Annotated in this window: 56 protein-coding genes (1 of these 56 only partly in view); 39 read left to right on the forward strand and 17 right to left on the reverse strand. The window is 63.8% G+C overall.

What is annotated here, in order from left to right; genetic code table 11:
• Positions 1 to 511: 511 nt before the first annotated feature.
• Both FE782_RS15585 and FE782_RS15590 read right to left on the reverse strand, forming a co-directional pair.
• Positions 512 to 1,969: a sensor histidine kinase gene (locus tag FE782_RS15585; protein WP_238392507.1), complete on the reverse strand. Its 1,458-nt coding sequence runs from the start codon at positions 1,967 to 1,969 to the stop codon at positions 512 to 514.
• A complete protein-coding gene (locus FE782_RS15590; protein ID WP_138195151.1) occupies positions 1,966 to 2,664 on the reverse strand; it encodes a response regulator transcription factor in 699 nt (232 codons plus the stop codon). The genes FE782_RS15585 and FE782_RS15590 overlap by 4 nt, the downstream gene beginning before the upstream one ends.
• Positions 2,665 to 2,842: 178 nt before the next feature.
• Here FE782_RS15590 and FE782_RS15595 point away from each other — a divergent pair, with 178 nt between their 5' ends.
• Positions 2,843 to 3,250, forward strand: a complete 408-nt coding sequence (locus FE782_RS15595) for a DUF6220 domain-containing protein (RefSeq protein ID WP_138195152.1) — start codon at positions 2,843 to 2,845, stop codon at positions 3,248 to 3,250.
• Positions 3,251 to 3,257: 7 nt separating this feature from the next.
• Here the strand turns inward: FE782_RS15595 and FE782_RS15600 are convergent, their stop codons facing one another.
• Positions 3,258 to 4,160 (reverse strand): helix-turn-helix transcriptional regulator, encoded by a 903-nt coding sequence (locus FE782_RS15600; protein WP_138195153.1) that lies wholly within the window; start codon positions 4,158 to 4,160, stop codon positions 3,258 to 3,260.
• Between the two features lie 164 nt (positions 4,161 to 4,324).
• On the opposite strand from FE782_RS15600, the gene FE782_RS15605 reads away from it, so the two are divergent.
• From FE782_RS15605 to FE782_RS15645, 9 genes are all read left to right on the forward strand, one after another.
• Positions 4,325 to 6,103, forward strand: coding sequence for an ABC transporter ATP-binding protein (locus tag FE782_RS15605; RefSeq protein ID WP_138195154.1), 1,779 nt, complete (start codon positions 4,325 to 4,327; stop codon positions 6,101 to 6,103).
• Positions 6,100 to 8,220: an ABC transporter ATP-binding protein gene (locus FE782_RS15610; protein ID WP_138195155.1), complete on the forward strand. Its 2,121-nt coding sequence runs from the start codon at positions 6,100 to 6,102 to the stop codon at positions 8,218 to 8,220. The genes FE782_RS15605 and FE782_RS15610 overlap by 4 nt, the downstream gene beginning before the upstream one ends.
• 278 nt (positions 8,221 to 8,498) lie before the next feature.
• The gene (locus tag FE782_RS15615; RefSeq protein ID WP_138195156.1) at positions 8,499 to 9,287 is read left to right on the forward strand and encodes an ABC transporter ATP-binding protein; all 789 of its coding nucleotides are present in this window, start codon (positions 8,499 to 8,501) and stop codon (positions 9,285 to 9,287) included.
• A complete protein-coding gene (locus FE782_RS15620) occupies positions 9,284 to 10,912 on the forward strand; it encodes a hypothetical protein (protein ID WP_138195157.1) in 1,629 nt (542 codons plus the stop codon). Before FE782_RS15615 ends, FE782_RS15620 begins: the two co-directional genes overlap by 4 nt.
• Before the next feature lie 48 nt (positions 10,913 to 10,960).
• Entirely contained in the window at positions 10,961 to 11,590 is a 630-nt protein-coding gene (locus FE782_RS15625; protein WP_238392518.1) for an NUDIX hydrolase, read from the forward strand.
• Positions 11,591 to 11,682: 92 nt separating this feature from the next.
• A complete protein-coding gene (locus tag FE782_RS15630; RefSeq protein WP_138195159.1) occupies positions 11,683 to 12,537 on the forward strand; it encodes an EcsC family protein in 855 nt (284 codons plus the stop codon).
• 182 nt (positions 12,538 to 12,719) lie between these two features.
• Positions 12,720 to 12,902: a hypothetical protein gene (locus FE782_RS15635; protein WP_138195160.1), complete on the forward strand. Its 183-nt coding sequence runs from the start codon at positions 12,720 to 12,722 to the stop codon at positions 12,900 to 12,902.
• A 176-nt stretch (positions 12,903 to 13,078) separates the two neighbouring features.
• Positions 13,079 to 13,540 (forward strand): C40 family peptidase, encoded by a 462-nt coding sequence (locus FE782_RS15640; RefSeq protein ID WP_138195161.1) that lies wholly within the window; start codon positions 13,079 to 13,081, stop codon positions 13,538 to 13,540.
• A 168-nt stretch (positions 13,541 to 13,708) separates the two neighbouring features.
• Positions 13,709 to 14,092 (forward strand): YkvA family protein, encoded by a 384-nt coding sequence (locus FE782_RS15645; RefSeq protein WP_238392508.1) that lies wholly within the window; start codon positions 13,709 to 13,711, stop codon positions 14,090 to 14,092.
• Here FE782_RS15645 and FE782_RS15650 read toward each other — a convergent pair.
• Entirely contained in the window at positions 14,089 to 14,715 is a 627-nt protein-coding gene (locus FE782_RS15650; protein ID WP_138195163.1) for a pyridoxamine 5'-phosphate oxidase family protein, read from the reverse strand. The two genes, FE782_RS15645 and FE782_RS15650, sit on opposite strands and share 4 nt — an antisense overlap.
• Positions 14,716 to 14,830: 115 nt before the next feature.
• On the opposite strand from FE782_RS15650, the gene pdxR reads away from it, so the two are divergent.
• The 6 genes from pdxR (at position 14,831) to FE782_RS15680 (ending at position 20,474) form a co-directional block, all read left to right on the forward strand.
• Positions 14,831 to 16,297 carry a MocR-like pyridoxine biosynthesis transcription factor PdxR gene (pdxR, locus tag FE782_RS15655; RefSeq protein ID WP_138195164.1) on the forward strand — a complete coding sequence of 489 codons (1,467 nt, stop codon included), beginning with the start codon at positions 14,831 to 14,833 and terminating at the stop codon, positions 16,295 to 16,297.
• Positions 16,297 to 17,298, forward strand: a complete 1,002-nt coding sequence (locus FE782_RS15660; RefSeq protein WP_138195165.1) for a hypothetical protein — start codon at positions 16,297 to 16,299, stop codon at positions 17,296 to 17,298. The genes pdxR and FE782_RS15660 overlap by 1 nt, the downstream gene beginning before the upstream one ends.
• A gap of 72 nt (positions 17,299 to 17,370) precedes the next feature.
• Positions 17,371 to 17,925, forward strand: a complete 555-nt coding sequence (locus FE782_RS15665; protein WP_138195166.1) for a YwmB family TATA-box binding protein — start codon at positions 17,371 to 17,373, stop codon at positions 17,923 to 17,925.
• Positions 17,926 to 18,053: 128 nt separating this feature from the next.
• Complete coding sequence (locus FE782_RS15670; protein WP_138195167.1) at positions 18,054 to 19,151, forward strand: WD40/YVTN/BNR-like repeat-containing protein; 1,098 nt, start codon at positions 18,054 to 18,056, stop codon at positions 19,149 to 19,151.
• 3 nt (positions 19,152 to 19,154) lie between these two features.
• A complete protein-coding gene (locus tag FE782_RS15675) occupies positions 19,155 to 19,430 on the forward strand; it encodes a MoaD/ThiS family protein (RefSeq protein ID WP_138195168.1) in 276 nt (91 codons plus the stop codon).
• A gap of 18 nt (positions 19,431 to 19,448) precedes the next feature.
• A complete protein-coding gene (locus tag FE782_RS15680) occupies positions 19,449 to 20,474 on the forward strand; it encodes a ThiF family adenylyltransferase (RefSeq protein WP_238392509.1) in 1,026 nt (341 codons plus the stop codon).
• 268 nt (positions 20,475 to 20,742) lie between these two features.
• Here FE782_RS15680 and FE782_RS15685 read toward each other — a convergent pair whose 3' ends face one another.
• Together FE782_RS15685 and FE782_RS15690 are read right to left on the reverse strand one after the other, a co-directional pair.
• Positions 20,743 to 22,011 carry an MDR family MFS transporter gene (locus FE782_RS15685; RefSeq protein WP_138195169.1) on the reverse strand — a complete coding sequence of 423 codons (1,269 nt, stop codon included), beginning with the start codon at positions 22,009 to 22,011 and terminating at the stop codon, positions 20,743 to 20,745.
• 112 nt (positions 22,012 to 22,123) lie between these two features.
• Positions 22,124 to 23,047, reverse strand: a complete 924-nt coding sequence (locus FE782_RS15690) for an AEC family transporter (RefSeq protein WP_138195170.1) — start codon at positions 23,045 to 23,047, stop codon at positions 22,124 to 22,126.
• 126 nt (positions 23,048 to 23,173) lie between these two features.
• On the opposite strand from FE782_RS15690, the gene FE782_RS15695 reads away from it, so the two are divergent.
• From FE782_RS15695 to FE782_RS15710, 4 genes are read left to right on the forward strand one after another with little or no spacing between them, the layout of a single operon-like run.
• The gene (locus FE782_RS15695; RefSeq protein ID WP_158299412.1) at positions 23,174 to 23,836 is read left to right on the forward strand and encodes a YIP1 family protein; all 663 of its coding nucleotides are present in this window, start codon (positions 23,174 to 23,176) and stop codon (positions 23,834 to 23,836) included.
• A gap of 43 nt (positions 23,837 to 23,879) precedes the next feature.
• Positions 23,880 to 24,965 carry an efflux RND transporter periplasmic adaptor subunit gene (locus tag FE782_RS15700; protein WP_138195172.1) on the forward strand — a complete coding sequence of 362 codons (1,086 nt, stop codon included), beginning with the start codon at positions 23,880 to 23,882 and terminating at the stop codon, positions 24,963 to 24,965.
• Positions 24,962 to 25,648 carry an ABC transporter ATP-binding protein gene (locus tag FE782_RS15705; protein ID WP_138195173.1) on the forward strand — a complete coding sequence of 229 codons (687 nt, stop codon included), beginning with the start codon at positions 24,962 to 24,964 and terminating at the stop codon, positions 25,646 to 25,648. The genes FE782_RS15700 and FE782_RS15705 overlap by 4 nt, the downstream gene beginning before the upstream one ends.
• On the forward strand, positions 25,645 to 26,844 hold the full coding sequence (locus tag FE782_RS15710; protein ID WP_138195174.1) for an ABC transporter permease: 1,200 nt from the start codon (positions 25,645 to 25,647) through the stop codon (positions 26,842 to 26,844). The genes FE782_RS15705 and FE782_RS15710 overlap by 4 nt, the downstream gene beginning before the upstream one ends.
• A 6-nt stretch (positions 26,845 to 26,850) precedes the next feature.
• Here the strand turns inward: FE782_RS15710 and FE782_RS15715 are convergent, their stop codons facing one another.
• Positions 26,851 to 27,633 (reverse strand): class I SAM-dependent methyltransferase, encoded by a 783-nt coding sequence (locus tag FE782_RS15715; RefSeq protein ID WP_138195175.1) that lies wholly within the window; start codon positions 27,631 to 27,633, stop codon positions 26,851 to 26,853.
• 112 nt (positions 27,634 to 27,745) lie between these two features.
• Positions 27,746 to 28,762: a DUF1835 domain-containing protein gene (locus FE782_RS15720; protein ID WP_138195176.1), complete on the reverse strand. Its 1,017-nt coding sequence runs from the start codon at positions 28,760 to 28,762 to the stop codon at positions 27,746 to 27,748.
• A gap of 72 nt (positions 28,763 to 28,834) precedes the next feature.
• Here FE782_RS15720 and ppnP point away from each other — a divergent pair, with 72 nt between their 5' ends.
• A complete protein-coding gene (gene ppnP, locus FE782_RS15725) occupies positions 28,835 to 29,149 on the forward strand; it encodes a pyrimidine/purine nucleoside phosphorylase (RefSeq protein WP_138195177.1) in 315 nt (104 codons plus the stop codon).
• A 1,023-nt stretch (positions 29,150 to 30,172) separates the two neighbouring features.
• Here ppnP and FE782_RS15730 read toward each other — a convergent pair.
• Together FE782_RS15730 and FE782_RS15735 are read right to left on the reverse strand one after the other, a co-directional pair.
• A complete protein-coding gene (locus FE782_RS15730; protein WP_138195178.1) occupies positions 30,173 to 31,198 on the reverse strand; it encodes an anthranilate phosphoribosyltransferase in 1,026 nt (341 codons plus the stop codon).
• Positions 31,195 to 31,863 carry an ANTAR domain-containing response regulator gene (locus tag FE782_RS15735; protein ID WP_138195179.1) on the reverse strand — a complete coding sequence of 223 codons (669 nt, stop codon included), beginning with the start codon at positions 31,861 to 31,863 and terminating at the stop codon, positions 31,195 to 31,197. Before FE782_RS15735 ends, FE782_RS15730 begins: the two co-directional genes overlap by 4 nt.
• 316 nt (positions 31,864 to 32,179) lie before the next feature.
• Here FE782_RS15735 and FE782_RS15740 point away from each other — a divergent pair, with 316 nt between their 5' ends.
• From FE782_RS15740 to FE782_RS15775, 8 genes are all read left to right on the forward strand, one after another.
• Entirely contained in the window at positions 32,180 to 33,418 is a 1,239-nt protein-coding gene (locus FE782_RS15740) for an MFS transporter (RefSeq protein WP_138195180.1), read from the forward strand.
• Positions 33,419 to 33,451: 33 nt separating this feature from the next.
• A complete protein-coding gene (gene nirB, locus FE782_RS15745; protein WP_138195181.1) occupies positions 33,452 to 35,896 on the forward strand; it encodes a nitrite reductase large subunit NirB in 2,445 nt (814 codons plus the stop codon).
• Between the two features lie 65 nt (positions 35,897 to 35,961).
• On the forward strand, positions 35,962 to 36,294 hold the full coding sequence (nirD, locus tag FE782_RS15750; RefSeq protein ID WP_138195336.1) for a nitrite reductase small subunit NirD: 333 nt from the start codon (positions 35,962 to 35,964) through the stop codon (positions 36,292 to 36,294).
• Positions 36,291 to 38,402: a molybdopterin oxidoreductase family protein gene (locus FE782_RS15755; RefSeq protein ID WP_238392510.1), complete on the forward strand. Its 2,112-nt coding sequence runs from the start codon at positions 36,291 to 36,293 to the stop codon at positions 38,400 to 38,402. The genes nirD and FE782_RS15755 overlap by 4 nt, the downstream gene beginning before the upstream one ends.
• A complete protein-coding gene (locus FE782_RS15760; RefSeq protein ID WP_138195183.1) occupies positions 38,399 to 38,704 on the forward strand; it encodes a hypothetical protein in 306 nt (101 codons plus the stop codon). Before FE782_RS15755 ends, FE782_RS15760 begins: the two co-directional genes overlap by 4 nt.
• Before the next feature lie 86 nt (positions 38,705 to 38,790).
• Positions 38,791 to 39,387 (forward strand): TetR/AcrR family transcriptional regulator, encoded by a 597-nt coding sequence (locus tag FE782_RS15765; RefSeq protein ID WP_158299413.1) that lies wholly within the window; start codon positions 38,791 to 38,793, stop codon positions 39,385 to 39,387.
• A gap of 60 nt (positions 39,388 to 39,447) precedes the next feature.
• Positions 39,448 to 40,692: a beta-ketoacyl-ACP synthase II gene (gene fabF, locus FE782_RS15770; protein WP_138195185.1), complete on the forward strand. Its 1,245-nt coding sequence runs from the start codon at positions 39,448 to 39,450 to the stop codon at positions 40,690 to 40,692.
• A 65-nt stretch (positions 40,693 to 40,757) separates the two neighbouring features.
• Complete coding sequence (locus FE782_RS15775) at positions 40,758 to 41,504, forward strand: MerR family transcriptional regulator (protein WP_138195338.1); 747 nt, start codon at positions 40,758 to 40,760, stop codon at positions 41,502 to 41,504.
• Between the two features lie 106 nt (positions 41,505 to 41,610).
• Here the strand turns inward: FE782_RS15775 and FE782_RS15780 are convergent, their stop codons facing one another.
• A complete protein-coding gene (locus FE782_RS15780; protein ID WP_138195186.1) occupies positions 41,611 to 42,204 on the reverse strand; it encodes a TetR/AcrR family transcriptional regulator in 594 nt (197 codons plus the stop codon).
• Between the two features lie 168 nt (positions 42,205 to 42,372).
• Here FE782_RS15780 and FE782_RS15785 point away from each other — a divergent pair, with 168 nt between their 5' ends.
• Both FE782_RS15785 and FE782_RS15790 read left to right on the forward strand, forming a co-directional pair.
• Positions 42,373 to 43,002 (forward strand): DUF2306 domain-containing protein, encoded by a 630-nt coding sequence (locus FE782_RS15785; protein ID WP_138195187.1) that lies wholly within the window; start codon positions 42,373 to 42,375, stop codon positions 43,000 to 43,002.
• 90 nt (positions 43,003 to 43,092) lie between these two features.
• Positions 43,093 to 43,758, forward strand: a complete 666-nt coding sequence (locus FE782_RS15790; protein ID WP_138195188.1) for a SanA/YdcF family protein — start codon at positions 43,093 to 43,095, stop codon at positions 43,756 to 43,758.
• A 9-nt stretch (positions 43,759 to 43,767) separates the two neighbouring features.
• Here FE782_RS15790 and FE782_RS15795 read toward each other — a convergent pair whose 3' ends face one another.
• The 4 genes from FE782_RS15795 to FE782_RS15805 all read right to left on the reverse strand — a co-directional run bounded on the left by FE782_RS15795 (position 43,768) and on the right by FE782_RS15805 (position 47,562).
• Positions 43,768 to 44,538: a CPBP family glutamic-type intramembrane protease gene (locus FE782_RS15795; protein WP_138195189.1), complete on the reverse strand. Its 771-nt coding sequence runs from the start codon at positions 44,536 to 44,538 to the stop codon at positions 43,768 to 43,770.
• Positions 44,539 to 44,648: 110 nt separating this feature from the next.
• Entirely contained in the window at positions 44,649 to 44,810 is a 162-nt protein-coding gene (locus tag FE782_RS32315; RefSeq protein ID WP_158299414.1) for a hypothetical protein, read from the reverse strand.
• Complete coding sequence (locus FE782_RS15800; protein ID WP_138195190.1) at positions 44,807 to 45,688, reverse strand: 3'-5' exonuclease; 882 nt, start codon at positions 45,686 to 45,688, stop codon at positions 44,807 to 44,809. Before FE782_RS15800 ends, FE782_RS32315 begins: the two co-directional genes overlap by 4 nt.
• 125 nt (positions 45,689 to 45,813) lie before the next feature.
• Positions 45,814 to 47,562: an alpha-glycosidase gene (locus FE782_RS15805; RefSeq protein WP_138195191.1), complete on the reverse strand. Its 1,749-nt coding sequence runs from the start codon at positions 47,560 to 47,562 to the stop codon at positions 45,814 to 45,816.
• Positions 47,563 to 47,768: 206 nt separating this feature from the next.
• Here FE782_RS15805 and FE782_RS15810 point away from each other — a divergent pair, with 206 nt between their 5' ends.
• Positions 47,769 to 48,404 carry a bifunctional 4-hydroxy-2-oxoglutarate aldolase/2-dehydro-3-deoxy-phosphogluconate aldolase gene (locus FE782_RS15810; RefSeq protein ID WP_138195192.1) on the forward strand — a complete coding sequence of 212 codons (636 nt, stop codon included), beginning with the start codon at positions 47,769 to 47,771 and terminating at the stop codon, positions 48,402 to 48,404.
• A gap of 88 nt (positions 48,405 to 48,492) precedes the next feature.
• On the opposite strand, the gene FE782_RS15815 is transcribed toward FE782_RS15810, so the two are convergent.
• The gene (locus FE782_RS15815) at positions 48,493 to 48,861 is read right to left on the reverse strand and encodes a hypothetical protein (RefSeq protein ID WP_138195193.1); all 369 of its coding nucleotides are present in this window, start codon (positions 48,859 to 48,861) and stop codon (positions 48,493 to 48,495) included.
• Positions 48,862 to 49,023: 162 nt separating this feature from the next.
• On the opposite strand from FE782_RS15815, the gene FE782_RS15820 reads away from it, so the two are divergent.
• Genes FE782_RS15820 through FE782_RS15830 form a run of 3 tightly spaced genes read left to right on the forward strand, consistent with a single transcriptional unit; the run spans position 49,024 to position 51,635 of the window.
• Positions 49,024 to 49,806: an ABC transporter permease gene (locus FE782_RS15820; RefSeq protein WP_138195194.1), complete on the forward strand. Its 783-nt coding sequence runs from the start codon at positions 49,024 to 49,026 to the stop codon at positions 49,804 to 49,806.
• Entirely contained in the window at positions 49,803 to 50,594 is a 792-nt protein-coding gene (locus tag FE782_RS15825) for an ABC transporter permease (RefSeq protein ID WP_138195195.1), read from the forward strand. The genes FE782_RS15820 and FE782_RS15825 overlap by 4 nt, the downstream gene beginning before the upstream one ends.
• A 42-nt stretch (positions 50,595 to 50,636) precedes the next feature.
• Positions 50,637 to 51,635, forward strand: coding sequence for an ABC transporter ATP-binding protein (locus FE782_RS15830; RefSeq protein ID WP_138195339.1), 999 nt, complete (start codon positions 50,637 to 50,639; stop codon positions 51,633 to 51,635).
• Here FE782_RS15830 and FE782_RS15835 read toward each other — a convergent pair.
• Positions 51,608 to 52,270, reverse strand: a complete 663-nt coding sequence (locus FE782_RS15835) for a LysE family transporter (protein WP_138195196.1) — start codon at positions 52,268 to 52,270, stop codon at positions 51,608 to 51,610. The genes FE782_RS15830 and FE782_RS15835 overlap by 28 nt on opposite strands.
• Before the next feature lie 78 nt (positions 52,271 to 52,348).
• On the opposite strand from FE782_RS15835, the gene FE782_RS15840 reads away from it, so the two are divergent.
• The 4 genes from FE782_RS15840 to FE782_RS15855 all read left to right on the forward strand — a co-directional run.
• The gene (locus FE782_RS15840) at positions 52,349 to 52,777 is read left to right on the forward strand and encodes a hypothetical protein (protein WP_138195197.1); all 429 of its coding nucleotides are present in this window, start codon (positions 52,349 to 52,351) and stop codon (positions 52,775 to 52,777) included.
• Positions 52,778 to 52,857: 80 nt separating this feature from the next.
• Positions 52,858 to 53,754 (forward strand): RNA polymerase sigma factor, encoded by an 897-nt coding sequence (locus FE782_RS15845; RefSeq protein WP_138195198.1) that lies wholly within the window; start codon positions 52,858 to 52,860, stop codon positions 53,752 to 53,754.
• A gap of 31 nt (positions 53,755 to 53,785) precedes the next feature.
• Entirely contained in the window at positions 53,786 to 54,367 is a 582-nt protein-coding gene (gene clpP / locus FE782_RS15850; protein ID WP_138195199.1) for an ATP-dependent Clp endopeptidase proteolytic subunit ClpP, read from the forward strand.
• Positions 54,368 to 55,127: 760 nt separating this feature from the next.
• Positions 55,128 to 55,692, forward strand: the 5' end (the start) of a protein-coding gene (locus FE782_RS15855) for an alpha-galactosidase (RefSeq protein WP_138195200.1). 1,628 nt of this gene lie beyond the right edge of the window; only the first 565 of its 2,193 coding nucleotides appear in the window; its start codon is at positions 55,128 to 55,130; the stop codon falls past the right edge of the window.

Here is a 55,692-nt window from a genome sequence, read left to right on the forward strand (position 1 = left end):
AGCTCTGCCGCTGTTCACTCATGTGAACACCTCCTAGTTAAGTTCATTATTTAATGTCTCTTAACTGGTGTCCACTTTTTATTCTAGTTGCAAAAGTCCGACTACACCGCCTTCGGAGCCGCGCCGGGGGCGAATAGTCGGAGAAGGTCCGACTAAACCGCCTGCGGAGCCGCGCCGGGGGCGAATAGTCGGAGAAAGTCCGACTAAACTGCCCGCGGAGCCGCGCCAGGGGCGAATAGTCGGAGAAAGTCCGATTAAACCGCCCTGGGAAGCGCGCCGAGGGGCGAATAGTCGGAGAAAGTCCGACTAAACCGCCCTGGGAAGCGCGCCGCGGGCGAATAGTCGGAGATAGTCCGACTAAACCGCCTTGGGAAGCGCACCGGGGGGCGAATAGTCGGAGAAAGTTCGACTAAACCGCCCAGGGAAGCGCGCCGGGGGCGAATAGTCGGAGAAAGTCCGACTAAACTGCCCTCGGAGCCGCACTGGGGGCGCATAGTCGGAGAAAGTCCGACTACTCCGCTTCCGGCGGCGCCTCGTACGGCAGCGTCACCGCGAAGACGGTGCCGCGTCCCGGCTCGCTCGCGACGGAGATCGCGCCGCCGTGGGCGGACACGAACTCCTTCACGATGGCGAGCCCGAGCCCCATGCCGCCCCCGTCGCGGTTGCGCGCTTCGTCCGTCCGGTAGAACCGGTCGAAGATGTACGGCAGCTGCTCGGGCGCGATGCCGGGGCCGGTATCCGACACCGTCACCCGCAGCGAGCGCACGCCCCCGGCCGTCGTCTCGTCGACGTACGCCTTCACGAACCCGCCCGAAGGCGTGTACCGGACGGCGTTGACGAACAAGTTCAAAAACACCTGCGTCAGCCGGTGCGGATCGACCGACAGCACGACGTCGTCGGTCAGCCGCTGCAGCGTCACCGTCACGCCCTTCGCCTCGGCGTCGGGCGCGACGCGCTCGACCACGCGGCCCAGCAGCGCGTGCAAATCCGTCGGCTTCCGCTCGAGCGGAAGCCGCTTCGCCTCCGCGAGCGACAGCTGATGCAGCTCGTCGACGAGCCGCGTCAGCCGGATCAGCTCGTCCTGCAGCGGCAGCAGCCGCTCCGGCGCGAGCGGCTCCCCGCGCTGCTGCGCCGCGTCGAGCTGCCCGCGCAGGATCGTGAGCGGCGTCCGCAGCTCGTGCGCCACGTCGGCGACGAGGTGGCGGCGCGCCTCTTCGGTGCGCTGCAGCCGCTCCGTCATGGCGTTGAACGCCTCGGCGACGCGGCCGAATTCGCCGCGCCGCGTCACCGGGGCGCGCGCGTCCAGGTCGCCCGAGCCGAGGCGATCGATCGCCTCAAGCAGCGTAGTCAGCGGCTGGGTCAGCCATCGCGCCTTCCAGAAAGCGACCGCGAGGGCGATCGCGGTGAAGACGACGACCGCGAACAGCAGGAGCGCCCGCGTGGAATGCAGCAGCCCCGTGCGCAGCCGCGACAATTCGCCGACCTCATCGTCGTAGAAGTATAAGAAGCCGATCGCCTGCCCGTCCGCGTCGAACAGCACCGACCGAATGCCGAAGTCGGTCACCGTCCGCGCTTCGACGGGGCCGGCCACGAACCGGACGTCGCGCCGAAGCGACAGCAGCGCGACGCTCTCCGCCGGGGTAAGGAGGGAAGCGGCGGCGGCAAGCGCTTCCGACGGAGCCCCGTCCGCCGGGCTCCGGCCGCCGTCCGGAGACGACGGCCCCCAGGAACCGCCGCCTTCCGCGTACGCCTCTTCGAACGCGGCGGACAACGAAGCGACGCGCTCCTTGCGCGGCGCCTCCACCATCACGTCCAGCACGTCGCTCTGGACGACGTGGGAGATGAACGAAAACACGAGCGCCATCCCGACGACCATCCCGGCCATCGCGATAAACAGCTGCCGCCGCACGCTCATGCCGGCCAACCGCCGCGCCACGGCCGCGCCTCGAGCTTCGCTTCCGCGGCTCACGACCGCTCCCCGCCGAACCGGTAGCCGAACCCGTACACCGTCTGAATGTACGTCGGCTTCGACGGATCGTCCTCGAGCTTCTTCCGCAGATGGCTGATATGAGCGTCCACCGTCCGTTCGTCGTTCAGGAAGTCGTCGGGGAACGCGCTCGAAAGCAGCTGCAGCCGGCTGTACACGATGCCCGGCCGCGCGGCGAGCGTCAGCAGCAGCTTGAACTCCGTCGGCGTGAGCGGCACGTCGACGCCGCGCTTCGACACCCGGCACATCGCCTCGGAGATGGTCAGCTCGCCGCGTTCCATCGTCTCCTCGGCGGCGCCGAACGCGTCCGGCCCCTCGATGCGCCGCAGCACCGAGCGGATGCGGGCCGCCAGCTCCCGCAGCGAAAACGGCTTCGTCAAATAATCGTCCGCCCCCACCTCGAGCCCGACGATCTTGTCCGTCTCCTCCGTCTTCGCCGTCACCATAATAATGCCGACGCGCTCCGTCCGCCGCAGCTCCCGGCACACGTCGATCCCGCTCATCTCCGGCATCATCCAGTCGAGCACGACGAGCGACGGCTTCGCCGATCGCGCCAGCCGCAGCGCCTCGCGCCCGGTCCGGGCCGTCAGCACGACGAAGCCTTCCTCCCGAAGGAACGGCTCCATGAAATCGAGCACCTTCGGCTCGTCGTCCGCGATCAATATCGTATGGGCCATAAAACCAACGCCTCCAAAGCTCTACCCGTTTTCCCAACAGTATACCCCGACCGCGGCCGCGAAGCGGGCGAATTCACGACATTCGCAACGCGTCTTCACAAGTTCGCAACAAGTCGTTGCTACAATGATCCTAGGCCAATAACAGATTCAACACATTTCCGCTAGGAGGAAAATCACAATGCAAACCGATAACCAAGGCGCACCCGTCCCGGAAAAGGGCAGAGGCTCCCGCATCGCCTTCGCGGTATTCGCGTCCGTCTTCGCCGTCTGCGTCGGCGTCCAGGTGCTGCTCGCCGGGCTCGCGACGTTCGTCGACGCGATGAACTGGGCGCGCCACACGAGCTTCATCCACTTCGTCGAGTTCATCCCGCTGATCATGCTGGCGCTCGCCTTCACGGGCAAGCTGCCCGCGCGGATGCGGTGGCAAAGCTTCGGCCTCTTCTTCATGATTATTCTGATGTACTTCACCGCCAACGTCGCCGCCGTCATGCCGGTCGTCGCGGCGTTCCATCCCGTCATCGCGCTGGCCATATTCGCGCTGGCGCAAAAATTAGTGCCCGAATCGTGGCGGCTCGCCCGCGCATAAGCAAAGTCTATAAGCGATGCTTCTTTCGATACTCGCTCGGCGTGATGCCCTCCGTCTTCGCGAAGCACTGCGTGAAATACGAGAAATGCGAAAATCCGACGTCCTCGGCGATGCGGCTTACCGGCGCGTCCGTGTTGATCAGCATCAGCTTCGCCTGCTCGACGCGGTACATCGTTAAGTACTCGAGCGGCGTCACGCCGAACACCTGCTGCATGCAGCGGGCCACGTACGTCGGATGAAAATTGAGTCCTTCCCCGATCTCCCGATAATGAATCGGCTCTCGAAACCGCTCGCGTAAAAACTGAGCGGTTTTTTCCGCGAGGGCGATCGACGACGACGTCGCGCGATACTGCTGCTCGCCGTGCAAGTCGTGCAGCACCTCCTGGAAGATCGTCTGCTGCTGCCACATGAGCGAAGGCTTGTGGTGGCGGTTCAGATCGATCAAGTGCTTGATGTTCCGGTACGTCTTCGTCGGGAACGTCAGCTTGCAGAACTGCGGCACCACGAGCGTGAAGTGCTGCACCCGGCGCTGCGTCAGCTCCTGGCGCGGAATGATTTCGTCGTACGGATACAGCCGCGCCCCGCCGGGGCCCGCTTCCTCGTCCGTCGCGCCGCTCCACACCCCCGTCGTCTGGAAATGCACCCAAAAATATTGCGTCTCCCGCCTCGCCGGCTCGAGCGGCGTATAGTTCCGGTCGGGCCGCAAAATAAGCGCATGCCCCTTCGTCGCGCGGAACTCCTTATCGCCCTCCGCGAGCGCGATCTTCCCTCGAACGACCACGATCATCTTGAAAATGCCGAGCTTCGCCGCAGCCGGATGCACCTTGCCGACCGGGTACGTCCGCTCCCCGCCGACGATGTAATGCGGAAGCGGCGGGGCCTTAAACTGTAGGAAATCCGTAGTCGCCACGTCCTTTCCGCCGAATCCCGAAGTTACGATTGTGACAATCGAAGTTAGATTCGTATCTATGACGAACCCATTATATCAAATACGATATGTGAAGAGTTTGTGAAAATGGCGTGCGCTCAAGAAGGCCACACTAACAGAACGGCAGAGACAAGGAGGAAGCTTGTTTGGGCAGGAAGACGATTTTTCGGGAGCATATCGTTCGGCATCGGTGGTCGTATTTGATCGGCTTCGCGCTCGTTACCGTCTCGTCCTTGCTGCAGCTGCTCATCCCGGCGCTCATGGGACGGTTCACCGACAGCCTCGAGGAAGGGGCGCTCGGCCCGGCGCGCATCGCGGCGTTCGCGCTCGGCATCGCCGCGGTCGCCTTCGGGACGGCGTTGTTCCGCTCGATCAGCCGGATCTCGATGTTCCGGCTTGCCCGGGTGCTGGAGAAACGGGTGCGCAACGATCTGTTCAAGCATTGGGAGCGCCTACCCGTGCAGTATTACAACAATCAGCGGGTCGGCGACCTGATGGCGCACGGCGTCAGCGACGTCGGCGTCATGCGCGAGGTGACGATGGGCGCCTACTACCAGGTGGCGGAGGCAGTCGTGCTGATCGGCGTAACCGTCGGGGCGATGGCGCTCAGCATCTCGCCGCTGCTGACGCTGTTGACGCTGCTGCCCTTGCCGCTGCTCACGTTCATGGCGTATCGGTTCCACAACAAGGTTATGCGTCAGTCCGAGGACGTGCAGAGCGCGATCGGCGACATGACGAGCCGCGTGCAGGAATTCGTCGCCGGCGTCCGCGTCGTCAAGGCGTACGTGCAGGAGAAGGCGGAGACGGCGAAGTTCGAAGCGTCCAACGCGCAAGCCGTGCACACGAACCGGGAGTTCGTGAAGACGAACTCGCTGTTCAACGGCGCGAGCCAAGGCATCGTCGGCGTCTCGTTCCTCATCTCCGTCATCGTCGGCGGCGTCATGGTGCTCGAAGGCGGAATCACGCTCGGCGAATTCGTCGCCTTCAACACGTACTTAACGCTCATCATCGGCCCGATCGAGAGCATCGGCAAGGTGATGAACACGCTGCAGAAGGGCTCCGCCTCGGAGAAGCGGCTGCTCGAAATTCTCAATACGACGCCGGAGGTCACCGACGGGCCGGACACGAACGAGTCGATCGCGCGGATCGGCGGGGAGATCGCGTTCCGCGGCTTAACGTTCAAGTACCCCGGCGCGAAGCGGCCGGCGCTGCGCGACATTACGCTCCACGTGCCGCGCGGCAGCTCGCTCGCCATCGTCGGCAAGGTCGGCAGCGGGAAGAGCACGCTCGTCTCCCTGCTTGTCCGCATGTATAACCCGCCGATCGGCACGCTGTACGTCGACGGCAACGACATCCTGACCGTGCCGCTCAAGACGCTGCGGGAGAACGTCGGCTTCGTGCCGCAGGACGGCTTCTTGTTCTCCTCGACGATCAAGGACAATATCAGCTTCGACCCGAAGCCGCATTCGATGGACGAAGTCGAGGAGGCGGCCCGGCTCGCGCAGGTGTATGACAACATCGTCGAGTTTCCGGGCGGCTTCGAGACGGCGCTCGGCGAGCGGGGGCTGTCGCTCTCCGGCGGGCAGCGTCAGCGCGTCAGCATCGCGCGCGCGATCATCAAGAAACCGTCGATCCTCGTCTTCGACGACAGCTTGTCGGCGGTCGACACCGAGACGGAGGACCGGATTCTCGCCGGCCTCGACCGCGTCATGAAGGGCCGCACGACGATCATCATCGGCCACCGCATCTCGTCGGTGCGCCGCGCGGACCAGATCATCGTGCTCGATCAAGGCCGCATCGTCGAGCGGGGCGACCACGACGCGCTCGTCCGGCTCGGCGGCATCTACGCGGACATGTATCATAAGCAGCTGCTCGACGACGAAGCGCGCCGCACGGATTCGCGAGAGGAGGCGTCGAACGGATGAGAGACATTCATCAAGAACGAGAGGTCGCGAAGCTCGGCGACTCGCAGCTGCTAGGGCGTCTGATCCGGTACGCGACGCCGTATTGGAAGCCGTTCGCCTTATGCGTGCTGCTGGCGTTCCTCGTCGTGGCCGCGGATCTCGGGCGGACGTTCCTGATCAGCGTCGCCATCGACGACCATATCAACGGCTACCGCCAGCCGATGGTGGCGGCGGAGTCCCGCGCCGAGCTCGAGCGGCGCGGCTTCGAGCCGCTCCCCGGCGACACGGGGGAGCGAGCGTACGCGCGCGTCGGCTGGGACGCGGCGGAACCGCCCGGCGATCTGGCGAAGGCGCAGATCGTGGAAGCCGGCGACGGCACATACCTCGTCGCGGGATGGCTGCCCTCCGAAGCGGAGGGCGGGTACGAGGTGACGCCGGGGGCGGACGGCGCGGCGAGCGTGACGACCGAGGACGGCTCGGCGCTGCAGGCGACGGCGCTGTCGCCGGACCAGGTCGACGCGTTCCAAGCGGGCGACGCGCCGGCCATCTGGCGGCTCGGCGGGCTGTTCCTGATCGCCGTCGTCGGCGCCGCGCTGCTGTCCGTCTGGCAGATGAACCTGCTGCAGTTCACCGGACAGCGCATCCTGTACACGATCCGCGACCAGCTGTTCCGGCATATCGGCCGCATGCCGATGTCGTTCTTCGACCGAAACCCGGTCGGTCGGCTCGTCGTTCGCGTGACGCAGGACACGGAGGCGCTGAACAACCTGTTCACGCAGGTGCTCGTCACGCTCGTGAAGGACGTGCTCGTCCTGATCGGCATCGTCGGCGTCATGTTCTACCTGAACGCGGAGCTCGCGCTGCTGACGCTGTGCGTGCTGCCGGTGCTCGCCGCCATGACGTTCTGGTACAAGGCGGTCATCCGGGAAGCGCAGCGGATCACCCGTACGATCTTGTCCCGGTTAAATTCGTTCCTCGCGGAAAACTTGTCCGGCATGCGCATCACCCAGATGTTCGTTCGCGAGCATCGCCAGTGGCAGCAGTTCGACGAGCTGAACGAAGGGTACTACCGGGCGGGCATGCGGGGCACGGTCATCAACTCGATCTTCCAGCCGGCGATCGGCTTCGTCGGCAACCTCGCCGTCGCCCTGCTGCTCTGGTACGGCGGGCTTCGCGTATTGGACGGGGCGCTGCAGTTCGGGGTCGTGTTCGCATTCACGATCTACGTCAGACAGTTCTTCAACCCGCTCATGAGCCTCGCCGAGAAATTCGGGCAGGTACAGACGGCGATGGTCGGGGCGGAGCGCATCTTCGATTTGCTGGACGAGAAGCCGGCCATGACCGAGACGGCGAACCCCGTCGCGCTGCCGCAGCCGTTGAAGGGCGAGATCCGGTTCGAAAACGTCTGGTTCGCCTACAACGGCGAAGAATGGGTGCTTCGCGACGTCTCGTTCGTCATCCGTCCGGGGCAAACCGTGGCGTTCGTCGGCGCGACCGGGGCGGGCAAGAGCTCGATCATCCAACTGATCAATCGGTTCTACGACATCCAGAAGGGCCGCATCCTGCTCGACGGCGTCGATATTCGGGAGCTGCCCATCGCGGACCTACGACGGGCCGTGGGCATCGTGCAGCAGGACGTCTTCCTGTTCACCGGAACGATCGCTTCGAACATTCGGCTGAACGAGACGGACATTACCGACGAACAGGTGCGGGAGGCGGCGAAGCGCGTCCGGATGGACGAATTCGTCCGGTCGATGCCGGAGGGGTACGATACGCTGCTCGGCGAGCGCGGCGTCACCTTGTCGCTCGGCCAGCGGCAGCTGCTGTCGTTCGCCCGCGCGATCGTCTTCCGGCCGCAGGTGCTCATCCTCGACGAAGCGACGTCGAACATCGACACCGACACCGAGATCGTCGTGCAGGAGGCGCTCGCGGAGCTGTCGCGCGGCCGAACGACGCTCGTCGTCGCGCACCGGCTGTCGACGATCCAGCACGCCGACCAAATCATCGTCATGCACAAGGGCAAGGTGCGGGAAACCGGCAACCACGCCGAATTGCTGTCGCAGGGCGGCTATTACTACCGCTTGCATCAGCTGCAGTACAAGGACCGCCAGGCGGCCGCCGCCGGGGCGGCGGAGTAGAGCGAAGAGGGTGTCCGACGCCGAAGGGCGGGGGCGCCTTCTTTTTTTTGGGGGGAGGGGACCCTTTCTCCTTGCTTCTTTCCAACCTGATTTCCCCTGCTCAGGAGCGAGTCGGCTTCTTTTCAGATACAGAAATAACAAAATCCACCAATCAGCCCGCCTGAGGGAAGGGAATCAGGTTAGAAAGGACGGCGGACCCTTGCCTGGCGCGTGGGAGGAATTATTTTCCTAATGTAGAATTGTAAGTTAGAGACAAATCGGGAGGGAGAAGCGAACGAATGAGAGAGGAACCGGTCCTATCGATTCGAGACCTGCGCATGAAATACGATGACCGCTACGTACTGAACGGCATCGACTTGGAGGCGTATCCGGGGCAGATTATCGGCTACATCGGCCCGAACGGGGCGGGGAAGAGCACGACGGTGAAAATTATGCTCGGCCTCGTCGAGGGCTATACCGGCGAGGTGAAGCTGTTCGGGAAGAGCGTCGGCGACGGCGATCTTGAATATAAGCGGCGCATCGGGTACGTGCCCGAAGTGTCGGATTTGTACGACAGCCTGACGGCGGCGGAATACGCGACGTTCGTAGGGGAGCTCTACGGGCTGACGTACGAGGAAGCGGAGCGGAAGGCCGAGCGGCTGATGGGGCTGTTCGGGCTGGGGGATGCGTATCGGTCGCGGATCTCGTCGTTTTCCAAGGGCATGCGCCAGAAAACGATGATCGTCTGCAGCCTGCTCCACGATCCGGATATTTTGTTCTTGGACGAGCCGCTCAGCGGACTCGACGCGAACAGCGTGCTGATCGTGAAGGAGGTCATGGCGAGGCTGGCGGCGCGGGGGAAGACGATCTTCTACTCCTCGCACATTATGGAAGTCGTGGAGAAGATCAGTCACAGGATCATCCTGATCGACGGCGGCCGCGTCGCGGCGGACGGCACGTTCGAGGAGTTGAGCGCGCAGAACGAGAAGGGGTCGCTCGAGGATATTTTCAACCGGTTGACGGGCTTCCACGAGCATAAAGAGCTAGCGGAGCGGTTCGTCGACGTCGTGCAAGAGGGCCGGCCATGAGGGACTATCCGACGCTCAAGGCGCTTGACGCGTTCCGCGGGCTGTTCGCGCTGGCCGGCGTGAATTATCCCGTCATGCGGCGCATTTTACAGGCGAAGCTTACGATGGACCGCCGGCGGTCGCCGACGGCGTTCTCGCAATATAACGCTAAGGCGGACGACGGCCGCGACCGGAACGTGCTTGCGGGAGCGTTGTGGCTTTACGCTTTGATGGGGCTTATTATGGTGCCGTTCGTTATCTTGGGGGACGCGTTCTGGTTTCAGATGAGTCTCGTGTTCGGCATCTTCCTGTTTTTCGCTTCGACGGCGATGATCTCCGACTTCTCGTCGGTGCTGCTCGACGTGCGCGATCGGAACGTGCTCGGCACGAAGCCGATCGACCGGCGAACGATCGGCGCGGCGAAGGCGGTGCACGTCTTCCTCTATCTCGCGACGGTGACCTCCGCGCTGATCGCGGGGCCGCTCGTCGCGGGAACGATCAAGCACGGCCCCGGGTTCGCGGCGCTGTTCCTCGCCGCCGTCGCGCTGATCGATCTGGCGGTCGTGGCGGCGACGGCGATGCTGTACGCGGCGCTGCTCCGATGGTTCGACGGCGAGCGGCTGAAGGATACGATCAACTACGTGCAGATCGCGCTGTCGATCGCGATCACCGCGGGATATCAGGTGCTGGCGAGATCGTTCGGCCTCGTGGATCTCCAGGCCGGCTTCGAGCCGAGCCCTTGGCATCTGCTGCTGCCGCCGCTCTGGTTCGCCGCGCCGTTCGAGCTGCTGCTTCGCGGGGCGACGGGAACGGTCGCCGCGGCCGGGGCGATCTTGGCGCTCGCGGTGCCGATCGCGGCTATCGCGCTCTACGCGCGGATGGCGCCGGCATTCGAGCGGAGCCTCGTCAAGCTGGCGTCGCACGGCGGCAAGCCGAGGCGAAGCGGTTCGCGGCGAATGTCGGGGCGGCTGGCCGGGTTGCTCTGCGCGTCGCGGGAGGAGCAGGCGTTCTTCCGATTCGCGTCGTCGATGCTGACGGCGGAGCGGGAATTTAAACTCAAGGTGTACCCGTCGCTCGGCTTCGCGCTCGTATTTCCGTTCATCTTCCTGTTCCAAGGCCTCGCGGACATGAGCCTCGCGGAGATGGCGGGCACCCGGTGGCATCTGTCGATCTATCTCGGGGGGATTATGATTCCCTCCGTGTTATATATGTTGAAATACTCCGGAGCGTATAAAGGAGCGTGGATTTTCCGCGTCGCGCCGTCGGCGGATCGGAGCGCGATGTATCGCGGCACGGTCAAGGCGGCGCTGGCGCGCCTCTTGGCCCCGGTGACGCTGCTGCTCGGCGTCGCGTATTTCGCGATTTTCGGCGTCGGCTTCGCGCCGCACTTCGCGGCGGTCGCGCTCGGGTTTTGTTTGTACGCGGCTTTGTGCTTCTTGTTTTCGAAGAAGACGCCGCCGTTTTCCGAATCGTTCGTCGGGGCGAAAGGAGGCGGTATCGAGATGATCGCGTTGATGCTGCTGCTCGTCGTGTTCTTCTTATTGCATCTGGCGTCGACGTACGCGGTTTGGGGCGTCTGGGCGTATATCGCCCTCTTGCTCCTGGCGAATCGGTACGTCTGGAGGACGGCGTTCCGGGTTTCCTGACGATCCGTGTATACTGAGGGGATAAGGAGGTGCGTCTTCGTGGCGGAGATGCTGGACGTATTCGACGAAGCGATGCAGCCGCTCGGGGTGCGGTCTCGAGAAGATGTCCATAAGCTCGGGCTGTGGCACCAGACGTTCCAATGCTGGTTCGTGCGGCGGATCGATGGCGTCGATACGATTTATTTTCAAGAACGGCACGAATCGAAAGCGGATTTCCCCGGACTGCTCGATATTACGGCGGCGGGCCACCTGAGCGCGGGCGAGACGCTGGAGGACGGGGCGCGCGAGATCGAGGAAGAGCTCGGCGTCGCGGTCCCTCGGGAGGCGCTGTCGTACGCCGGCTGCAAGCCGTACAAGTACCGGAAGGACGGATTTATCGATCGCGAGTTTTGCCATGTGCACTATTACGTATGCGAGCTGCCGCTCGAGGCGTTCCGCTTCCGGGACGGCGAGGTGTCGGCGATCGTGCTGATGACGCTGGCCGACGCGCGGCGGATCGTGCGGGACGCGGAAGCCACCGCGCCGGCCGTTCGGGCCGTCCCCGAACGGGGGGAGCGGCGGGACATCGTCGTCCGTTGGGCGGACCTCGTGCCGCACGAGAAGCGTTATTACGAAGCGGCGTTCGACGAAGCGGAGCGGCTGCTGGCGCGCGGCCGAGCGGATTTCTCCGCGACCTGAGACCGGACGGCGGATGGCGCGTAGTAGGATGGAGAATACTATGTTCAAAGCTGGAAGCCATGCCGCAATTATCGGAACAGGAGGCGGATTCGATGCAAGCGACTATGGAAAGCGAAGCGTATTTGCGCTCGGAGCTGCAAGCCATCGAACGTTGGGAGTCCGAACAGAAGGATTTATGGTTTTGGGAGAAGCTCGGGCGGCTGCCGTTCGTCATGCTCGACAAGGTGACGCCGAAGATCGTGCACGAGAAGATCGGGATCGCGTTGAACGAAATCGGGAGCTTCATTCAGACGGGAGGACAATATCTCGTCTCGGAGCGCGAGATCGTAGGTCAAGTGGAGAAGGAAGCGCTGGGCAAGGAAGGCGTCGTCGGCTTCACGCTCGACCACGTGCGGCAGGCGCCGCTCGACGCGATGGATCGGACGGCGGACGCGCTGGCGGAAAGCCGCGCGAATCTGGCCACGGCTCAAGGCGCGACGACCGGCTTCGGCGGCTTGTTCACGCTGGCGATCGACATCCCGGCCGTGCTCGGGCTGTCGTTGAAGGTGCTGCAGGAGATGGCGCTGTGCTACGGGTACGACCCGCAGCAGAAGCATGAGCGCGAGTTTGTCGTCAAGTGTCTCCAATTCGCGTCGTCGGACATCGTCGGCAAGAAGGCGGTGCTGGAGGACTTAGACAAGATGGCGGCCGCGCGGAGCGGACAGAGCGGCGAAGGCGGGGAACGGACCGCGATGTCGCAGCTGCAAGGCTGGCGCGAGGTCGTGGCGTCCTATCGCGACAACTTCGGCTGGAAGAAGCTGTTCCAGCTCGTGCCGATCGCGGGGATGGTGTTCGGGGCGTACATTAACCGGGGAACGCTCAAGGACGTGGCGGAAGCCGGGAAGATGCTGTATCGCAAACGCAGAATCATGGAGCGGCTCGCCGCTTCGAGCCGGCAAAACGAATAACATCGGATTTTCGATCCCTCGACCTTACGGTCGGGGGATTTTTCAGTTTCGGAGCATATCCCCTTGCTGGAAGGCTGCGTTCGGTCCTGCGAGGACAAAATATTTGGTCCGACTAGGCAGTTGTCCACATACAGCGCTTACACCTCACATATGATGAAGTATCATGATGGGAGGTGATAGGGATGGATAAATTCTGGTCCTATCTAGGCGGAGTCATCGGCGGCTACACGTTGGTCCAAGCGCCTCTGGGCAGCTTCGGGCTCGGCGGATTGGAGCCGGTGCTCGACATCGTGGGCGCGTTATCGATGATCGTGTTTGGCGCGGCGCTTGTCGTGAAAGGCGTGTTTACGCTCGTCGGCAAATAAGCGAAGGCAAAAAGGTGCAGCCCCTCGAGAAAACGAGGAGACTGCACCTTTTTTTTTCGTTGATCGATACGAAAAATTTTCTGATTTATGTAATATAAGGCGGGTTCGACAAAAATTGATGGTTTAAACCTCCCGGTTCTATAAGTTACCCTTATGGGCGGGAGGGGGAAAAGGAAATGAAACGCATTACTTTGCTAGGGCTCATGTGTCTGCTGTCCGTGATGTTGGCCGTTCCGCAAGCGTCGGCCGCCGCTTCCGGGACCAGAATCGCGGCTACCGCCAAGACGTATCTCGGGGATTTCAAATACAAGTTCGGCGCGGAACCATGGAATTCGAGGTATAAGTATTCGGATTGTTCCTCATTCGTCCAACTCGTGTTCAATAAGAGACACGGCTATCATTTACCTCGGACAAGCAGGTCGCAAGCGAAGAAAGGCAAATACGTCTCTAAGTCCAACTTGAAAAAGGGAGATCTCGTCTTCTTCGACACGAATGACGACGGCAAGATCAACCATGTAGGCATCTACATCGGAAACGGCGATTTCATTCACAGCTCTCCGGTGAATCGGGTCGGCAAGAGCGACTTATCCTCGGGCTGGTGGAAGAAGCATTACGTTACGGCCCGTCGGGTGTTATAATCCGCACACTCATATCTATATTGACCGAGTTCGCAGCGGAAATGTTGCGACAACGGCAAGGGGGTTCATGGGAATCCGCCCTCTTGCTGCCAAGACGAAAACAAGCCTCGGCGTATTCCGCCGGGGCTTTCCGATGTATAGTAGAAGGAAAACCAGGAGGGGATCGACGTGGACAAGCTGCGCGCCTGGGCGAAACGGTTGAAACGGCAGTTGTTCGCTTTGTATCTCGCCGCTCGGCGTCCGGATACGCCGTGGTACGCCAAGGCGACGGCCGCGGCGGTCGTCGCTTACGCGTTCAGTCCGATCGATTTGATACCGGATTTCATTCCGGTGTTAGGACTGCTGGACGATATCGTACTGGTGCCGCTCGGCGTGTGGCTGGCGCTGCGGCTCGTGCCCGACGCCGTCCTGCGCGAATGCCGGGAAGAGGCGGAACGCCGGCTCGCGGAGGGCGGCCGGAAGCCGGTCTCGCGCGTCGGCGCCCTCTTCGTCTGCGTCGTATGGATCGTCTGCGCCGCGGCGTTGGCGTGGTGGGCGATTCGCCGTCTCTAGCTCTCCTGTTGTTTATGATGCGGGCAATATTTCCGCATCAGCTCGGCGGTGTCGGCGTCCATCGGACGCCCCCGCCGCTCCAGCTCGCTCGACACATGGTCGGTGCGGGCTTCGGGCCAGTTTTGCCCGAACTTGAATTTCGCGGTCATGTCGTCGACGACGATCTTGATCATGCCGACCGCCTTGAGCTCCTTCGCGTACTGCGGATGCTCCGGGGTGATCGGCTCGTACCCGCCTTCGGGCTGGAGCTTGCGCATGAACGCTTCGAAGGCGGCGGCCTTCTCCGCGGCGTCCTCGATGACGACTGCGGTGCCCCGAACGAACACCGACTTAAAGAAGGCGGTCGCGGGGCACGCCATCGCCGGATCGTTCCAGTAGGAAGGGATGAGCGCGAACTCCTTGGCGACGGCGAAGGTGACGCGTTCGTTCGCCTTCAGGTTCCTCATTTTCTGCCCGACGCGGCTGCCGTGCATATAGAACGCGCCGCCTTCATAGACGAAGTTGATCGGCGTCATGTGCGGGTACCCGTCGTCTCCGTGCGTCCCGAGGAATCCGAACGTCATCTCCTTCAGGAACGCTTCGATTTCCTCTTCTTCCTTCATGTGAAACGTGCTTCTTCTCATCTGCTTCGCCCCCGGCTTGCGTGAATTTCTCCTATTGTACGGTTCGGATTGACAGGGGAAAAGATCCAATTTAGATTGGTTTTATTGGACCATTTCGAATATCGGAGGGCGGCCAATGGACCTGCTGACGTCGTATGAACGGTATGCGCGGGAATACCCGCAGAAATATATGGCGCTGTACCACGCGCTGCGGGACGCGATCGTCGGCGGCCGCGTGGCGCCCGGCGAGCGGCTGCCCTCGAGCCGTGCGCTGGCCGCGGCGTACGGCTTGTCGCGCGGGACGGTGAACGCGGCGTACGATTTGCTCGCCGGCGAAGGGTACGCGGCGGGAGGGGTCGGGCGCGGCACGTTCGCCTGTTACGCGCCGCCGGACGGCGCGGGCGGGTCAGGCGCGGCCGCGTCGGCGCAGCCGAAGCTGTCCGCCTGGGGCGCGCGCCTGGCGGCGGGGCTGGCGCCTCCCCGGGAGCGGGAGGCGCGGGGCTGGGCGGTCGACTTCACGACCGCCCGGACGGACGCCGCCGCGTTCCCGGCGGCGGAGTGGCGCCGGGCCGCGTACGCGGCGGCCCGGGAGACGGCGGCGGGCCGCGCCGACGCCGCCCACGACGCGCAAGGGTGCCTGCCCTTGCGCGAGGCGATCGCGCGCCACCTCGGCCGCGCGCGCGGCATCGCGACGACGGTCGAGCGCATCGTCGTCGTGAACGGCTCGATGCAGGCGTTGGCCCTGCTCGTGCAGCTGCTCGTCGACCCCGGCGACGCGGTCGCGATCGAGCGGCCCGGCTACGGCGGCATTCGCCGGGCGGTGCTGGCGGCGGGCGGCGTGCCGATAGACGCCGACGTCGACGAGCGCGGCCTCGTCCCCGCGCCGTGGCAAGCCCGGCTGCTCGTCGCGACGCCGAACCGCCAGTTCCCGACCGGCGCGGTGCTGCCGCTCGAGCGGAGGCTCGCGCTGCTGCGCTGGGCCGCTAGCGCCGACGCGTGGATCGTCGAGGACGACTACGACAGCGAATTCCGCCACGCCGGCCGGCCGGTCGAGCCGCTGAAGTCGCTCGATTCGCAGGGGCGCGTCGTCTTCGTCGGCACGTTTTCGCGCACGATGTACACGGAGCTCCGCGTCGGTTACGCGGTGCTGCCCGACGCGCTCTTGAGCGCGTACGCGGCGCTGAAGCGGCTGTACGAGCCGCACCCGACGGGCCTCGTCGAGCAGCTGGCCTTGGCCGCGTTCATGAAGAGCGGCGGCTACGAGCGCCATTTGCGGCGCATGAAGCGGGTGTACAGCCGCAAGTACGAGACGTTGATCGCGGCGCTGCGCGAGAAGCTGGGGCACGTCTTCGAGACGCGGCCGCAGGACGCGGGGCTGCATGTGTACGCCCGCTGGACGGGGAAGCGGGACGCGTACGAGGCGCTGATCGAGGCGTGCGCGTCGCGGGGCGTCGCCTGGTCCGACGTCTCGTACGAGCGGGACGGCGAATGGGTGTGCGCCGCCGCGTTCGGCTTCGCGGGCGTCGAACCGGAGGCGATCCGCTTCGGGATCGAGACGATCGCCGCGGCGGAAGCCGAAGGAAGAAGGAGGGGGCGCGGATGATGGAGCGACGACGTGTACGAACGGCGATCGCGGCGTTGTGGCTGGGCATCGCCTTGGGGGCGCTGACCGCCTGCGAGCGGGAGCCGGGACGGACCGACGGGACTACGGAGGCAGTGGAGGCAGTGGAGGCAGTGGAGTCGGTGGAGACGAAACCGGCGGAGCAAGAACGTCCGGAGCAAGAACGTCCGGAGCAAGAAGAACCCTTTTCCAAGAACGCCTTCGAGAAAGTCGCCGTCCCTCCGGGGTGGGCGCTCCGGCACGAGCGCGCGGACGAAGACGAGCGGGCGGCGTACGTCCTTAGGGAATACGCCGTCGACGACGCGCCGGCGGATGTTCGCCGATGGTTTCTGGAGGAGCTCGATCGGGTCGGCGGAACGGTCGTATGGTCGCATGGCGGGGAGGAGGACGCATCGCAGGACGTCGATTACGGGGCGATCGCGGAAATTCCTTCCCCGGCCGGGAACGAAACGCTGAGCGTCTATTACGGCTCGACCGCGGGGACGCCGAACGTCGCGCTGCTCCGAACGCGGTACGCGGACAGCCTGCAGGAACAGCCGTTTCTCGAAGATCATCCGTTGGTCGTTTCGGTGCCGATGGCGGACGGGTCGGAGAAGGACGTGTTCCGAGGGTACTATGAGCACCAGCATACGGATATTTACCTTGTACACTTCTACACGGCCGCGTTCTTCAAGGAGCTGGAACGGACGGAGGGCGCGCTTCGCGCGGAGCCGGCGTTTACGGTCGGGTATTTCGACGACGAGGGAGAAGAGCTGGACCCGTACGCCGACGAAGTGACCGAATCGTCGAAATTCGGCGTGAAGTTCGACGCGGGCGCGCTGCCCGAGGGGGAGCGGGAACGGGACGCCTTCCTGCGGGCGCTCGCCCGAACGGCACTGCTCGGCGATCGGTCGATCTACTGGGACGTGCCGGCCGACAAGGCGCTCTACTTCTGGATCGGCGAGGAAGAAATCGCGGCCGTGACCGCGGGGGATTTGCTGTAGCCGTATAAATCTAGCGGAACTTGGCCATCCTCTCTAGTAATAGATTTCGGTTACTAGAGGGAGCGATTCGGGATGAAGAGGTTTGCCGGATGGATGGCGGGAGCGGCGTTGGCGTTGATATGCGCGGCGGGGCTAGGCGGGTGGATGCCCGCCTTCGCGGCGAACGTCTCCTCCGGATCGCCGGCGGACGACGCGGCGCGCCTCGACGCGCTCGCGAACGGGCGGATCGCCGAGGACGGCCGGCTTTGGGTCGTCGGCGTCCGCACGCCGGGCGGTCTCGAGCGGTGGAGCGGCGACGACGCGGCGGAAGCGATCCGCTGGATCGAGCGACGGCAGGCCGCGCTGGACGGCAAGGACGCCGACTGGTTCGTCAACGTCCAAGGGACGCTCGTCCCCGCCGACGTGCAAGCCGTCTGGCCTCGGCTGGCGGACGCCGCCGGAGCGGCGCTCGTCGAAGGGTACGAGGATGGAACGACGTTCAGCTACAGCTACCGCGCGCCTTCGTTCTCGGCGTCGGTAGGGGAAGGCGACGGGGCGATCAACTTCATGGCCGCGGCGCATCTGGATACGGAAACGGGCTTGTGGAGAATGACGCTGGGCACGCCGGTCGTCATGATCGAGTATTAGTGAGGCGGACCCCCCCTAAATTGGAAAATAATTTTCGCGCGCCGGAAGGAACTGTTGTTCGCATGTCGAAATGGTAGAGAACAACTGGCGAGGACGGAGACGAACCCATTTTCCCGAGGGGGTAGCCCATGAGCAAGAGAGTGTTGGTGTTGGTCGGAACGAATAAAGGCGTGTTTTATTACGAGTCCAACGAAGATCGTCAGGAGTGGAGCCTGAAGGGACCGTTCCTGTCGGGCTGGGAAGCGTACAGCGTGTTCGGCGACGGCCGCAGCGGGCGGTTGTTCGCGGGCACGTCGCATGCGGCGTACGGTCCGTCCATCCGCGTATCCGACGATTTCGGCGAGAGCTGGACGCAGATCGAGAACAGTCCATCGTTTTCGAAAGAAAGCGGTTTCTCGATGAACCGGATTTGGCAGATCGCGCCGGGGCACGAGAGCGAGCCGCGGACGCTGTTCGCGGGCACGGAAGAGGCGGGCCTGTTCGTCAGCCGAGACGGAGGGGACAACTGGCGGGAGCTCGACGCGCTCACGAAGCATCCGACGCGGCCGAACTGGTTCCCGGGGGCGGGCGGCATGTGCCTGCACACGATTCTCGTCGACCCGCGGGACGCGAAGCGGATGTGGGTGGCGATGTCGGCGGTCGGCGTGTTCCGGACGGAGGACGGCGGCGAGACGTGGCACCCGCGCAACGTCGGCCTCGCCCGCGTGCCGACGGGCCAGCCTTACGACGAGGTCGGCTATTGCATTCATAAGATGGTGCTGGATCCGACGAACCCGGATACGCTCTACATGCAGGAGCACGGGGGCGTGTTCCGATCGAACGACGGCGGCGACAGCTGGTTCCCGATCGAGGAAGGGCTGACGATGAAAGAAGGCGATATGCCGTTCGGCTTCCCGATCGTCGTCGCCCCGAACGGCGACTTATTTCTCGCGCCGCTCGAGAGCAGCGAGCTGCGGACGATGCGGGACGGCAAGCTGCTCGTATACGGTCGTTCGCGCGGCGACGAGGCATGGGCGCCGGTCGGCGACGTCGTGCCGGACGAACAGCGGCACGTGAGCGTGCTGCGCGACGCGATGGCGGTCGACGGCCTGGATTCGTACGGCTTGTACTTCGGGACGACGTCGGGCGAAGCGTTCTGTTCGATCGACCGCGGGCGGACGTGGTCGCGCCTTCCGGGTCAGCTGTCGCGCATCCTGTCGGTGAAAACCTGGGTGTTGGAGGCGTAACGAATGATCATCGAGGTCAGCGTGCCGATGCTGCTCAGCGACTGCACGAAAGGAAAGACGCGGTTCCCGCTGGAAGCGGAGACGCTCGGGGAAGCGCTCGACCGATTGGCGACGGACTACCCTCTGCTGAAGCGCCACCTCTATACGGAGCAAGGGAAGCTGAGACAGCATGTGCTCCTCTTCCTGAACGATGATAATATAGAGTGGTTGGAACGGTTCGACGTCCCTCTGCAGGCGGGGGACAAGCTGCGCGTGCTGCAGGCCGTCTCCGGCGGATAAGGGAGGAGGCGCGAGACCGTGGCGGATTTGGAACGTTATTCGAGGCAGATGCGATTCGCGCCGATCGGCGCGGCGGGACAAGAACGTCTCGGCGCTTCCGGCGCGTTGATCGTCGGCATGGGGGCGCTCGGCGCCGTCCTCGCGAGCCATATGGTTCGCTCCGGCGTCGGGCTCGTCCGGTTCGCGGACCGCGATTACGTAGAGAAGAGCAATCTGCAGCGGCAGATGTTATACGACGAGGACGACGCGGCGGCCGGTCTGCCGAAGGCGGTCGCGGCGGAGCGCAAGCTGTCGCGCATCAACTCCGACGTCCGGCTCGAGCCGGTCGTGACGGACGTGACGGCGTCGAACGCGGAGGCGCTGCTGGACGGCGTCGACGTCGTGCTCGACGGGACGGACAACTTCCGCACGAGGCTGCTGCTGAACGACGCTTGCTTTAAGCACGGCAAGCCGTTCGTGTACGGCGGCGCGGTCAGCTCACAGGGCATGACCGCCGTCTTCGTGCCGGGCGAGACGTCGTGTCTGCGCTGCCTGATCGGATCGGATCCGGACGGCGGCGGCGAGACGTGCGATACGATCGGCGTCGTCTCGCCGATCGTCGATATCGTCGCGTCGTTCCAGGCGATCGAAGCGCTGAAGCTGCTCGTCGGCGCCTCGGAGGCGCGGCGGAAGAGCTTGCTGTCGCTGGAGATTTGGCGGCATCAGCTGTTCGACATGAAGCTGCCGCCTTCGAAGCCCGATTGCCCGACGTGCGGCGCCGCCGGTTCGCGCCGCTACCCGTCGCTCGACGCGGCGGAGAGCGAGACGACGACGCTGTGCGGGCGGGAGACGGTGCAGGTGCGCGCGTCGAAGCCGTTCGATCTTGAACGGCTCGCGGAGCGGTTGGCGCCGGTGTGCGCGGTGGAGCGCAACCCGTTCCTGCTGCGCGCGACGCTGCCGGAAGGGGAGCGGCTCGTGCTGTTCCCGGACGGGCGGACGCTCGTACAGGGCACGGAGGACGTGACGCGCGCGAAGAGCTTGTATGACCGGTATATCGGCGGATAAACGCGCAAAGACCCAGGGGGCTCTCGGATGGGCCGAGCTCCGACTGGGTCTATGTTTTTGCTTCGACACGCGAACGGGAAAAGCTCCCTCTAATTCCACGGCCGATGCCGAATTTGGACGCCTGAACGGGAAAACCTCCCTCTAAATTGCCTGAACTGGAGCGAAAAGCCCGGTTTCAGCAAAATTAGCGGGAGGTTTTCCGTTTGATATGCAGCTTCAGGGGAGAACACAGATCATTAGAGGGAGGTTTTCCCTCTCGCCTCTCGCCTCACGTCTCGGCGGCCGGCTTCAGCGCGCCCTTCCCCGCGGCGCTCCGCGGCTTCGAGATGCCGCGGACGAGCGCGTACTGGGCGATGCCCGCGACGAGCAGCAGGCCGGCGATGACGCCGAACGCGGCGCCGCCGCCCCAAAGCTCGAAGACGACGCCGAAGGCGACCGGCCCGAGGCCGCGGGACAGCTGCATGTTCATGCTGTACACCGAGAAGTACCGGCCTCGCATGTGTTCCGGCGCGATCATCGAGACGGCCTTCTGCAGGTGCGGGCCGCTCAGCATCTCGCCGAAGGAGAATAAGACCTCGGCGAACAGCAGCAACGCGAACCATGGCGCGAAGCCGTACCCGAGCGCGACGCAGGCGAGGAGGCCGTACGAGAGCAAGACCACGCGGTGCGTCGCCCACGATTCGGTCCAGCGGGCGACCGGAATTTGCAGCAGCATGACGATCAGTCCGTTCATCGACAGCATCGTCGTGAGCATCATCTTGTAGTCGTCCGCGAACATCGTCTGCAGGTGCAGCGGCAGCACGGTTTCCACTTGCGCATACAGCAGGCTGATCGGAACGACGAGCCCGGTCATCGCGAACAGCAGCCCGTGGCCGCGGAACGTCAGCCGCTCCGACGGTCCGGCCGCCGTCGCGCCCGCCGCGTCCGCGCCGGAACCCGCCGTCCTCGCCGGCAGCGTCTCAGGGATATACCGAAGCACGAGCGCCAAGTACGCGACGAAGGTGACGGCCGAGAAGGCGAACACGATCTTCGGCTCCCACGTGAAGACGAGCAAACCGAGCATCGGCCCGAAGGCGGCGCCGACGTTGAACGCCGCGTGTAGCGCGGCGAACACCTCGGCCCGGCGCTCCGGCCCGACGATGTCGGCGACCTGCGCGTTCGCCGCCGGGTAGAACAGGCTCATGCCCACGCCGTTCAGGATCGAAAACAACGCGAAATGCCACAGCTCCTCAGACACCGCGAAGCCCGCCATCGCGAGCGCGTTGACGACGAGCGCGCCGATCATCAGCGGCTTGCGCCCGTATTTATCGGCGAGGCCGCCGCCCCATAAGCCGACGAACATCGACGTCAGCGGCTGCAGACCGACGATCAGCATCGGCAGCAGCACCGAGCCCTCCAGCTTGTCGTACAAATAAAGCACCATGAACGGGCGAATCATGAAATTCGCGACAGTCGTCAGCGCGGTGCCGACGAGGCGAATCCAGATCGCGCGGTCGTAGCGGCCGGCGAGGCCGGCGAAGCGTCCTTTTCTCAACATACTCTCCCACACCCCGTGTTCTCTCTGTTAAGCGATTTAAGTATTGTGTTTCATTATATCGGGGCGGTAAGAAACAAAAAGAGTAAATTCGCGATCGGGGATTTCCCCTTTTTTACAACCCGCCGATGAGGGCAATCACGATCGTCACCGTGAAGATGCTGAAGACGGTAGATGTGAACACCGCCTGAGAGGCGAAATCAGGCTCGTTGTCGAACTCGACCGCGAGCAGCACGCTGCTGAGCGACGTCGGCACGGCGCACGACAGGACGAGCGCCTGGGCCAGCAAGCCTTCGTACCCGAGCAGCCAGACGGCGAGGAAGCCGAGCGCGGGCGAGACGAGCAGGCGCAGTCCGTTCGAGAAGAAGACGAGGTCGAACTTCGAGAGGCTCCACTTCATGTTGCCGAGCTGAGCGCCGAGCGTGAGCAGCGCGGTCGCGATGAACGCCTGCGCGATGTACTCGAGCGGCGTATAGATCGGCGAAGGCACCGGGACGTCGAAGCCTTTCATCAGCAGCGCGACCGGGACGACGTAGATGGCCGGGAACGTGAAGACGACTTTGAGCGCTTGTTTCAGTTCCATTTTCCGAGCGTTGATGGTGAAGATGCCGAACGTGTTCGGCAGCAGGCTCTGAATGACCATGATGATGAGCTGGATCGACATCGTGAACGGGTTGCTGGCGAAGACGAGCTGGTTGAGCGGGATGGCGAAGTTGGCGCTGTTGTAGAAAATGACGCTGTTCCGCATCGCGGACGGCATGCCTTCCTTCAGCCCGCGCAGGCGGATGAACAGCTCGACGACGGCCATCAGCATCGCGTAGAACACGACGAAGAAGAGCAGCGTCCGAAACGCGGTATCGGCCGTGAACGTAGATTCATACAGCATCGTAAACAGCATCGCCGGCGAGAAGAAATAGAAGTTCAGCTTGGACAGCGTCCGGATATCGAGCTTGAACGCGCGCTGCAGCGCGACGCCGAGGCCGATCATGATGGACAACGGAACGACGTTGTTGAGCAGGATGTGCGTAAAGATCGTCATGATGGGTTCTCCACATTCTCTCTCGTTTGATTTTGTAAGTGCCATTATACCATGGGTAAGCAGCGGGTGACGCTCGCTATGTTATAATTCTACCAATGATAGGTAGATTTCTATGGAGGGATGAAAATGGCATTTTTCCAAGTATTAGTCTCCCCGACGGCGGCATTCGAGCGGCTTCGGGAACGGGGGGGCTGGATCGTCGCGCTTCTGCTCGTGTCCGCATTGTCCGTCGCGACGACGTATTTGCAATGGCCCTTGATCGAGAAGGAGATGCTGGCTCAGTTCGAAGCGCAGCAGCAACCGCTCGGGGCGGCCGAGATGGACATGGTTCTCCAAATTTCCCGCGTGACGGCCTGGGTCACCGGAGCGGTCATGCCGGCCGCGCTCATGTTTTTCGTCGGTCTTCTGCTCTTCTTGCTGAACATGATCGTTCGCGGCGAAGGAACGTACATGCAATTATCCAAGGTTTCCTTGTATTCGATGATCCCCGGCCTGCTCGGCGGGCTGTTGACGACGGCGCTGGCGATGGCGTTCGACGCCGATTCGATCACCGACGTCATGCTCAACGGCGGGGTTCTCTTCTCGGAGAAAACGGGTTTCCTCTTCACGCTCGTCTCGTCCGTGCTGGATCCGTTCGGCCTGTGGAGCCTCGTGCTGACGGTCGTCGGGGCCGCGGTCATGATGCGGAAGTCCCCGAAGTCGGTCGCGTTCTGGATCGTCGGCGCTTGGCTTCTCGTTCGTCTCGGCACGTCGCTCTTCGCGCTTATTCCGGCCGCGCCGGCGGCGTAACTCGCGGAGCATTCGAATTCTACATACGAAAGGTTGACGCTGCATGCGGAAGAAATGGCTATGGCTGCTTGCCCTCGTTCTCGTCGTCGGCGGTCTCGCGACCGTGAACGTCATGAGGCTCGGATCGAGCCTGACGGTGGAGCTGGCGACGGCGGAGACGGGCGTCGTCGCGGAGTCGGTGTTCGCGAACGGGCGCTTCTATCCGGCGTCGGAACGAACGGTGTACGCGGATCGGGCGGGACGCGTCGCGGAGGTGCACGCGAAGCCGGGCGACGCGGTGAAAGCGGGCGATCCGCTCATGACGTACGACGCCGAGGAATGGCGAAGACAGCTCGAGTCGGAACGCAATCAGCTGGCGATCGCGGCGTTGACGCGGGAGCAAGAGCGCAAGCGCAGCTTCGAAGCGGTGCGCGGGCAGACCGACGCCGCGGAAGCGGAGAAGACGCTCGCCGCCGAGGAGAGCGCGGAGCGGCTGTACGCGCTGCAGACGGCGTCGACGGAAGCGAGCATCGAAGCGTTGGAGCGCAATATCGAGCGGTCCGTCGTCCTCGCGGAGGCGGACGGCGTCGTGGCGAGCGCCTCGGTGCAGCCGGGCGCTTACGTGTCCCCGGGCGCGGAAGCGTTCCGGCTCGCCGACGTGTCGCAGCTGCTCGTGAAAGCGGCGCTGAACGAGCTGGACGCCGGCAAGGTGCGGACGGGGATGAAGGCGATCGTCTCCGGCGACGCGTTCGAGACGACGTTCGAAGGCGAGCTGACGTACGTGTCCCCGGTCGCTAGGCCGGCGGGCGTCGACGGTCTCGATTACGAGGTCGAGATCGAGGTGTCGCTGCCGCGCGGCGAAGTGCCGCCGGAGGTGGCGAAGCCCGGCTTCGCGGCGACGCTCGAATTCGCGCTCGCGGGGGAGGAGCGGGTGCTCGTCCCGATCGACGCGGTGCGCTACTCCGGGCAGGACGCTTACGTGTTCGGCGTAACGGACGGGGCAGCCGTGCGGCTGCCGGTGACGGTCGGCAAGGACGACGGCGAACGCATCGAGGTGTTGAGCGGCCTCTCGGCGGGCGACGCTTACGTGTATCCCGTGCCGGAAGGGTTAACCGAAGGGGACGCCGTGAAGACGGGGGCCGACGAATGATCCGGCTCGAAGGCGTCTCGAAGACGTATCGGAACGGGGCCGTCGAGGTGCAAGCCTTGAAGCCGCTCGATCTTACGATCGAGAAAGGCGAATACGTGGCGATCATGGGACCTTCCGGCTCGGGCAAGTCGACGCTGATGAACATTCTAGGCTGTCTCGATACGCCGTCGAGCGGGACGTATACGCTCGACGGCGAACGGGTGGAGACGCTCGACGAAGAACGGCTCGCGCAGGTCCGCAACAAGAAAATCGGCTTCGTGTTCCAGAACTTCCATCTGCTTCCGCGGCAGAGCATTTTGCGCAACGTAGAGCTGCCTTGCGTATACGGCGGCGTGCCGCGTTCGCAGCGGACGGAGCGAGCCAAGGAGCTTCTTGGGAAAGTCGGCCTCGGCGAACGCGTCCATCACCGGCCGAACGAGCTGTCGGGCGGGCAGCGCCAGCGCGCGGCGATCGCGCGGGCGCTCGCGATGGAGCCGTCCGTGCTGCTGGCCGACGAGCCGACGGGGAACCTCGACGCGAAGTCGTCCGAGGACATCATGCGGCTGTTCGGGCAGCTGCACGCGGAAGGGGCGACCGTCATCTTGGTCACCCACGAAGCGGACATCGCCGCGCACGCGAAGCGGGTGCTCCGGTTCGGCGACGGCGACATCGTCTCCGATACGAGGACGGTGAGCGAGCCGTGACGATTTTCGAAAATTTGGCGATCGCGCTGGACAATTTGCGAGGCAACAAAATGCGATCGTTCCTGACGATCATCGGCATCGTCGTCGGCATCGCCGCCGTCGTGACGGTCGTATCGATCGGTCAGGCGGGCCAGTCGTCGATCGTCTCCGACATCGCGAAATACGGCGAAGGCTACTTCGTCGTGCTGCCGGGCGGCGAAGGGGGAGGGACGGATGCGGATTTGTTGATCACCTCGTCCGATCTGGACGCCGTCCGCAAGCTCGAGGGCATCGCCGCCGCCGCGGGCACGACGTCCGCCCGCCTGACGACGACGATCCGCTCGACGGAATATCGGCTGGACGTGACGGGGACGCCGGCGGAGTACGCGAAGCTGGCAGGGCTGGACTATGCGGCGGGCGGCTACTTCACCGCGGCGGAGGAACGGTCGCGGCAGCGGGTGCTCGTCGTCGCGGACAAGTTCGCGACGGAAGCGTTCGGCGGCGCTCAGGCCGCCATGAACCAACGATTGAAATTCGGCGGGCGAGTGTACAGAATCATCGGCGTGTACGAGACGGAGGAGTCGCTGCTGAGCGGGCTGGGAGGCACGGTATACGGCGCTTACGCGCCGTCCGGCTCCTTGCCCGGCGCCTCCGGCTCCGTTCGGTACGGGTACGTGGAGCTGCTCGCGAACACCGGAAATACGGAAGAGCTGCGAGCGATCGTCGCCGACGTGAAGGAGCTGCTCGCGAAGCGGCACAACGCTTCGCCGACCGACTATTTGTCCCAGACCGGCGAGGAAGCGCAGCAGCAGGTATCGCAGGTATTCTCGATCCTGCAGATCATTATCGGTTCGATCGCGGGCATCTCCTTGTTCGTCGGCGGCATCGGCGTCATGAACATCATGCTCGTCTCGGTCACCGAACGCACGAGGGAGATCGGCATCCGCAAGGCGATCGGCGCGACGCCGGGGCTCATCATGGCGCAGTTCATGATCGAGGCGGTCATCTTGACGCTATTGGGCGGCTTGCTCGGCGCCGGGATCGGGCTGCTCGCGTCGTGGGCGTTCTCGGTCGCGACGCAATGGCCGTTCCTCGTGTCATGGTGGGCGCTGCTGCTGGCCGTCGGCTTCTCGACCGTCGTCGGCATCTTCTTCGGCTTGTATCCGGCGAGTAAGGCGGCTCGCATGCAGCCGATCGAATCGTTGCGTTACGAATAGGGCCCGTCAGGCCGGCTTGCGAGCGACGACGCGGATGCGACGGTAAGGGGCCGTCCATACGCGTCGTTCTTCGTCATACAGCCGGGGCGCCAGACGTTCGGCGATGTCGTTCTTCATGTCGGCCGCGTCCGCCTCGGAGAAGGGCGCGAAGAACGGCGTCGCGAAGACGGAGAGCCAGGCGTGCAGCCCGTCCGGACCGTCGAGCGCGGTCGGCCGATCGAACAATTCGGCGTATTCGACGTCCCAGCCGACGGATTCGAGCACGGACGCGTATTCGCCGACCGTCGGGAAATACCACGGGTCGAGCGGAGCGGCGTCGACGCCTCGCTCCGCGAGCGCGCGGCTGATCGCCTCGGCGATCGCGCCGGCGTTGCCCTTGCCGCCGAATTCGGCGACGAGGCGGCCGCCGGGCTTCACCGCGTCGAACATGCATGCCGCCGCGCCCCGCGCGTCGGTCACCCAATGGAGCGCCGCGTTCGAGAACGCGGCGTCTACTTGTTGTTCCAGCGCGAACGCCTCCGCCCGCGCGACCCGGAAGTCGATCGCGGGGTGCTTCGCCCTCGCGGTATCGATCATGGAGGGCGACGCGTCGATGCCGATGACGGCCGCGCCAGACCCTGTGATGCGCTTCGCCAGATCGCCGGTGCCGCAGCCGACGTCGAGCACCGTCTCGCCGGCTTGCGGCCGCAGCAGCCGAATCAAGTCCGCACCGTATTCCGAGACGAAGCCTAATTTTCTGTCGTACAGGGAAGCGTTCCAATCGTTCTTGTTGGTTCCTCGATCGCTCATTCGTTCATCCGCTCCTTCGCGTACCTTAATACGGCAATGGTAAACGATGGATTTGTGATAGGTGAAATATATAATAACTATCCTGTTTATAGGTTTTGATGATAGTGTGATATTAAGCTTGGATCAACTCGACGTTCGTCTCGTCCCAGCGCCAACGCGGCGACGTTCCGTCAAGGCGGGCGCCGCCGAGCCACTGGTCGACGCCGTTCAGCGCGACATGGTCCGCCCGCCCGTTCAGGACGTCTTCGCCGGCGGCGGTGAGCCTCAGCCGGCAGCGGAGGAAGTCGGCGGCGGGAGGCTCGTCGAAGCGGGGGAACGGCGGGTCGCCTTCGAGCCGCAGCAGCGGAACGGCGCCTTGCGATAGCGTCCGCAGCGTCGCCCAGAACTGCAAGTCGCCCATGCCGAACGCAATCAGGCGGTCGCCCGCCGCGCGGAACAGTGCGACGGGCGCGTCGACGCCGCCGCGGACGAGCTCGAGCGCGACCCGCTCGACGCGGCCGAGCCCGTTCGCGATGGACGGAAAGCGCGAGAGGTGGAACGCGAAGGCGCCTTGAGCGAACGGCAGCGCGGTTCCGTCGGCTTCGCGCAGCGCTTGTTGCAGGCGCATCGGGTCCGGGGAGGCGTAGGCCTCCCACAGGGCGGCGCCGGCGCGCAGGACGGCGTCGTCCACGGGCAGCCGCTCCGCCGCGAGCCCGCGCAGCTGCGCCGCGGTCAGTTGGCCGAGCCCGCGGAACGGCTCGATGCCGGGGTAGGCGCCGATGCACAGCAGGCTCAGCTTCGTCCGGCCGCCGGGCGCCGCGAAGCCGGCGGCGGACAGCCGATGCAGCAGGCGGCACAGCATCGCTTGGTCGAAGAGGTCGTGCTCGAACCAAAGCGCGACCTCTTCGCGCCGCTGCGCGGCCCGATCGAGCGCCGCCTCCTGCGCTAGGCAGCTATCGACGTACGTCCGCGGCGGAATGCCGAAGCGGCGCTCCAGCTCCGCCGCGCGCGCGGCCCGGTTCGACGGGGTCTCCGGATCGACGTAGATCGGACCTTCCGAGTACATTTCTCGCCAGGGGAGGACGTCGCCCGGCAGCCCGCTCTCTTTCAGCTTGGCCGCGACGGCGTCACCATTCGTAACATGAAGCATGACAGGATTCCTCACTTGTGGTAAAGTTAGCGAATACGCGCGAAAATCGGCGATAGGGAAAGGATGAGCGACATGACGCAATTTACGAACGTAACGGTGGAGAAGAAAGCGAACGTGTACTTCGACGGGAAGGTGACGAGCCGAACGGTGCTGTTCGCGGACGGCACGAAGAAGACGCTCGGGATCATGCTTCCGGGTGAATATGAGTTTTCAACCTCCCAGAAGGAAGAGATGGACTTCTCGGCCGGCAAGCTGGAGTACAAGCTGCAAGGGCAAGATTGGAAGTCGATCGACGGCGAAGGCGCGTTCATCGTACCGGCGAACGAGAAATTCCAGTTGAAGGTACATACGGTGGCCGACTACTGCTGCACTTATTTTAACGAATAAACGGGAAAACTTCCCGTACATGTTTCCGCCTGCGCTTTCGCGGTTCGGGCGAACCTTGAGCCTCCCTTTGATTCCGCTCTAAAGCCCGAATGCGTCGGCTTGGATGCGGAATGCGCGGGAGGTTTTTTCTTTGTTCCGGGCTATCCGCGAGGAGGAGGAAGTGGTCTCCCGGCAGCTCTTGTCCTCGGTTTCCCTTCGTTCAGCTGCTGCAACGAATCGGGTGCAGCCCGCGCCGATCTCTGATTCCGCACCAAAGCTCGATTGCAGGCTTTAGATGCGGAATGAGCAGGAGGTTTTCCTTTTGATCCGGGGTTTCCGTGAGGAGGGAGGTGTCTCTCTCGGCGGCTCTTGTCCTCGACTTCCCTTCGCTCAGCTGCTTCAGTGAATGGAATAGCGGTTCCTCTTTTTTGCGTCGCGCTGCCCCGAGATTCGAGGAATCCCGCCACAATTGCCACCCTGCGCCGACTGCCGACACATGTTACTTCAACGAATTGGGGAGGAGTTCCATGCCGGCCCGAGATTCAAGGGATTCCGCCACATTGGTGGGGGGGCGAAGCGGCTGAACGAAGGGAAGACGGGGAGAAGGGCGGCGGAAAGACAAGTGGACTACACGTGGGGCGGGGAAAGGCAAGGACCAACCCGGAGAGGAAGCGGCTGAGCGAAGGGAAGACGGGGAGAAGGGCAGCGGAAAGACAAGTGGACTACTCGTGGAGCGGGGATAGGCAAGGACCGACCCGGAGAGGAAGCGGCTGAGCGAAGGGAAGACGAGGAGAAGGGCGGCGGAAAGACAAGTGGACTGCTCGTGGAGCGGGGAAAGGCAAGGACCGACCCGGAGAGGAAGCGGCTGAGCGAAGGGAAGACGAGGAGAAGGGTGGCGGAAAGACAAGTGGACTACTCAGGTAGCGGGGCTGCGTAGAGGCAGAGGATCGATCGGGGGGAGAGACCGCAGGCGCTTAAGCGCGGCATAAGAAAAGCCGCCCCGACGAACCGCCGAAAGCGGACCGCGGAGCGGCGGCAATAGCCTTAAGGAAGGACGATTTCTTTCCACTGCAAGAATTTCTTGTACGCTTGCCCGGAGGACAAGGTGACTCGGGCGAGGTCGAGTCCTTCTTCGATCGTGCCGGCCGCGCCGGTCAACCACAGACGGACGCCGGCGTTCAGAATCGTCATATCGGTGTGCGGCAGCGCCGCAGCGCCTTGAAGTACGGCGAGGCAGGTAGCCGCTTGGCGTTCCGCGGTCCACTCCGTATCGTCGTCGGCTTCGCCCTGCAGCTGATACACCTCCGGGTCGACGATCATCAGCTCGGAGACGCCGTCCTTCACGAGGAACAGGCGGGAGCGCTTGTGCACAGGCAAGTCCTCGGAGCCTTCGATGCCCTGCACGATGATGGCGCGGCGGTAGCCGAGGCTCGAGACGAGCTGCGCCATCTTGTCGAACACGGTGCCGTGGAAGACGCCGAAGACGAGATAAGGCGCGTCGGAGTAGCGGACGAGCTTCTCCGCGCTGTTGAACACGGTGCGCAGACCCAGCTGCGTCCGAATGTCGCGTACGCGCGCCAGCTTCGGGCAGCCGAGCTCCGCCGGCACGAACAGGAAGCCGCTCGCGTCCGCCGCGCGGAGGAGCCGATCGAGCCCTTCCGGCGTCTCGACGTCCACGCCCCACTCGGCGACGACGTCCGGCAGCGTCACGCCCCACTTGGGCGGCAGCGAGCGCGAGCCGTGCAGCGTCGACGGAACGCCGCAGGCGGCGAGGACGAACGACGTCGGCAGCGTCGCATAGAACGACTTCGTCCGACCGTCGTACGGACCCGCGCAGTCGATGGCGCCGTCCATCGGATGCTTCAGGCTGCCGCGCCGCAGCGCTTCCGCGAACGCCGCGATTTCGTCGGTGCTTTCCATCTTGATGCGCTCGGCGACGAGGAAGGCGCCGATCTGGGCGTCGGTCGCTCCTCCTTCGAGAATGAGCTTCGCGGCGCCGGCCGCTTCTTCAAACGTAAGATCTCTAGCGCCGCGTTTGCCTCTGCCGACTTCCTTTAAGTATTCGATCATCGCGAACGCCCCCTCGGATTTTGCTCTCGGAGTAAAGAATATACTTTCACGATCGAGACGGCAACATCGACCAGGCGCCGCCGCTCGTTCATCGCTTGCTTGCGAAGGAATTCGTACGCCTCCGCCTCGGTGATGGACTTCACCTCGCTCAAGATCGACTTCGCCCGGTCGATCCACTTCCGGTCCTCGAGCTTGGCGATCAGCTGCTCGCGTTCCTGCTTCCACTGCGTCCGCGACAAGTAATGCTTGGAGGACAGCAGCAGCGTCCAATGCAGCTCCGCCGTCGTCATGCCGGGGTACAGGATGCCGTCCACGGAATCGGCCAAGACGCAGTTGTGCACGACCGGTTCGTTGTCGCACCACCAGAGCAGCGGAGGACCGGTGCGGGCTTCCAACGCCCGCGTCCATGCGAGCAGGCGCGAGTACGACGTGCAAAACAAAATGGCGTCAATATTGTTGACATCGAGGTCGGGCGACGGCTCCGGAAGAATCGATTCCTGCGCGCGGAGCCCCGCGGCGTCGAGCAGCGCGGTCGGCGAGTCGAAGCGGGCGCCTTCCGCGTAGGCGGGCTCTTCGTCGTCGAAGCCGAACGGGAAGCCGAGAACCGGCGCGGGAGGCGATTTCGCCGCGGGGCGGTCGCGTACGATGAGGAACGATTGCAGCATAAATTCACTTCCTATCCGCAAATAAAAGTGTATGTGACATTATAAGTAACGCAAATATAACATAAAACACCGAAAACTTCGACCAAAATTTTTGTTTGTGATAGTTGTTGACATGTAAGGTCGTCCGCTTCTATAATAAAGCCAAGTCACAACGATGTGGCGACGCTAACAATCGAATCCAAGGCGAGCACAACGATGTGCCGCCATAGGCAATGAGGCCGTAGATCGCTCCGGGGACGTACCCCGGATGCGGTGTGCGGCCTTTTTTCATCCAAAAAAAGAGAGAGAAACGACAAATCAAGGGAGTGGAGAAACGATGGAAGCGAAAGGGTTTATGAAAGCAGGACATAAGCCATCCTTGTTCAGCGCGTTCTTATACTTCGATGTCAGCTTTATGATTTGGGTATTGCTCGGACCGCTCGCCGTCATCATCGCTTCGGATTTCGAGATGGACGCCGCGCAAAAGGCGAATTTGGTCGCGCTGCCGGTGCTCGGCGGTTCCATTCTGCGTCTCGTGCTCGGCTGGATGACCGACTTCATCGGTCCGAAGCGGACGTCGCAGATCGGCATGATTCTGACGATGATTCCGCTCGTCTGGGGTTGGCTGTTCGCGTCTACGCTCGGCGAGCTGTACATCGTGGCGCTGCTGCTCGGCGTCGCCGGCGCCAGCTTCGCGGCGGCGCTGCCGCTCGCAAGCCGTTGGTATCCGCCGCAATATCAAGGGCTCGCGATGGGTATCGCGGGCGCCGGCAACAGCGGCACCGTCTTTACGACGCTGTTCGCGAACCGGATCGCGCAGCATTACGGAGACTGGCACGTCGTGTTCGGCTTCGCGCTCATTCCGATCGCGATCGCCTTCCTCCTGTTCACGATCCTCGCGAAGGACAGTCCGAACCAGCCGGCGCCGAAAAAGCTCGCGGACTACGCGTCGGTCCTCAAGCTGAAAGACACTTGGGTGTTCTGCGTCTTGTACAGCGTCACGTTCGGCGGGTTCGTCGGGATGACGAGTTACTTGACCATTTTCTATAACACGCAATACGGACTCGACGCGGTTCGAGCGGCCGATTTCACGACGATTCTCGTCATCGCCGGCAGCTTCTTCCGACCGGTGGGCGGCTGGCTCGCCGATAAGCTCGGAGGCATCCGCATGCTGCTCGTCTTGTACGGCATCGTCGCGCTGATGATGGCCGGCATCTCGACGCTGCCGGCGATCGGGCTCACGACCGCGATGCTGTTCGTCGCCATGATGGCGCTCGGCATGGGCAACGGCTCGGTGTTCCAACTCGTGCCGCAGCGCTTCGCCAAGGAAATCGGCGTCATCACGGGCATCGTCGGCGCCGCCGGCGGACTCGGGGGGTTCTTCCTGCCGAAAATTCTCGGCAACTTAAAGCTTGCGACCGGCTCCTTCACGCCGGGCTTCCTGACGCTGAGCGCCATCGCGCTCTTATGCATCGTGGTCGTCGCCGTCGCTCAGGTCGGATGGAAGCGGACGTGGATCGGCGAAGGCGGCCGTGCCGCCGGGAGCGCATCCGACGGCATGACGGTTAAAGCGTAACGAATCGAATCAACGAGAGGGGACGGGGACGTCATGGGGAAAGAGAAGCTGCTGCTCATCGGCAACGGGATGGCGGGCGTGAACGCGATAGAACATTTGAAGAAGCTCGCGCCGGACAAATACGACATCACCATCTTCGGCGCGGAGCCGTATCCGAACTATAACCGGATTATGCTGTCTTACGTCCTGGCGGGCGATACGAAGCAGGAAGAGATCTATATCAACGACTACGACTGGTACGAAAAGAACGGCATCCGTCTATACACGGGACAGCGGGTAAGCTCGATCGACCCTGCCGCGAAAACGGTGACGAGCGACGGGGCGGCGGGCCCGATGACGACGTCCTACGACAAGCTCGTGATCGCCACCGGCTCGAACGCTTTCGTCATTCCGATTCCGGGCTCGCAGCTGCCGGGGGTTATCGCCTACCGGACGATCCGGGATACGGAGCTGATGCGGGAAGCGGCGAAGAAATACAAGAAAGCCGTCGTCATCGGCGGCGGTCTGCTCGGCCTCGAAGCCGCGCGCGGTCTGCTCAATCTCGGCATGCAGGTCGAAGTCGTCCACATCGGCGACTGCCTGATGGAGCGCCAGCTCGACAAGACGGCCTCCAAGCTGCTTCAGACGTCGCTCGAGCAACAAGGCATGAAGTTTCTGATGGAAAAGTCCTCCGCCGAAATTCTCGGCAAGGAGCGCGCGACGGGCCTGAAGTTCGCCGACGGCACGTGGACGGAAGCGGACCTGATCGTCATGGCGGTCGGCATTCGCCCGAACGTGTCGCTCGCGAAGGAGGCCGGCCTCGACGTCGTGCAGGGCATCACCGTCAACGACTGGCTCGAGACGAGCGCGCCGGACGTGTACGCGGTCGGCGAATGCGCGCAGCACCGCGGCGTCGCGTACGGTCTCGTCGCTCCGCTCTACGAGCAAGGCGCGGTGCTGGCGAAGCGGCTCGCCGGCGTCGACGGCGCCCCGTACGAAGGCTCCGTCGTCTACACGAAGCTGAAGGTGTCGGGCGTCGACGTGTTTTCCGGCGGCCAGTTCATCGAAGACGCGGAGACGAAGGCGATCCGCGTGCACGACGACTGGTCCGGCATCTATAAGAAGGTGCTCGTGAAAGGCTCCAAGATCGTCGGCGCGGTGCTGTTCGGCGACACGTCCGAGAGCACGCGGCTCATGCAGCTCATCAAGTCCCAGGCGGACATTACGAAAATGGAAATCACCAAGCTGCTGCAAGAATCCGGCGCGGAAGGCGGCGGGGGCGGCGGCACGGAAGGCATGGTCGCCGCCATGGCGGACGACGCGGTCGTCTGCGGCTGCAACGGCGTCAGCAAAGGCACGATCTGTTCCGCAATCCGCGAGTGCGGCCTGACGACGGTAGAGGGCGTCAAGGACGCGACGACGGCGTCGCGCTCGTGCGGCGGCTGCAAGCCGCTCGTCGCGGCGCTGCTCAAGACGACGCTCGGCGACGAGTTCGACGCCGCGGCTTCGGCGAAGGCTTCGATCTGCGGCTGCACGACGTTGTCGAGGGAAGAGGTCGTGGCGGGCATCAAGGAGAAGGGGCTCACCCACGTTCGCGAGGTCATGCACGTGCTCGGCTGGAAGGAGCCGGAGGGCTGCTCCAAGTGCCGACCGGCCGTGAACTACTACCTGTCGATGATCAACCCGTCGACGTACAAGGACGATCGCACGTCTCGATTCGTCAATGAACGGATGCACGCGAACATTCAGAAGGACGGCACGTATTCGGTCGTGCCCCGGATGTACGGCGGCGTTACGACGCCGTCCGAGCTGAAGAAGATCGCCGAAGTGGCGGAGAAGTACAACGTCCCGACCGTCAAGCTGACGGGCGGCCAGCGCATCGACCTGCTCGGCGTGAAGAAGGAAGACTTGGTCCCGATGTGGACCGATCTCGATATGCCGTCCGGCTATGCGTACGGCAAGGCGCTTCGCACGGTGAAGACGTGCGTCGGGGCGGACTTCTGCCGCTTCGGCACGGCGGATTCGATGGGCATGGGCATCGCGCTCGAGAAGAAGTTCGAGCGGCTGAATACGCCGGCGAAGGTGAAGATGGCCGTCTCCGGCTGCCCGCGCAATTGCGCGGAGTCCGGCATCAAGGACATGGGCATCGTGGCGATCGACGGCGGCTGGGAGCTGTACGCGGGCGGCAACGGCGGCGTGAAGGTGCGGGCCGGCGACCTGCTCGCGACGGTGAAGACGGAGCAGGACGTGATGGAGTACATCGCCGCGTACCTCCAGTATTACCGGGAGACGGGCAACTACGGCGAACGGACGTCCGAGTGGATCGTTCGGGTCGGTCTCGACCACGTTCGCGGCGTCGTCGAGGACGCGGACCGCCGGCGCGAGCTGTGCGAACGGATGGACGAAGCGCTCGCCGCGACGAAGGACCCGTGGAAGGAAGCGGTCGAGACGGCGGCGATTCGCAAGGATTTGTACGAAGTGATCGAGACGGCGAAGTAAGGGGAAGTCATTTTCGGGAGAGATAGAGAGATTACGGACTGGAGAAGGAGGCGCTGAGCATGGCGATGGGGAGCGTAAAGCAGGTCGCGGCGAGCCGCGTAAAGCTGGCGAGGTTGGACGAATTGCCGTTGGGCACGGGCAAGACGGTGAGGCTCGGCGCTTTGGAGCTGGCGGTGTTCCGCCTCGGCGACGACACGGTGCGGGCGGTCGAAAACCGATGCCCGCATAAGAACGGCGTATTGGCGGAGGGGATGGTCAGCGGCCACTACGTGTTCTGCCCGATGCACGATCGGAAGATCGACCTGAACGACGGACTCGTGCAGAAGCCCGACGACGGCTGCGTCAAGACGTTCGGCACATGGGTTGAAGACGGCGTCGTATGGGTGGACGTGGGATGACAGGCGCGGCGCTGAACTCCCACTGTCCGTTCTGCAGCATGCAGTGCGGCATCGAGCTCACGCTGACGGAGAAGGAACCCGGTTGGGCGGTGCGCCCGAGCGGGTCGTTCCCCGTATCCACGGGACGCCTCTGTCAGAAGGGGTACCATTCCCCGCGCCATGCCGTACATCCCGACCGCATTACGATGCCGCTCGTGCGCCGCGTCATCGGCTCGCGCAGCCTGGAAGCGACGCCGTGGCAGCCGGAGAATTGGGACGCCGCGTTCGCGGAAATTTCGGACCGCATCCTGTCCATCCAAGCGAAGCACGGCGCGGACGCCGTCTCCGTCTTCGGCGGGGGCTCTTTGACCAACGAGGTATGCTACTTGCTCGGCAAGTTCGCCCGGGTCGCGCTGAAGACCCGGTACATCGACTACAACGGACGGTACTGCATGTCGTCCGCGGCAGCGGCGCAGATGCGCGCGTTCGGGCTCGACCGGGGCCTCACGCTGCCGCTCGACGATATCGCAGGCACGAAATACATCATCCTGGCGGGGACGAACATCGCCGAATGCCAGCCGACGATGATGCCGTACTTGCTCGCGGCGAAGAAAGCGGGCGCCACGATCGTGACGATCGATCCGCGTCAGACGATGACGTCCAAAATCGCGGATATTCACGTCAAGCTGCAGCCGGGATTCGACTCCGTGTTCGTCAGCGGGCTCTTGAACGTCATCGTGAACGAAAAGCTGTACGACGAAGCGTACGTCGCCGAGCGGACGAGCGGACTCGAGGCGGTCGCCGAAGCGGTGCGCGAGTTTACGCCGGAATACGTGTCTCGAATTACAGGCATCTATGAGGAAAAGATTCGCGCGATCGCGCGCGGCTTCGCGAAGGCAGAGAGCGGCGTCGTGCTGACCGCCCGCGGGCTGGAGCAGCAAGTGAACGGCGTCGAACACACGCTCAATTACATTAACCTTGCGCTGCTGTGCGGCAAGGTCGGGCGACCGAACAGCGGCTTCGGCGCCGTCACCGGACAGGCGAACGGCCAAGGCGGCCGCGAGCACGGGCAGAAGGCCGATCAGCTGCCGGGGTACCGCTTGATCGAAGATCCGGAAGCGCGGCGGAAGGTCGCCGAAGTGTGGGGCGTCCATCCCGACACGCTGCCGGGCAAGGGCGTCTCCGCCTTCGAGCTGTTCGAGAAAATCGAGGCGGGCGAAATCAAGGCGATGATCGTCCTCGGCTCGAACCCGATCGTCTCGAGCCCGAACGCCGTTCGCGTCGAAGCCGCGCTGAAGAAGCTCGAGCTGCTCGTCGTCGTCGACCTGTTCGAGACGGAGACGGCGAAGCACGCGGATTGGTTTCTGCCCGGCTCGTCGTTCCTGGAAGCCGAGGGGACGCTGACGAACGTGGAGGGCCGGGTATTCCATCGCGCGAAGGCGCTCGACCTGCCGGGCAGCGCGAAGCTCGACATGCACATCTTGTGCGAGCTGGCTGAACGGCTCGGAGCGGGCCGGTACTTCAAGTTCAAGACGCCGAAGGACGTGTTCGAGGAGCTGCGCCGCGCCACGATCGGCGCGCCGGCCGATTACTCCGGCATCACGTACGACCGGCTGAAGCGGGAAGGCGGCGTCTTCTGGCCGTGCCCGTCCGAAGAGCATCCGGGCACGCCGCGGCTGTACGTCGACCGGTTCGCCCATGCGGACGGGAAGGCGAAGCTGCACGCGATCAAGCCGGGGCTGCCCGCGGAGACGACGAGCCGCGAGTATCCGTACATCCTGACGACGGGGCGCGTGGGCAGTCAATACCTTAGCGGCGTACAGACGCGCCGGACGGAGCCGCTCGACGCGAAGGCGCCCGCGCCGGTCGCGGAGGTGCATGCGAGCGTCGCCGAGCGCATCGGCCTTCGCGCGGGCGACCGGATCCGCCTTACCACGAAGCGGGGCACGGCGGTGTTCCCGGTGCGCGTCTCGGACGACATTCACCCGACGACGATTTTCGTGCCGTTCCACTGGGGCGGCGAGCAATCGATCAACCGGCTGACGAACGACGCGCTGCATCCGATCAGCCGCATGCCGGAATTTAAAATTTGCGCCGTTCGGCCGGAACGGGTAGGAGGGGCGACATGACGAACGAATCGCTGCGAATCGTAGGCGCCGACGAAGGAACGAGACGGGACGTGCGGCGGCGGATGCCCCCTTGGGTCGAAGGGACGGTCGCCCTCGTGCGGAGCCGGGAAGACTGGGCGCGGCTCGACCGATTGGAAGGTCCCGCCGTTCTCCTCGTGTTCGACCGGGGGTACGCCGACGCGGAGGCGGGCGGCTGGCCGACGTTCCATATCGACGACCTGTCCTTGGCCGTCGAGGCGTTGACGTCGTCCTTCGCATGGAGGCATTGGACGCCGGACTTCCTCGAGGAGGAAGCGTGGTAAGCGCGGCGCGGGACGTTGCGCATTTTCCGAACGAGTGCTACAATGACGAAAAACAAACCGATTGGTCTGAAAATGGAGGGCGTACCGTGCGCAAAGGCGAGGCGACGAAAGAGCATATCATCGAGAAAGCGGCGCATGTGTTGAATCGCAGAGGATATTACGCCTCGTCCTTGTCCGAAATCATGGAGGCGTCCGGGCTGAAGAAGGGCGGCATCTATAACCACTTCGAGAGCAAGGAACAAATTATCGCGGAGGCGTTCGCGTATAACGTCAAGGCGATGAGCGAGCGGTTCGACGAGGCGGCGGCCGGCTTCTCGCATCCGATCGACCGCGTGCTCGCGATGGCCGCGGTCGCGCGGGAGCTGTACCGCGGCGAGCCGATCCCCGGCGGCTGCGCCATCATGAACGCCGCCGTCGAATCCGACGACGCTTATCCGTTCCTGAAGGCGCAGGCGCGGACGTCCATGGAGCGGTTCGTGTCGAAGGTGCGCGCGATCCTGGAGCAAGGCCAGCGGGACGGCCGGGTCGACCCGGCGGCCGATGCCGCGGAGGCGGCGCTGTTTATCGTCTCCGCCATCGAAGGCTCGTTGATGATCAGCAAGCTGACGGACAGCGGCGCGGCGGTGGACGCGGCGCTCAAGCGGATCGCCTCGTTTTTGAATCGGGAGCTTCGGCGCCCGTAATTTTTTTTGACAATTTTCAGACCGAACGGTCTTAAATACGATGAGGGAGATGACTAAGGGATGGAAAAGAGACGAGTCGTCGTCACGGGCATGGGCGTCGTATCGCCGATCGGCAGCGACGTGACGGCTTTCGGGGACGCCTTGGCTACAGGGCGATCGGGCATAACGACGATCGACGCCTTCGATCCGGCGGGATATCCGACGCGGATGGCCGGCCAGGTGCGCGATTTTCGCCCGGAGGCGTATATGGGGACGAAGGAGGCGCGCGTCTACGACCGCTTTCTTCAATTCGCGGTCGCGTCGGCGAAGCAGGCGATCGCGGCGTCCGGCCTCGACGTCGCGGCGAACGCGGATCGCGTCGGCGTCTACGTCGGGAGCGGGATCGGGGGCATTCACACGCTGCTCGACAACCACCGCCAGTTCGCCGAGCGGGGACCGAAGCGCGTCAGCCCGTTCATGATCCCGATGATGATCGGCAACATGGCCGCGGGCCAGCTGTCCATCCTGACCGGCGCCCGCGGCCCGACGTTCGCGCCGGTGTCGGCGTGCGCGACCGGCAACCACGCGATCGGCGAGGCGTTCCACGCGATCCGCGCCGGCCGGGCCGACGCGATGATCGCGGGCGGCGCGGAGGCGCCGATCCACGAGCTCGCGTTCGCCGGGTTCTGCAACATGCACGCGATGTCCGGCCGCAACGACGACCCGACGCGCGCGAGCCGACCGTTCGACGCGGACCGGGACGGCTTCGTCATGGGCGAAGGGGCCGGCATCCTCGTGCTCGAGGAGCTGGAGAGCGCCCTCGCCCGCGGGGCGGACATCTGGGCCGAGGTGGCGGGGTACGGCGCGTCTTCGGACGCGTACCATATCACCGCGACCGACCCGGAAGGACGCGGCGCGTACATGGCGATGAAGGCCGCGCTCGACGACGCCTCGCTGCGCCCGGAGGAGATCGACTATATTAACGCGCATGGGACCGGTACGCCGGTGGGGGACGCGTCGGAGACGAAGGCGATCCTTGCCTTGTTCCCGCGGGAGAACGAGCGGCCGCCCGTCAGCTCGACGAAGTCGATGACGGGCCATCTGTTCGGCGCCGCGGGCGCCGTGGAAGCGGTCGCCTCCGTGCTGGCGATTCGCCGGGGACTGCTGCCGCCGACGATCAACTACGAGACGCCCGACCCGGCCTGCGCGCTGGACGTCGTGCCGAACGTCGCGCGGCCGGCGGCGGCGAACGCCGTCTTGAGCAACGGCTTCGGCTTCGGGGGACATAACGCGGTGTTGGCGTTTCGGAGATATTTTCAAAAATAAGCATTGACCCTCACGTTACGTTAGGCCTTATGCTCATTCTCGAAGGGGGGCAAGCGAAGGCCATGATGAAAGTGAAGGAAGTGTCGGAGCTGGCCGGTGTCAGCGTGCGCACGCTGCATCACTACGACGAGATCGGACTGTTGTCCCCGGAGCATACGACGGAGGCCGGTTACCGTCTATACTCCGATCGGGATCTCGAGACGCTTCAGCAAATCTTGTTCTTCAAGGAGCTTGACCTTCCCTTGAAACAAATCAAGGACATTCTCCGGGACCCGAGCTTCGATCGGCAGGAGGCTTTGGAGCTGCATCGGAAGATGCTGCTCGAGAAGCGGAGCCGCATCGATCGAGTGCTCGACACCTTGGAGAAGACGATCCGGCAAGCGAAGGGAGAAATTCAGATGACGAACGAAGAGAAATTCGAGGGCTTCGACTTCAGCAACAATCCGTATGAGCAAGAGGCGCGCGAACGCTGGGGCGACAAGGCGGTCGACGACTCGAACAAGAAGCTCGGCAGTCTGTCGCAAGCCGAGCGGAAGGCGCTGGAGGAGGGCATGAACGCGATCTACGCGAAGCTGGCGGCGCTCCGCCACGGGCCGGCCGACAGCGACGAGGCGCAAGCCGCGATCAAGGAATGGTACGACTTCTTGAACGGCGGCAACTTCGGGGCGCACTATTCGCTCGAAGCGTTCAGAGGGCTCGGACAAATGTACGTCGACGACGAGCGCTTCACGCGCAACATCGACAAGTTCGGCGAAGGGCTCGCGAGGTTTCTGCGGGACGGCATGGCCGTCTATGCGGATCGCAACGCGTAATTCGTCGAGCGGAGGAAGAGAGGGGGTCGCCGGAGGGCGGCCTCCCTTTTCTATTCGGGCAAATTCGGGGGTGGGAGCGTAAATAGGGAACATTGGTTTTCCCTATTCAGGCGCGCATGAAACTCCGAAGCAGCGCCTCCGTGAACTTCATGTTTCGAGCGATCGGCGCGTTGCTGCCCGTCAATCGGCTGGCCATGATGGCGCCTTCCATCGAATCGACGAGGAACGAGGCGAGTTCGGCGGCGTCGAAGTCAGGGCGCAGCTCCTTGTCGCGAACGCCGCGCTCGAGGATCGACGCGACGAATCGGACCATGTCCGCATACGCCTCGGCGGCCTTCTGCCGCAGCTCGGGGAACGTGCCGTCGCTTTCCACCGCCGTGTTCAGCAGCGGGCAGCCGCCCGGAATCGGCGGGTCGTCGACGGCGTCCTGATAGATCGCGGCCAGCTTCATCAGCTTCTCGAGCGTGCTCGTCCCCTCGCGTTCGGCTTGGACGAACGCCTCTTGCAGGATCCGGCCCGCCCGTTCGAAGGCGGCCAGCACGATCGCTTCCTTCGTGTCGAATCGGCGATAGATGGCTCCCTTCGGAAGTCCGGTGGCCTGCATGATGTCCCCGATAGACGTTGCGGCGATGCCTCTCGTATTAAACAAAAGCATGGCCCGATGAATAATGAGTTCTCTGGTTTCGTCCGGCTTCTTCATGTTTTCCATCCTCCCGTCGGGCGACTCTATCCATAATATTGTCACGAATCGCCCGGAGTTGTCTATTTTCAATGGAGCGGCGGTGACCTATAATGAAGGTTGTAACGGACCGGACGGTCCGGTCCGAAGAAAAGTATACATAAAATCTACGAAGGATGGTATGCCCTTATGAAAACTCGAACGGAACGGAAACCCGCCGCCGCCGTCGCGCTCGCGGTCGCCGCATTTCTGTGGATCATGCACACGATCACGAAAAACTTCGTGTCCGATCCCGAATTCGTCAAGCTGATCGCCGCGAGGGACGCCTTCGCCGCCGACCCGTCGGTGTGGCTGTTCATGCTCCGGGCGCATATTTTGCTCGCCGTCGTTTCGCTCGTCGCGGGGCCGATCGGCGCGATGCGGCGTTTCCGCCGAAAGTCGATCGCCTGGCATCGATGGAACGGCCGGGTGTACGTCGTCTCCGTCGCGCTGAATTTCATCCCTGGGCTGTACGTCGCCTGGTTCGCGCCGGGAGCGCCGACGGTCGCGGGCTTTCTTGTCCTGAACGCGCTCTGGCTCGCGACTACCGGTCTAGGGTACGTCCATATTCGCCGCGGCAACGTCGCCAAGCATTCGCAGTGGATTACGCGCAGCTTCTTCCTTACGTACGCCAATCTGACCATTCACGTGCTGCTGCCGATCGGCCAACACGCCGCGGGTCTTCCTTATTCGACTTCGTATGCGATCGCCGTGTGGGGAAGCATGCTGCTCAATTTGGCGCTGGCCGAGGTCGCGCTCCGCAAGAAATGGCTGACGTAACGGAAGACGCTCCGCCCGCGGCGAAACTTTCCGGCCGGACGCGGCGTCTGTTTCTTAGGACAACAGACGGACGGAGAGGGAGAACGGGGAATGAAGCTGTTTTGGAAAAGGGTCGCGCTCGCAGCGGCGATCGCGGGCGTGGCGGGCGTCGGGGCGCTGGGCGCGATCAACGCGCGGGTCGACGCGGCCGCAAAGGCGTATATGACGGAGCCGGAGCGAGCGCCGATGGCGGAGGCGATCGTCATTCTCGGCGCGCGCGTGTATTCGGAGACGCACGTATCGCCGATGCTGCACGACCGGCTCGAGCAAGGGTTGGCGTTGTACCGCGCCGGCAAGGCGCCGAAAATCATCGTCAGCGGCGATAACGGACAAGAGGAATACGACGAGGTGAACGCGATGAAGCGGTTCCTCGTCGATCGGGGCGTGCCGGAGAAGGACATCTTCATGGATCATGCCGGGTTCAGCACATATGAGAGCATGTACCGGGCGCGGGACGTCTTCGGCGTGAAGAAGGCGATCGTCGTGACGCAGAGCTACCATCTGAAGCGGGCGGTCTACGTCGGCCGGGCGCTCGGCGTCGACGCGTACGGCGTCGGCAGCGACCAACGCGAGCATCCCGGAGCCGAACGGCGCGAAGCGCGGGAAATTCTCGCGCGAGCGAAGGACTTCCTACTTGTGCATACGACGCGCCCGGAACCGACGTACCTCGGGGAGACGTACGCGATTACGGGCGACGGTCGGTTAACGCACGACTAGGCAAGGCGCTTACCCGAGGATCGCGTGCAGGACGATATCCCCGACCATATGGGCGACGATGGCGTACTCGAGCCCCTTCTTCCAATATAACGCTCCGAAGAACATCCCCGCGATCGCGTTCACGAACACGATGCGGACGACGAGGACGGTCGTCACGTCGGCGAACATCGCCGGGGCGGCCGCCAGATGGCCGACGCCGAACATGACGGCGGCGAAGACGATGCCGGCGACGTAGATCCAGGCCGGCTTCCGCTCGGCCTTCCTCGCGAACGTAACGCCGAGCAGCCACACGACGAACGACATCACCCCGAATCGCATCCACAGCTCTTCGTTAATGCCCCCGTAAAACATCGTGAGCATGCCCGCCCAGAACGGAACGACGTCTTCGCCGGACTTGGACGCGAGCAGCGCCGGCAAGTGCGGCTGGAACAGCGCGTCTACGCCGACCGTGAGCGCGATCGCGACCGCGCCGACGGCGACGCTGAACAGCAGCGCCTTGGCGGTGAACGGCGCGCGGGCGCCGCCGGCGAGCCAGCCGGTCAGGTGAGGCGCGCCGAGACCGACGCGGCGGCCGAGCGTCAAACCGACGACGATCGCAAGCAAGCTGTTGATCGTCGAATTGATGACGGTAGTGACGTACAGTAACTCCTTTGTAAGGCCGGACTCCGGCGGGAGGACGGTCGTGTAGCCGAGGTAAGGAAGGACGGTGAGGCTGCCGACCCAAGTCAGGGAGAGCATGAATAAGATGAGCTTGCCGTTGGTGCGAAGGAACGTTTTCATAAAGAGGATCACTCCGGTCTATTATTATCAATATTTATATTATTATCATAAACGATAATAATAGTCAACCAAAAACCCGGCCGCATTCGTTCGCGGTCGGGTTCGAGGCGTTACTTTTCGTTTTTGATCTTATAGTCCGCGATGACCTTCTCGTTCACGAGGCCTTTCAGCGCGTTCCGGAGCTCGTCGGGGGAGACGTCTTTGTTCAGTCCCAGCCGCTCCTTCAACAAGGCGTACTCTTTGTCGTATTCGGCGTCGGTTTTTTTCTTCAACGTCGCGCCTCCCGGCTTTCCGTCGTCGTCTCCGCGGATGTTGCAGAGGTTGCGGATGTCGCGGCCGCCGCGCTACTCGCGCTCTCCGCGGTTTTCTGGGCCGCCGCCGGCGCCTTGCGCGGCTTCTGCGCTCTCGCGGCGACCTCCGCCGCGAAATACGCTTCGAGCTCCGCCGCCTTGCGCGGGTCGTCCAAGTTCACCTTATCCTTCAAGAACTTCTCGACGAGCACGTCCCACGTCTGCGGCTGCTTCTGGATCGCCATCGTCCGCACCGCGTTCTTCACCATTCTGCGTTCCTTGGCGTTCGAGTATACGTCCTTGTAATACTGAATGCGCTCGAAGTCGAGATGAGCGAAGACGGCGCGGAAGATGTCGCCGGTCATGCGCGCGTCGTCGAGCGCCCGGTGCGCCGAGCCTTCGTTCTGGATGCCGAGTTCGGCGAGCGCCGCTTCGACGCTGACGTCGTTCGTGACGTTCTTGTACCGAATGTATCCCTTCAGCAGATCGAAGTACGGGATGGCCGTCCAATACGCGTCGTCGAGCTTGTGCATGCGCGCGTCGAGCACGATGCGCTTCATATCCTCGCCGCCCCAGGTGACGAAGATGAATTCCTCGCTGCGGCCGAGCCATTCCCGGAATCGCGCCGCCGCGGCCGGGAAGCCGGGCGCCGCGTCGATCCCTTCCTGCGGGATGCCGGTCTTCTCCTTGATGAAGCTGTTCAGCTTCGAGAAATACACCGGCTTAACCAACGACGTGAACTCGTCCTTATATTGCAAAGCTTCGTCGAGCCGAACCGCGCCGATTTCGATGACTTCCATCGGCAGGTCGCTCGCGAACTTCCGCCCGTTGAATTCGATGTCGAGGATGATGTAATCCATGCGGGTGCCTCCGATTCTCTTTGCCCTTGTTCCTGCGTAACCCCTATATTGTATCAGAAAATCGACGGTTTTAGGGGATTAATGGTAGGGTTCGCAAAAAGACGGAAAACCAACCGCGCCGCTCGTTACTCCGCGGCATCCCGCAGGACGGCGTATCCGTACGCCGGCACGGTCAGGCGCCCGGCGACGAGCGCGGCGCCGGAAGCGGCGAAGGCCGTCGTCCAGCGGCCGCCCTCGAGCTCCGGAAGCGGGAACGCCGCTTCCGCTTCGCCGCGGTTCAACGCGACGACGAACCGCTCGTCCGCATCGGCGCGCTCGTAGAGCACGCGCCCGTCGCCCGGTTCCGCGAGCAGGAACCGGATCGAGCCCGCGCGCAGCGCCGCGTGCGCGCGCCGAAGCCCGATCGCGTTCCGGTAGAACGCGAACAGCTCTCGATCCTGCGCCGCGGGATCCCAGACCATGCACCGTCGGCAGTCGGGATCGCCCTCGCCGACCATGCCGACCTCGTCGCCGTAATAGATGCACGGCGCGCCGAGGAAGGTAAGCTGGAACAGCACGGCCAGCTTCAGCTTGCGCGCGTCCTCGCCGCAAATCGTCAGCAGGCGAGGGGTGTCGTGCGAATCGAGCAGGTTGAACATCGCCTCGTTCACCTGCCGCGGGTACGACGCGAGTTGCCGCTGGATCGCGTCCGCGAAGCCGCGCGCGTCCAGCTTCTCCCTGGCGACGAAGTCGAGCACGGTGCCCGTGAACGGATATTTCATCGTCGCGTCGAACTGATCGCCCTGCAGCCACATCATCGCGTCGTGGAACATCTCGCCGAGAATGTAGCAGTCCGGCTTGGCGCCTTTCACGACCTCCCGGAAGCGCCGCCAGAACGCATGGTCGACCTCGTTCGCGACGTCGAGCCGCCAGCCGTCGATGCCGACTTCCTCGATCCAGTACCGCGCTACGCCGAGAAGATATTCCTGCACCTCGGGGTTCGCCGTGTTCAGCTTCGGCATGTGCTGTTCGAAGGCGAACGCGTCGTACGTCGGCACGCCGTCGATCCGCTCCAGCGGGAATTGCCGCACATGGAACCAATCGGCGTACTTCGAGTCGGCGCCCTTCTCCACGACGTCGAGGAACGGCGCGAACGTACCCCCGGCGTGGTTGAAGACGGCGTCGAGCATGACGCGGATGCCGCGGGCATGGCAGGCGTCCACGACCCTCTTCAACAAATCGTTGTCGCCGAAGTGGCGGTCCACCCGCAGATAATCCTCGGTGTCGTATTTGTGATTCGTGCGCGCTTGGAACAGCGGCGTGAAGTAAATCGCGTTCACGCCGAGCTCCGTCAGGTGATCCAGATGGTCCATCACGCCTTGCAAATCGCCGCCGAAGTAGTTGTACCATTCCGGCTTCTCGCCCCACGGGAGTACGTCGTCGGGATCGTTCGACGGATCCCCGTTCGCGAACCGCTCCGGGAAGATTTGATAAAACACGGCATCCTTCACCCAAGCCGGCGGGCGGAACAGCTCCGAGCGGTGCAGGAACGGAAATTCGAACAGGCCGAAGTGCTCGTCGGGGGCCGCGGGGGAGAACCCCTTTTCCGAAAACCACCACGTCTCGCCGTCCGCGTCCGTCAGCGCGAACGCGTACGCGAGCCTCCGGTACTCCGGCTGCACGTCGATCTCCCAATAGTCGAACAGCTCGTCCGAATACGCGAGGCGCATCGGCGCCGACCGCATCGCTTCGAACGGCTGGAACTTGTCCCCGTACTTCGTCTCGACGCTCGCCGCGTCGCCGCGCTTCGCGCGCAGCCGCAGCACGACCGTCTTCTCGTCGTACGCGAACGACCAATTCAGCTTCGGGCGATGGTACACCGCTTCCTTCAACATCAATAACGCCTCCTTATCGTGTCGGGCAACGCCGGACGCGCGAATCGCGCGAAGAACGCGAAAAACGCGACAAAGCACAACCGAAGCCGCATGAACGACGACGAGGTTGTACCTTCCCGCGAAAGGTAGCATTGCCTTCAAATTGCTTTCATCATAGCACAACCGCATGGTAAGATATAGTCACTTATAAGGAGGCGCTGGAACTCATGGATTTGTTACAGGTGATCGAGAACAACAAGATCGTAGCTATCTTCAGAGGGGTGTCGGGCGAAGGCGCGGATCGGGGAGCGGAGGCGCTCATCCGCGGGGGCATTAAGGTGCTGGAAGTGACGATGAACACGGAAGGAGCGATGACGTCCCTCGCGAACTGGCGGAAGAAGTACGAGGGCGAAGCGTTCCTCGGCGCGGGCACGGTATTGGATCTGGAGATGGCGAAAGAAGCGGTCGCGTCGGGCGCGCAGTTCCTCATCTCGCCGAACCTCGACGAAGACGTCGTTCGATACGGCATCGAGCAAGGCGTCGACGTATTCCCGGGCGTCATGACGCCGACGGAAATCGTACGCGCGTGGAAGGCCGGCGCGAGAGCGGTCAAGCTGTTTCCGATGGCGACGCTCGGCATTCAATATTTGAAAGATATTCGCGCGCCGCTCGACCGAATTCCGATGATCGTGACAGGCGGCGTCAACCTCGCCAACATCGCGGACTTCGTGAAGGCGGGCGTGGCGGGCGTCGGTCTCGGCAGCAATCTGGTGGACAAGAAGCTGGTGTCCGAGGGCAAATTCGACGAGCTGGAAGCGAACGCGCGCAAGTACGTGGATGCGGTCGCGGCGGCGATGCGCTAATCTTCGCAAAAAGCATAGAGAAAGCCGCTCAAGCGAGGGAACGGTTCCCTGCGCTTGAACGGCTTTTTTTGCTGTGCCGTTTCGTCGATTAAGAACGGACGAACAAGATGCCGAGCGGCGGACGGCGGGTCGAGATGATGCGGGCGACTTGGTTGTCGTTCAACCGGCGCCCGACGACGATCAGGGACGACGCCTGGTCGTTGAAGTCGCCGAGGTCGTTGACGACCGTGTTGCCGCGGTAGACGCGAGTCGCGCCGCGGAAGTTGTTGTCCGCGAACAGGATCATCGTCACGTCGTTGCTGTTCACGACGTTGCGGAGCCGGAAGCTCGACAATTGGTCGTTGAACCGGAACGCGTCGAAATCCCGGATCGCGATCCCCCCGCGCCGGAACACGATACGGCGGCCATTCAAGTTGTTGTCTGCGTGCAAAGAAAGTCTTACATCAATGTTTGCCAAAGTGGAATATCTCCCCTTTCGTTGCGAGATAGTGCATTGTATGTAAGTTTGCTAGGTTGGTATAGACGCATCGCGCGGTGTATCCGGCTATCTTTGCTCTTGCGGCGCCCGCCTCGGTCTGCTATGATGTTCTTCCGCTAGTTTCCAATTGGGGGGTGTTGCATGCTCTTCGCTACGCTGTTTCGGAAGTCGTATCGCGTCAATTTGCAATACCGGGCCGCCCACGCGGTGCGTTCGGTCACCAGTCTCATCTTCGGTTACGTCTACATCTCGATCTGGATCGGCCTCGGCGCCGACCACTCGCTCGGGGAATACGGCACGGAAGGCATGATCGCTTACATCGCGGCCAACCAGTCGATCCTCGTCCTCACCTTGTTTCTAACCTACGGTCTCGGCATCGAGACGCTCGTCCGCTCCGGCAACATCTCGCTCGAACTCATTCGTCCCGTCCACCTGTTCCCGCAGCTCGCCGCGAGGGAGTGGGGCAAGATCGGCTACAACTTCGTTTATCGCGCGCTGCCGATTTACGCCTTCTTCGCCGTCGTCTTTTCGATTCCGCTGCCGGAGCGACCGGCCACGTACGCGTATGCCGCCGCATCGCTGCTGATGGCGAGCTACATCAGCATCTGCGTCAACTATTTGATCGGGGCGATGTCGTTGTGGACGGGGGAGGCGCGGTTTTTGTATTGGCTGCATTACGCCGTCGCGATGGTCATCTCCGGATTTTTCATTCCGATCGAATGGCTGCCCGGCCCGTTGCAAGCGGTTGCGGCATGGACGCCGTATCCGTATATCCAATACGCGCCGGTGACGATCTGGCTTGAGACGCACGACGCGCCGGCCGCGGCGTTGGCGACGGCGTTCGGCTGGTGCGCCGCGTTCACGGCGCTCTCTTACGGAGTTACGGCATGGATGCGGCGGAAGGTGGAGGTGCAGGGCGGATGAGCGGATTGTCGCTGTACGTCAAGCTATTGCGCGCCAGCGTCCGAAGCCGGATGCAATACCGGTTCAACTTCGTGTTCACGTCGCTCGTCGCGGCGCTCATCTCGGTCGCGGACTTTCTGATGGTCGCGGTCGTGCTGCTGCGGTTCGATCACGTGAAGCAGTGGAACGTGTACGAGATCGGGTATTTGTACGCGGTCATCATTTTGGCTAAGATGCTGTACCGAACGTTCACCTCGGACGTGCATCATATCGAAAAGTATCTCGTCACAGGCGACCTCGACCAGCTCATGGTCCGCCCCGTCCCCGTGTTGTTCGGGCTCATGACGGCGAACGTCAAGCTGCTTCCCGGCGAGCTCGTGCAGGGCACAGCCGTGCTGAGCGTCTGCATCGGCGCGATGCTGCGATCCGGGCAGCTCGAGCCATGGGCGATTCCGCTGACGATCTACAGCATTCTCGTCGGCGCGGTCATCCTGTTCGCGATCGGCCTCGCGACCGCGACGGTCGGCTTCTGGACGACGCAGGTCGACGATCTGCAGTCGTTCACCGAGGACGCCGCCCGCAACGCGGGGCAGTATCCGCTGACGCTGTACCCGGATTGGCTTAAGGGCATCCTCCTCACGCTGCTGCCCGTCGGGTTCGTTAACTACTTGCCGGCGTTGTATCTATTGAAGGGAGAGCTCGGCCCGTGGGTGTTCGCGGCGACGGGGGGCGTCGCGGTTCTCGCGATGTGGCTGGCGCTGCGGTTTTGGCGGTTCGGCATTCGCCGGTACCAGAGTACGGGACATTAGGAACGTTTTCGGAAAATGAAGGGAGACTCGCATCGCATGGTCATGATCGCAGCGGAAGGGCTCGGCAAGACGTTCCGCCGGCCCGTCGTGAAGGAAGGGGCGTTCGCCGGCGTACGGTCGCTGTTCGCCAGGCAGTACAAAGAGACGGCCGCAGTGGCGGACGTCAGCTTTACGATCGAGCGGGGGGAATTCGTCGGGTACATCGGGCCCAACGGCGCCGGCAAGTCGACGACGATCAAGATGCTGACGGGCATCCTCCACCCGACGGCAGGGGAGGTGCGAGTCGCGGGGCGGTCGCCGCAGCGGGAGCGCCGGCACGTGGCCGGGCGAATCGGCGTCGTGTTCGGGCAGCGCAGCCAGCTGTGGTGGGACTTGCCCGTCCGCGACTCGTACGACGTGCTTGCGGCGATGTACAAGGTCGAGCCGGACGTCAAGCGGAAGCGGCTCGCCGAGCTGACGGAGCTGCTGCGGCTGGACGAAGTGATGGACTTGCCGGTGCGCAAGTGCTCGCTCGGACAGCGGATGCGGGCCGACCTCGCCGCCGCGCTGCTGCACGATCCGGACGTGTTGTTTCTCGACGAGCCGACGATCGGACTCGACGCGTTCGCGAAGCGAAGCATTCGGGAATTCCTGCGGTCGCTGAACCGGGAGTTCGGGAAGACGATCCTGCTGACGACGCACGACATGGACGACATCGAGACGTTGTGCAGCCGGGTCATGGTGCTGAATGGGGGGGCGCTGGCGTATGACGGATCGCTCGAGGAGCTGCGGGAACGGATCGGCCTGCCGAGCCGCATGACGCTGACGTTCGCGGGGGACGTCGACGCGGCCGCCTGCGCCGCGGCGTTCGGCGACGAGGTCGCGGTCGAGCGCGCGGACGGACCGCGCGTCGCGCTGGCGTTCCAACGCGAGCGCATCCGGCCGAAGCGCGTGCTGGACGCGGCTTCGGCGCTCGGGGACATCGTCGATATTCATATGGAGGAGCCGGAATTCGAGGACGTGATCCGGCGCATCTACAGCGGGGCGACGAACGACCGATAGCCGTCCAGGAACACGTCGACGGCGAAGTACAAGAACAGCGCCGCCGAGACGATCGAGATCGCGCGCACGAACGTCGGTCCGAGCCGCTTGCCGCTCGTCGAAGCGAGCAGCGCCATGCCGAGCGACCATAGGATCGACGCCGAGAAGAAGCCGGCTAGGAATGACGCGAGGGCGAGCGCGCCTTGGACGGGCGATTTCGCCACGACGCTGCCGCCGACGGTCGCGAACCATAGAATGGCGGTCGGCGACGCGATGGCGAGGCCCCAGCCCCAGAGGAACGAGCGCAGCGAGGAGCGGCGCGGGGCGGCTTGGCCGTTCGCGGCCGCGTCGCCTGCGTCCATCGACTTCGGCCGCATCGCGGCGCGGATCATCAGGGCGGCGAAGTACAGCAGCATGATCGTGCCGCCGACCCAGAGCGCCCAGCGCACCTCCGGGATGCCGAGCAGCAGCGCGACGCCGGTCGTGGCGAGCACGGCGTACGTCAGGTCGCCGAACGAGGAGCCGACGCCGATCAGGAACGACGGCCAGAAGCCGCGCTGAACGCCCTCGCGCACGATCGCTACGTTGACCATGCCAAGGTCGAGGCAGAGGCTTAAGGACAGGGCGAAGCCGGAAAAAAATAAGTGCCAGAGCATAAGTTGATTTTCACGGGCCTTTCATGACAGAATGGACTCATTATACATGCGGCGACGGAAGGGGACAATCGAAAAAAGATGGCGGACGCGTGGAAGAAATTAATGCTGCACAAGGCGAAACGCCCGCTGGCGCTGAATGTGCCGGGCGGCGATTACGAGAAGCTGCTGGGAAGCTTGCCGGAGGGTTCGGTCGTGGAAACCGAGCCGACCGGGGAGAACGGAGCGTACGACTTCGTCCACCTGTTCGTGACGAGCGTCGCGGAGCTCGAGGAGAAGGGGCCGCTCGCGCTCGCCGCGATTCAACACGACGGGGTGCTTTGGTTTTCGTATCCGAAGAAGACGTCGAAGATCAAGACCGACATCAACCGCGACGCCGGCTGGAAGATCGTGCGCGCCGCGGGCTACGAAGCCGTGACGCAGGTCGCGATCGACGAGACGTGGTCGGCGCTGCGCTTCCGGCCGGCGTCCGCGATCCCGACGCTCACCCGCAGCTTCACGAACGATTAAATTATTTGCGCCGCCCGTATCTTTTCGGGCGGCGTTTTCGTTACTATAAGCGTAACAGCAACTTTAAGGAGGGCCCTCCGATGATGCACGCTCTTGGCGCCGAAGAGACATCGTCGACCGGCGCCGCCGACGCGTTCGACCGCGCGGCCGCGCCGCTATTGCCGTCGCTGCAAGCTTATTGCCGTTCCGTCGCCCGGAATCGCTGGGATGCGGACGATCTGATGCAAGACACGTTGGAAAAGGCGTTCGCCCGGTTCGCGCGGACCGGCGACGCGCCGCTCACGAAAGCTTATTTGTACCGTATCGCATCGAATGCGTGGATCGACCGGCTGCGCCGCGCGCGGGAGAGCGTCCGTCCGGCGGAGTGGGCCGGCTGGGAAGCGCCCGCCCGCGCCGCCGCGGCCGAGGACGCCCGGGCCGACGAGGCGCTGGACGACGCCGCGCGGCGGCTCGCGGCGCTTACGCCGAAGCAGCGCACGGCGCTGCTCCTGTGCGAAGCGTTCGCGCTGCCGCTTACGGAGACGGCCGACCGGCTCGGCATGACCGTCGGCTCGGTGAAGTCGCTGCTGCACCGGGCGCGCGCGCGTCTTGGCCGCTCCGCCGACGCGGAAACGCCGCCGCCCGCTGCCGACGCCGCGGCGGTCGACGCGTACATCGACGCGCTGCGCCGCGGTTCGATCGACGCGGTCGTCGCGCTCGGCGCTTCGGCGGAGGCCGGCGCGGGGCCGTCCGCGTCGTCGCGGCCCGACGGCGGGCGCTTCGCCCGCTCGTCCGCTGGCGCGCTGCGTCCGCCCAGCGGCTTCGGGCCGCGCTCGACGACTCGCGCCGAGCGGACCGGCCGCCGCTCGGCCTTCGCCGGCGGGCGAGTCGTCGGCTTCGCCGCGACGAGCGACGGCGCCTGTGCCGCTGTGGCTCGTCCGGGCGACGCGCCGGTGCGCGTCCTGGCGTTCCGCGCGGGAGATGCGATAGCGGTTTGATTCCATTTTCTCGAAGGAGTTGACCGCCGTTATGGCTGCATATGTACCGATCGTCGTGGAACAGACGAATCGCGGAGAGCGTTCGTACGATATTTACTCGCGGCTGCTGAGGGATCGAATCGTATTTCTCGGCACCGAGGTGGACGACGTCTCCGCCAACGCCATCGTGGCGCAGCTGCTGTTCCTCGCCGCGGAGGATTCGGAGAAGGATATTCACCTGTATATTAATTCGCCGGGGGGCAGCGTCTCGGCCGGGCTGGCGGTGCTCGATACGATGCGCCATATCAAGCCGGACGTCTCGACGATCTGCATCGGCATGGCCGCCTCGTTCGGCGCGATGCTGCTGCTCGCCGGAACGAAGGGCAAGCGCTTCGCGCTGCCGCACGCCGAGGTGATGCTGCATCAGCCGCTTGGCGGGGCGCGGGGGCAGGCGTCGGACATCAAGATCCACGCCGAGCACATCCTGCGGACGCGGGAGCGGTTGAACGCGATGATCGCCGAAGCGACCGGCCAGCCGATCGAGCGAATCGAGAAGGATACCGATCGCGACTTCTACATGAGCGCCGAGGAAGCGCTCGAATACGGGATTATCGACAAGGTGCTGCGCCCGTAGCGCTCTTGTCGATAGGTACGCCGCGCGCCACGGGGGTTATCGCCCCTGCGGCGTTTTTTTGTGCGCGGGCGAGGGTAGGTCCGGGTTCGGGCCTGGCCGGGTCGGGTGGGGTTCGGGCCTGGCCGACTCGAGTCGAGTCGAGTTCCCTTCGCGGACTCCTTCTCCTCGTCTTCCCTTCGCTCAGCTGCGCAGAGGCGGTATGGCTATGACTGGCTGACTCAAGGGAACACGAGTACAAGGGGCGTGGGGAGCGAAGACAGCTGCGGCGGCCCCTGATAGAATCTGTTACCGCGGCAGTCTTTCGTGTCCTCGTGTTCGCTTTCACTCAGCTGCGCAGAGGCGGCATGGCTATGACTGGCTGACTCAAGGGAACACGAGTACAAGGGACGTGGGGAGCGAAGGCAGCTGCGACGGTCCCGGCCGACACTGAAGTACCTAAACCTCGCTAATCACCCAGCGGCTTTCACCCATTTGGTGGTGCGCCCGGGAAGTAACAAGTGTCTGGAGGTCGGCGGGGGAGGAGTGGTTGCTGCATGACGGTGCGAAATGTGCTGCATTGTGGTGCGGAAAATGCTGCATGGCGGTGCATTCGGGTCGGGGGCTAGTGTATGGCGGTCGGCGGGGACGGGGGGATTGCTGCGGTCGGAGTGGGAACTGCCCCTCCGGGGCGAAATGGTACGGTCTGCGACGATGTTGTCCGCTGTTCTCCTTGGGGCAGCTGTGCGATAATAGGCCCAGAGAAGAGGAGGAAGAGATCACAATGCCGATTATGTACGATGAAACGCAACGATTGTTCCACCTGCAATCGAAAGATTCCAGCTACATTTTCCGGATCGCGAAGGAAGCGTATCCGTCGCACGTGTATTGGGGCCCGAAGCTCGACGCGGCGCGGTTCCGCGGGCGGGTCGAGGCGACGGAGCGCTGCTCGTTCCACCCGAACTTCATCGCCGAAGACCGCACGTTCGCGTTCGACACGCTGCCGCAGGAGTACCCGTCGTACGGGACGGGCGATTATCGCGAGCCCGCCGTGCACGTCGCGTTCCCGAACGGAACGACGGTAACGGATCTGCGCTACGAGTCGCACGCGATTACGGCGGGGAAGCCGGCGCTGCCGGGGCTGCCCGCGACGTACGTCGAAGACGACGCCGAGGCGGAGACGCTCGAGCTCCGGCTGCGCGACGCGGTGTCCGGCCTCGTCGTCGTCCTGCAATACAGCGTCTTCGCCGGCTTCGACGCGATCGCGCGCTCGGCCCGCTTCGAGAACGAGGGCGCGGCGCCTGTCGTGCTGCAGCGGGCGCTCAGCGCGAGCGTCGACTTCGCGTCGG

The organism is Paenibacillus antri (assembly GCF_005765165.1).
Taxonomy (GTDB): domain Bacteria; phylum Bacillota; class Bacilli; order Paenibacillales; family YIM-B00363; genus Paenibacillus_AE; species Paenibacillus_AE antri.

Excerpts from the sequence above, each read along its gene's own strand:
- FE782_RS15590 (WP_138195151.1), bottom strand. The coding sequence starts at position 2,664 with ATGGCCCATACGATATTGATCGCGGACGACGAGCCGAAGGTGCTCGAT.
- FE782_RS15595 (WP_138195152.1), top strand. The coding sequence starts at position 2,843 with ATGCAAACCGATAACCAAGGCGCACCCGTCCCGGAAAAGGGCAGAGGC.
- FE782_RS15610 (WP_138195155.1), top strand. The coding sequence starts at position 6,100 with ATGAGAGACATTCATCAAGAACGAGAGGTCGCGAAGCTCGGCGACTCG.
- FE782_RS15615 (WP_138195156.1), top strand. The coding sequence starts at position 8,499 with ATGAGAGAGGAACCGGTCCTATCGATTCGAGACCTGCGCATGAAATAC.
- FE782_RS15620 (WP_138195157.1), top strand. The coding sequence starts at position 9,284 with ATGAGGGACTATCCGACGCTCAAGGCGCTTGACGCGTTCCGCGGGCTG.
- FE782_RS15625 (WP_238392518.1), top strand. The coding sequence starts at position 10,961 with ATGCTGGACGTATTCGACGAAGCGATGCAGCCGCTCGGGGTGCGGTCT.
- FE782_RS15630 (WP_138195159.1), top strand. The coding sequence starts at position 11,683 with ATGCAAGCGACTATGGAAAGCGAAGCGTATTTGCGCTCGGAGCTGCAA.
- FE782_RS15635 (WP_138195160.1), top strand. The coding sequence starts at position 12,720 with ATGGATAAATTCTGGTCCTATCTAGGCGGAGTCATCGGCGGCTACACG.
- FE782_RS15640 (WP_138195161.1), top strand. The coding sequence starts at position 13,079 with ATGAAACGCATTACTTTGCTAGGGCTCATGTGTCTGCTGTCCGTGATG.
- FE782_RS15650 (WP_138195163.1), bottom strand. The coding sequence starts at position 14,715 with ATGAGAAGAAGCACGTTTCACATGAAGGAAGAAGAGGAAATCGAAGCG.
- pdxR (WP_138195164.1), top strand. The coding sequence starts at position 14,831 with ATGGACCTGCTGACGTCGTATGAACGGTATGCGCGGGAATACCCGCAG.
- FE782_RS15660 (WP_138195165.1), top strand. The coding sequence starts at position 16,297 with ATGGAGCGACGACGTGTACGAACGGCGATCGCGGCGTTGTGGCTGGGC.
- FE782_RS15665 (WP_138195166.1), top strand. The coding sequence starts at position 17,371 with ATGAAGAGGTTTGCCGGATGGATGGCGGGAGCGGCGTTGGCGTTGATA.
- FE782_RS15670 (WP_138195167.1), top strand. The coding sequence starts at position 18,054 with ATGAGCAAGAGAGTGTTGGTGTTGGTCGGAACGAATAAAGGCGTGTTT.
- FE782_RS15675 (WP_138195168.1), top strand. The coding sequence starts at position 19,155 with ATGATCATCGAGGTCAGCGTGCCGATGCTGCTCAGCGACTGCACGAAA.
- FE782_RS15685 (WP_138195169.1), bottom strand. The coding sequence starts at position 22,011 with ATGTTGAGAAAAGGACGCTTCGCCGGCCTCGCCGGCCGCTACGACCGC.
- FE782_RS15690 (WP_138195170.1), bottom strand. The coding sequence starts at position 23,047 with ATGACGATCTTTACGCACATCCTGCTCAACAACGTCGTTCCGTTGTCC.
- FE782_RS15695 (WP_158299412.1), top strand. The coding sequence starts at position 23,174 with ATGGCATTTTTCCAAGTATTAGTCTCCCCGACGGCGGCATTCGAGCGG.
- FE782_RS15700 (WP_138195172.1), top strand. The coding sequence starts at position 23,880 with ATGCGGAAGAAATGGCTATGGCTGCTTGCCCTCGTTCTCGTCGTCGGC.
- FE782_RS15705 (WP_138195173.1), top strand. The coding sequence starts at position 24,962 with ATGATCCGGCTCGAAGGCGTCTCGAAGACGTATCGGAACGGGGCCGTC.
- FE782_RS15715 (WP_138195175.1), bottom strand. The coding sequence starts at position 27,633 with ATGAGCGATCGAGGAACCAACAAGAACGATTGGAACGCTTCCCTGTAC.
- FE782_RS15720 (WP_138195176.1), bottom strand. The coding sequence starts at position 28,762 with ATGCTTCATGTTACGAATGGTGACGCCGTCGCGGCCAAGCTGAAAGAG.
- ppnP (WP_138195177.1), top strand. The coding sequence starts at position 28,835 with ATGACGCAATTTACGAACGTAACGGTGGAGAAGAAAGCGAACGTGTAC.
- FE782_RS15730 (WP_138195178.1), bottom strand. The coding sequence starts at position 31,198 with ATGATCGAATACTTAAAGGAAGTCGGCAGAGGCAAACGCGGCGCTAGA.
- FE782_RS15735 (WP_138195179.1), bottom strand. The coding sequence starts at position 31,863 with ATGCTGCAATCGTTCCTCATCGTACGCGACCGCCCCGCGGCGAAATCG.
- FE782_RS15740 (WP_138195180.1), top strand. The coding sequence starts at position 32,180 with ATGGAAGCGAAAGGGTTTATGAAAGCAGGACATAAGCCATCCTTGTTC.
- nirB (WP_138195181.1), top strand. The coding sequence starts at position 33,452 with ATGGGGAAAGAGAAGCTGCTGCTCATCGGCAACGGGATGGCGGGCGTG.
- nirD (WP_138195336.1), top strand. The coding sequence starts at position 35,962 with ATGGGGAGCGTAAAGCAGGTCGCGGCGAGCCGCGTAAAGCTGGCGAGG.
- FE782_RS15755 (WP_238392510.1), top strand. The coding sequence starts at position 36,291 with ATGACAGGCGCGGCGCTGAACTCCCACTGTCCGTTCTGCAGCATGCAG.
- FE782_RS15760 (WP_138195183.1), top strand. The coding sequence starts at position 38,399 with ATGACGAACGAATCGCTGCGAATCGTAGGCGCCGACGAAGGAACGAGA.
- fabF (WP_138195185.1), top strand. The coding sequence starts at position 39,448 with ATGGAAAAGAGACGAGTCGTCGTCACGGGCATGGGCGTCGTATCGCCG.
- FE782_RS15775 (WP_138195338.1), top strand. The coding sequence starts at position 40,758 with ATGAAAGTGAAGGAAGTGTCGGAGCTGGCCGGTGTCAGCGTGCGCACG.
- FE782_RS15780 (WP_138195186.1), bottom strand. The coding sequence starts at position 42,204 with ATGAAGAAGCCGGACGAAACCAGAGAACTCATTATTCATCGGGCCATG.
- FE782_RS15785 (WP_138195187.1), top strand. The coding sequence starts at position 42,373 with ATGAAAACTCGAACGGAACGGAAACCCGCCGCCGCCGTCGCGCTCGCG.
- FE782_RS15790 (WP_138195188.1), top strand. The coding sequence starts at position 43,093 with ATGAAGCTGTTTTGGAAAAGGGTCGCGCTCGCAGCGGCGATCGCGGGC.
- FE782_RS15795 (WP_138195189.1), bottom strand. The coding sequence starts at position 44,538 with ATGAAAACGTTCCTTCGCACCAACGGCAAGCTCATCTTATTCATGCTC.
- FE782_RS15800 (WP_138195190.1), bottom strand. The coding sequence starts at position 45,688 with ATGGATTACATCATCCTCGACATCGAATTCAACGGGCGGAAGTTCGCG.
- FE782_RS15805 (WP_138195191.1), bottom strand. The coding sequence starts at position 47,562 with ATGTTGAAGGAAGCGGTGTACCATCGCCCGAAGCTGAATTGGTCGTTC.
- FE782_RS15810 (WP_138195192.1), top strand. The coding sequence starts at position 47,769 with ATGGATTTGTTACAGGTGATCGAGAACAACAAGATCGTAGCTATCTTC.
- FE782_RS15820 (WP_138195194.1), top strand. The coding sequence starts at position 49,024 with ATGCTCTTCGCTACGCTGTTTCGGAAGTCGTATCGCGTCAATTTGCAA.
- FE782_RS15825 (WP_138195195.1), top strand. The coding sequence starts at position 49,803 with ATGAGCGGATTGTCGCTGTACGTCAAGCTATTGCGCGCCAGCGTCCGA.
- FE782_RS15830 (WP_138195339.1), top strand. The coding sequence starts at position 50,637 with ATGATCGCAGCGGAAGGGCTCGGCAAGACGTTCCGCCGGCCCGTCGTG.
- FE782_RS15835 (WP_138195196.1), bottom strand. The coding sequence starts at position 52,270 with ATGCTCTGGCACTTATTTTTTTCCGGCTTCGCCCTGTCCTTAAGCCTC.
- FE782_RS15840 (WP_138195197.1), top strand. The coding sequence starts at position 52,349 with ATGGCGGACGCGTGGAAGAAATTAATGCTGCACAAGGCGAAACGCCCG.
- FE782_RS15845 (WP_138195198.1), top strand. The coding sequence starts at position 52,858 with ATGATGCACGCTCTTGGCGCCGAAGAGACATCGTCGACCGGCGCCGCC.
- clpP (WP_138195199.1), top strand. The coding sequence starts at position 53,786 with ATGGCTGCATATGTACCGATCGTCGTGGAACAGACGAATCGCGGAGAG.